Annotated in this window: 58 protein-coding genes and 2 pseudogenes (1 of these 60 cut by a window edge); 36 read left to right on the forward strand and 24 right to left on the reverse strand. The window is 69.9% G+C overall.

Going from position 1 to position 55918, the window contains the following annotated elements:
- The first annotated feature begins 1260 nt into the window (after positions 1 to 1260).
- The 3 genes from ACIRPP_RS29520 (at position 1261) to ACIRPP_RS29530 (ending at position 4785) form a co-directional block, all read left to right on the forward strand.
- On the forward strand, positions 1261 to 1923 hold the full coding sequence (locus ACIRPP_RS29520) for a replication/maintenance protein RepL (protein WP_403649027.1): 663 nt from the start codon (positions 1261 to 1263) through the stop codon (positions 1921 to 1923).
- Positions 1917 to 2333 (forward strand): hypothetical protein, encoded by a 417-nt coding sequence (locus tag ACIRPP_RS29525; protein WP_403649030.1) that lies wholly within the window; start codon positions 1917 to 1919, stop codon positions 2331 to 2333. Before ACIRPP_RS29520 ends, ACIRPP_RS29525 begins: the two co-directional genes overlap by 7 nt.
- A 1006-nt stretch (positions 2334 to 3339) precedes the next feature.
- Positions 3340 to 4785, forward strand: a complete 1446-nt coding sequence (locus tag ACIRPP_RS29530) for a DNA sulfur modification protein DndB (RefSeq protein ID WP_403649033.1) — start codon at positions 3340 to 3342, stop codon at positions 4783 to 4785.
- Positions 4786 to 4938: 153 nt separating this feature from the next.
- Here the strand turns inward: ACIRPP_RS29530 and ACIRPP_RS29535 are convergent, their stop codons facing one another.
- Positions 4939 to 5805, reverse strand: a complete 867-nt coding sequence (locus ACIRPP_RS29535) for a GNAT family N-acetyltransferase (RefSeq protein WP_403649036.1) — start codon at positions 5803 to 5805, stop codon at positions 4939 to 4941.
- A 306-nt stretch (positions 5806 to 6111) separates the two neighbouring features.
- Positions 6112 to 7347, reverse strand: a complete 1236-nt coding sequence (locus tag ACIRPP_RS29540) for a hypothetical protein (protein WP_403649039.1) — start codon at positions 7345 to 7347, stop codon at positions 6112 to 6114.
- A gap of 230 nt (positions 7348 to 7577) precedes the next feature.
- On the opposite strand from ACIRPP_RS29540, the gene ACIRPP_RS29545 reads away from it, so the two are divergent.
- Positions 7578 to 8546, forward strand: coding sequence for a hypothetical protein (locus ACIRPP_RS29545; protein ID WP_403649042.1), 969 nt, complete (start codon positions 7578 to 7580; stop codon positions 8544 to 8546).
- A gap of 211 nt (positions 8547 to 8757) precedes the next feature.
- On the opposite strand, the gene ACIRPP_RS29550 is transcribed toward ACIRPP_RS29545, so the two are convergent.
- A complete protein-coding gene (locus tag ACIRPP_RS29550) occupies positions 8758 to 9015 on the reverse strand; it encodes a hypothetical protein (RefSeq protein WP_403649045.1) in 258 nt (85 codons plus the stop codon).
- A gap of 130 nt (positions 9016 to 9145) precedes the next feature.
- Here ACIRPP_RS29550 and ACIRPP_RS29555 point away from each other — a divergent pair.
- Positions 9146 to 9936: pseudogene (locus ACIRPP_RS29555) on the forward strand (IS5 family transposase).
- A 423-nt stretch (positions 9937 to 10359) separates the two neighbouring features.
- Here ACIRPP_RS29555 and ACIRPP_RS29560 read toward each other — a convergent pair.
- Entirely contained in the window at positions 10360 to 11373 is a 1014-nt protein-coding gene (locus ACIRPP_RS29560; RefSeq protein WP_403649048.1) for a helix-turn-helix domain-containing protein, read from the reverse strand.
- 9 nt (positions 11374 to 11382) lie between these two features.
- Positions 11383 to 11643 carry a hypothetical protein gene (locus tag ACIRPP_RS29565; protein ID WP_403649051.1) on the reverse strand — a complete coding sequence of 87 codons (261 nt, stop codon included), beginning with the start codon at positions 11641 to 11643 and terminating at the stop codon, positions 11383 to 11385.
- Between the two features lie 982 nt (positions 11644 to 12625).
- Between ACIRPP_RS29565 and ACIRPP_RS29570 the strand changes: the two genes are divergently transcribed.
- Both ACIRPP_RS29570 and ACIRPP_RS29575 read left to right on the forward strand, forming a co-directional pair.
- Positions 12626 to 12892, forward strand: coding sequence for a hypothetical protein (locus ACIRPP_RS29570; RefSeq protein WP_403649054.1), 267 nt, complete (start codon positions 12626 to 12628; stop codon positions 12890 to 12892).
- A 428-nt stretch (positions 12893 to 13320) separates the two neighbouring features.
- Complete coding sequence (locus ACIRPP_RS29575) at positions 13321 to 13539, forward strand: hypothetical protein (RefSeq protein ID WP_403649057.1); 219 nt, start codon at positions 13321 to 13323, stop codon at positions 13537 to 13539.
- 107 nt (positions 13540 to 13646) lie between these two features.
- On the opposite strand, the gene ACIRPP_RS29580 is transcribed toward ACIRPP_RS29575, so the two are convergent.
- The 3 genes and pseudogenes from ACIRPP_RS29580 to ACIRPP_RS29590 all read right to left on the reverse strand — a co-directional run.
- Positions 13647 to 14237: a hypothetical protein gene (locus ACIRPP_RS29580; protein WP_403649060.1), complete on the reverse strand. Its 591-nt coding sequence runs from the start codon at positions 14235 to 14237 to the stop codon at positions 13647 to 13649.
- A complete protein-coding gene (locus ACIRPP_RS29585) occupies positions 14234 to 15919 on the reverse strand; it encodes a DEAD/DEAH box helicase (RefSeq protein ID WP_403649283.1) in 1686 nt (561 codons plus the stop codon). The genes ACIRPP_RS29580 and ACIRPP_RS29585 overlap by 4 nt, the downstream gene beginning before the upstream one ends.
- Before the next feature lie 15 nt (positions 15920 to 15934).
- Positions 15935 to 16087: pseudogene (locus ACIRPP_RS29590) on the reverse strand (HNH endonuclease); the annotation flags it as partial.
- Positions 16088 to 16486: 399 nt separating this feature from the next.
- Between ACIRPP_RS29590 and ACIRPP_RS29595 the strand changes: the two are divergent.
- From ACIRPP_RS29595 to ACIRPP_RS29605, 3 genes are all read left to right on the forward strand, one after another.
- Entirely contained in the window at positions 16487 to 17203 is a 717-nt protein-coding gene (locus ACIRPP_RS29595) for a PIN domain-containing protein (protein ID WP_403649063.1), read from the forward strand.
- Positions 17204 to 17476, forward strand: coding sequence for a hypothetical protein (locus tag ACIRPP_RS29600; RefSeq protein WP_403649067.1), 273 nt, complete (start codon positions 17204 to 17206; stop codon positions 17474 to 17476).
- Between the two features lie 180 nt (positions 17477 to 17656).
- Positions 17657 to 18055 carry a hypothetical protein gene (locus ACIRPP_RS29605; RefSeq protein WP_403649070.1) on the forward strand — a complete coding sequence of 133 codons (399 nt, stop codon included), beginning with the start codon at positions 17657 to 17659 and terminating at the stop codon, positions 18053 to 18055.
- Between the two features lie 140 nt (positions 18056 to 18195).
- On the opposite strand, the gene ACIRPP_RS29610 is transcribed toward ACIRPP_RS29605, so the two are convergent.
- From ACIRPP_RS29610 to ACIRPP_RS29620, 3 genes are all read right to left on the reverse strand, one after another.
- A complete protein-coding gene (locus tag ACIRPP_RS29610; protein WP_403649073.1) occupies positions 18196 to 19932 on the reverse strand; it encodes a hypothetical protein in 1737 nt (578 codons plus the stop codon).
- A 219-nt stretch (positions 19933 to 20151) separates the two neighbouring features.
- Positions 20152 to 20415, reverse strand: a complete 264-nt coding sequence (locus ACIRPP_RS29615; RefSeq protein WP_403649076.1) for a hypothetical protein — start codon at positions 20413 to 20415, stop codon at positions 20152 to 20154.
- The gene (locus ACIRPP_RS29620; RefSeq protein WP_403649079.1) at positions 20412 to 20717 is read right to left on the reverse strand and encodes a DUF6247 family protein; all 306 of its coding nucleotides are present in this window, start codon (positions 20715 to 20717) and stop codon (positions 20412 to 20414) included. The genes ACIRPP_RS29615 and ACIRPP_RS29620 overlap by 4 nt, the downstream gene beginning before the upstream one ends.
- A 105-nt stretch (positions 20718 to 20822) precedes the next feature.
- On the opposite strand from ACIRPP_RS29620, the gene ACIRPP_RS29625 reads away from it, so the two are divergent.
- Positions 20823 to 21596 carry a DUF4145 domain-containing protein gene (locus ACIRPP_RS29625; protein ID WP_403649082.1) on the forward strand — a complete coding sequence of 258 codons (774 nt, stop codon included), beginning with the start codon at positions 20823 to 20825 and terminating at the stop codon, positions 21594 to 21596.
- An 87-nt stretch (positions 21597 to 21683) separates the two neighbouring features.
- On the opposite strand, the gene ACIRPP_RS29630 is transcribed toward ACIRPP_RS29625, so the two are convergent.
- From ACIRPP_RS29630 to ACIRPP_RS29650, 5 genes are all read right to left on the reverse strand, one after another.
- Positions 21684 to 22241, reverse strand: a complete 558-nt coding sequence (locus ACIRPP_RS29630; protein WP_403649085.1) for a hypothetical protein — start codon at positions 22239 to 22241, stop codon at positions 21684 to 21686.
- 174 nt (positions 22242 to 22415) lie between these two features.
- Complete coding sequence (gene tpg / locus ACIRPP_RS29635; protein ID WP_403649088.1) at positions 22416 to 22976, reverse strand: telomere-protecting terminal protein Tpg; 561 nt, start codon at positions 22974 to 22976, stop codon at positions 22416 to 22418.
- A gap of 235 nt (positions 22977 to 23211) precedes the next feature.
- Positions 23212 to 25344, reverse strand: a complete 2133-nt coding sequence (tap, locus tag ACIRPP_RS29640) for a telomere-associated protein Tap (RefSeq protein WP_403649091.1) — start codon at positions 25342 to 25344, stop codon at positions 23212 to 23214.
- A gap of 511 nt (positions 25345 to 25855) precedes the next feature.
- On the reverse strand, positions 25856 to 26023 hold the full coding sequence (locus tag ACIRPP_RS29645) for a hypothetical protein (protein ID WP_403649094.1): 168 nt from the start codon (positions 26021 to 26023) through the stop codon (positions 25856 to 25858).
- 59 nt (positions 26024 to 26082) lie between these two features.
- Positions 26083 to 26943: a helix-turn-helix transcriptional regulator gene (locus ACIRPP_RS29650; RefSeq protein WP_403649097.1), complete on the reverse strand. Its 861-nt coding sequence runs from the start codon at positions 26941 to 26943 to the stop codon at positions 26083 to 26085.
- A gap of 1128 nt (positions 26944 to 28071) precedes the next feature.
- On the opposite strand from ACIRPP_RS29650, the gene ACIRPP_RS29655 reads away from it, so the two are divergent.
- The 3 genes from ACIRPP_RS29655 to tcmP all read left to right on the forward strand — a co-directional run bounded on the left by ACIRPP_RS29655 (position 28072) and on the right by tcmP (position 31530).
- On the forward strand, positions 28072 to 28275 hold the full coding sequence (locus ACIRPP_RS29655; protein WP_403649100.1) for a hypothetical protein: 204 nt from the start codon (positions 28072 to 28074) through the stop codon (positions 28273 to 28275).
- Positions 28276 to 28458: 183 nt separating this feature from the next.
- Entirely contained in the window at positions 28459 to 30234 is a 1776-nt protein-coding gene (locus ACIRPP_RS29660; RefSeq protein ID WP_403649102.1) for a hypothetical protein, read from the forward strand.
- Between the two features lie 165 nt (positions 30235 to 30399).
- Positions 30400 to 31530, forward strand: a complete 1131-nt coding sequence (tcmP, locus tag ACIRPP_RS29665) for a three-Cys-motif partner protein TcmP (protein WP_403649105.1) — start codon at positions 30400 to 30402, stop codon at positions 31528 to 31530.
- A 45-nt stretch (positions 31531 to 31575) separates the two neighbouring features.
- Here tcmP and ACIRPP_RS29670 read toward each other — a convergent pair whose 3' ends face one another.
- The 7 genes from ACIRPP_RS29670 to ACIRPP_RS29700 form a co-directional block, all read right to left on the reverse strand.
- Positions 31576 to 32322, reverse strand: coding sequence for a DUF5131 family protein (locus ACIRPP_RS29670; RefSeq protein WP_403649108.1), 747 nt, complete (start codon positions 32320 to 32322; stop codon positions 31576 to 31578).
- 411 nt (positions 32323 to 32733) lie between these two features.
- Positions 32734 to 34920 carry a hypothetical protein gene (locus ACIRPP_RS29675; protein ID WP_403649111.1) on the reverse strand — a complete coding sequence of 729 codons (2187 nt, stop codon included), beginning with the start codon at positions 34918 to 34920 and terminating at the stop codon, positions 32734 to 32736.
- Between the two features lie 774 nt (positions 34921 to 35694).
- Complete coding sequence (locus ACIRPP_RS29680) at positions 35695 to 35991, reverse strand: helix-turn-helix transcriptional regulator (RefSeq protein ID WP_391967004.1); 297 nt, start codon at positions 35989 to 35991, stop codon at positions 35695 to 35697.
- Between the two features lie 101 nt (positions 35992 to 36092).
- Positions 36093 to 37001: an NAD(P)/FAD-dependent oxidoreductase gene (locus ACIRPP_RS29685; protein WP_403649114.1), complete on the reverse strand. Its 909-nt coding sequence runs from the start codon at positions 36999 to 37001 to the stop codon at positions 36093 to 36095.
- Positions 36998 to 37588, reverse strand: a complete 591-nt coding sequence (locus ACIRPP_RS29690) for an isochorismatase family cysteine hydrolase (RefSeq protein ID WP_403649117.1) — start codon at positions 37586 to 37588, stop codon at positions 36998 to 37000. The genes ACIRPP_RS29685 and ACIRPP_RS29690 overlap by 4 nt, the downstream gene beginning before the upstream one ends.
- Complete coding sequence (locus tag ACIRPP_RS29695) at positions 37585 to 38754, reverse strand: helix-turn-helix domain-containing protein (RefSeq protein WP_403649120.1); 1170 nt, start codon at positions 38752 to 38754, stop codon at positions 37585 to 37587. Before ACIRPP_RS29695 ends, ACIRPP_RS29690 begins: the two co-directional genes overlap by 4 nt.
- 207 nt (positions 38755 to 38961) lie before the next feature.
- A complete protein-coding gene (locus tag ACIRPP_RS29700) occupies positions 38962 to 39717 on the reverse strand; it encodes a GntR family transcriptional regulator (protein WP_164444062.1) in 756 nt (251 codons plus the stop codon).
- A 404-nt stretch (positions 39718 to 40121) separates the two neighbouring features.
- Between ACIRPP_RS29700 and ACIRPP_RS29705 the strand changes: the two genes are divergently transcribed.
- From ACIRPP_RS29705 to ACIRPP_RS29770, 14 genes are all read left to right on the forward strand, one after another.
- A complete protein-coding gene (locus tag ACIRPP_RS29705) occupies positions 40122 to 40730 on the forward strand; it encodes a hypothetical protein (protein ID WP_164444061.1) in 609 nt (202 codons plus the stop codon).
- 173 nt (positions 40731 to 40903) lie between these two features.
- Positions 40904 to 41068, forward strand: coding sequence for a hypothetical protein (locus ACIRPP_RS29710; protein ID WP_164444057.1), 165 nt, complete (start codon positions 40904 to 40906; stop codon positions 41066 to 41068).
- A gap of 273 nt (positions 41069 to 41341) precedes the next feature.
- Positions 41342 to 41653, forward strand: a complete 312-nt coding sequence (locus tag ACIRPP_RS29715) for a WhiB family transcriptional regulator (protein WP_164444060.1) — start codon at positions 41342 to 41344, stop codon at positions 41651 to 41653.
- A 109-nt stretch (positions 41654 to 41762) separates the two neighbouring features.
- Positions 41763 to 42122, forward strand: coding sequence for a hypothetical protein (locus ACIRPP_RS29720; RefSeq protein ID WP_403649125.1), 360 nt, complete (start codon positions 41763 to 41765; stop codon positions 42120 to 42122).
- Positions 42123 to 42363: 241 nt separating this feature from the next.
- On the forward strand, positions 42364 to 44085 hold the full coding sequence (locus ACIRPP_RS29725) for a DUF2637 domain-containing protein (RefSeq protein WP_403649127.1): 1722 nt from the start codon (positions 42364 to 42366) through the stop codon (positions 44083 to 44085).
- A gap of 31 nt (positions 44086 to 44116) precedes the next feature.
- Positions 44117 to 44278, forward strand: coding sequence for a hypothetical protein (locus ACIRPP_RS29730; RefSeq protein ID WP_403649130.1), 162 nt, complete (start codon positions 44117 to 44119; stop codon positions 44276 to 44278).
- Between the two features lie 137 nt (positions 44279 to 44415).
- Complete coding sequence (locus tag ACIRPP_RS29735) at positions 44416 to 44964, forward strand: hypothetical protein (RefSeq protein WP_403649133.1); 549 nt, start codon at positions 44416 to 44418, stop codon at positions 44962 to 44964.
- A complete protein-coding gene (locus tag ACIRPP_RS29740) occupies positions 44961 to 45164 on the forward strand; it encodes a hypothetical protein (protein WP_037970934.1) in 204 nt (67 codons plus the stop codon). The genes ACIRPP_RS29735 and ACIRPP_RS29740 overlap by 4 nt, the downstream gene beginning before the upstream one ends.
- A gap of 123 nt (positions 45165 to 45287) precedes the next feature.
- Entirely contained in the window at positions 45288 to 47906 is a 2619-nt protein-coding gene (locus ACIRPP_RS29745; RefSeq protein ID WP_403649136.1) for a hypothetical protein, read from the forward strand.
- Positions 47907 to 47917: 11 nt separating this feature from the next.
- The gene (locus ACIRPP_RS29750) at positions 47918 to 48349 is read left to right on the forward strand and encodes a conjugal transfer protein TraB (protein ID WP_403649139.1); all 432 of its coding nucleotides are present in this window, start codon (positions 47918 to 47920) and stop codon (positions 48347 to 48349) included.
- An 86-nt stretch (positions 48350 to 48435) separates the two neighbouring features.
- Positions 48436 to 50730 (forward strand): winged helix-turn-helix domain-containing protein, encoded by a 2295-nt coding sequence (locus ACIRPP_RS29755; RefSeq protein WP_403649142.1) that lies wholly within the window; start codon positions 48436 to 48438, stop codon positions 50728 to 50730.
- Between the two features lie 39 nt (positions 50731 to 50769).
- Positions 50770 to 50958, forward strand: a complete 189-nt coding sequence (locus tag ACIRPP_RS29760) for a hypothetical protein (protein WP_403649145.1) — start codon at positions 50770 to 50772, stop codon at positions 50956 to 50958.
- Positions 50940 to 51194 (forward strand): hypothetical protein, encoded by a 255-nt coding sequence (locus tag ACIRPP_RS29765; protein WP_403649148.1) that lies wholly within the window; start codon positions 50940 to 50942, stop codon positions 51192 to 51194. The genes ACIRPP_RS29760 and ACIRPP_RS29765 overlap by 19 nt, the downstream gene beginning before the upstream one ends.
- Positions 51195 to 51283: 89 nt before the next feature.
- Complete coding sequence (locus tag ACIRPP_RS29770) at positions 51284 to 51781, forward strand: hypothetical protein (protein ID WP_145872462.1); 498 nt, start codon at positions 51284 to 51286, stop codon at positions 51779 to 51781.
- Between the two features lie 83 nt (positions 51782 to 51864).
- Here the strand turns inward: ACIRPP_RS29770 and ACIRPP_RS29775 are convergent, their stop codons facing one another.
- Entirely contained in the window at positions 51865 to 52083 is a 219-nt protein-coding gene (locus tag ACIRPP_RS29775; protein WP_164441989.1) for a hypothetical protein, read from the reverse strand.
- Between the two features lie 91 nt (positions 52084 to 52174).
- Between ACIRPP_RS29775 and ACIRPP_RS29780 the strand changes: the two genes are divergently transcribed.
- The 8 genes from ACIRPP_RS29780 to ACIRPP_RS29815 form a co-directional block, all read left to right on the forward strand.
- On the forward strand, positions 52175 to 52948 hold the full coding sequence (locus ACIRPP_RS29780) for a hypothetical protein (protein WP_403649152.1): 774 nt from the start codon (positions 52175 to 52177) through the stop codon (positions 52946 to 52948).
- Between the two features lie 264 nt (positions 52949 to 53212).
- Entirely contained in the window at positions 53213 to 53638 is a 426-nt protein-coding gene (locus ACIRPP_RS29785; protein WP_403649155.1) for an RRQRL motif-containing zinc-binding protein, read from the forward strand.
- Positions 53639 to 53657: 19 nt separating this feature from the next.
- Complete coding sequence (locus ACIRPP_RS29790) at positions 53658 to 53906, forward strand: hypothetical protein (RefSeq protein ID WP_403649158.1); 249 nt, start codon at positions 53658 to 53660, stop codon at positions 53904 to 53906.
- Positions 53903 to 54187 (forward strand): hypothetical protein, encoded by a 285-nt coding sequence (locus ACIRPP_RS29795; RefSeq protein ID WP_403649161.1) that lies wholly within the window; start codon positions 53903 to 53905, stop codon positions 54185 to 54187. The genes ACIRPP_RS29790 and ACIRPP_RS29795 overlap by 4 nt, the downstream gene beginning before the upstream one ends.
- Before the next feature lie 112 nt (positions 54188 to 54299).
- Positions 54300 to 54806 (forward strand): hypothetical protein, encoded by a 507-nt coding sequence (locus ACIRPP_RS29800; protein WP_266081897.1) that lies wholly within the window; start codon positions 54300 to 54302, stop codon positions 54804 to 54806.
- Positions 54803 to 55150 carry a hypothetical protein gene (locus tag ACIRPP_RS29805; RefSeq protein ID WP_403649166.1) on the forward strand — a complete coding sequence of 116 codons (348 nt, stop codon included), beginning with the start codon at positions 54803 to 54805 and terminating at the stop codon, positions 55148 to 55150. The genes ACIRPP_RS29800 and ACIRPP_RS29805 overlap by 4 nt, the downstream gene beginning before the upstream one ends.
- 1 nt (position 55151) lies before the next feature.
- Entirely contained in the window at positions 55152 to 55319 is a 168-nt protein-coding gene (locus ACIRPP_RS29810; protein WP_403649169.1) for a pRL2-8, read from the forward strand.
- An 87-nt stretch (positions 55320 to 55406) separates the two neighbouring features.
- Positions 55407 to 55918: the 5' portion of an AAA family ATPase gene (locus ACIRPP_RS29815; protein WP_403649172.1), read on the forward strand. Its footprint extends 451 nt past the window's final position; the window shows 512 of its 963 coding nt (coding positions 1-512); it begins with the start codon at positions 55407 to 55409; its stop codon lies beyond the right edge, outside the window.

A 55918-nucleotide genomic window follows, 5' to 3' on the forward strand; every position in this document is an offset into this window, starting at 1 on the left:
CCCGCGGAGCGGGATATGCCCCCGGCAAGCCGGGGGCATAGAGCGCGAATTGCGCAAGCGCAATTCGGATTCCGGCGCAAGCGCCGGAATGGAATTCCGCAAGCGGAATTCAAAAGGCGGGGCAATTCGCGCAAGCGCGAATTGTGGGCACCCGCGCAAGCGCGGGTTCCGGGGCTGGCAGCAAGGGGAGGTGCATCACGCGCGGGACTGTGTAGCCCCTGGGGTTTCAGGCCATCACCCCCGCAACGGAAGTGACGGACCATCGGCCTGACGGAGTGCCGGCCCCATCGCAGTGACGGGCTCCGCTGCGCTCCACCCGAACCCCTCCCCAACTCCCGAAACCGTCCGCTCACGTTCACCAATACCCCGCCAGGATACACGCCAACCCGCCATGATGAGGGGGAATCCGTCGACGCATCACCCGCGCGAGCGAACGCGCAGCTAGCGTGATGCATCGCTGACACTGACTGTGTAGCGTTTGGGTCCGGGCCTCACCATCCCCGACCTCGCCCCAAATCCACCGGACGCATACAGAATTGCCGGGCCGTGAATAGCTCAGCCGCTGAACGGAAGCCCGATATGGGAATGCTTGAATTCAACGTGCGGAGGTACCGGAGCCGAATGGCCCCCGGGCCATTCGGCGGAACCGTCTACCATCCACGGCCACGCCTTAGCGCTGTTGAGCGTCACGGCCGGCACTACCGGAGACTCAGAGCCGATGGTGCCGTCCACGACCCGCACCGGAGCAGCCGAGCCCGCACGCGAAGCCGTCTCAGCCGTCGGGGTGTGCCGTGCGCAGCAGAGGGGCCGGGGCGGGCCGGGTGGCGCTCGTGGGCGCGAGGGGCCGTGGCGTGCGCACCTGGTGACTGTGGTGGTCGGTGCCGTCGGGGGCGGTGGCCCCGGTGCGAGCTGAGGTCCTGGTGTGGCCCTCGCGCGCGCGTGCGTCTTAGGGAAAAGAGGGCACCTCGCAGAAACATGCCCTGACCTGCACTTTTGCGAGAGGGGATGTGTCAGCCGCGACACATTGACCTGCGGAAATGTGCTCGTGGTGCCACACCGACACCCGTATTTGCCAACCCAGCTTGTACAAGTGTGGATCGTTGCAGGTGGCGGCAGGTTTCCAGGGAACACGGCCCGAATCCGATGTGTCGGCGTCGACACCAAAGCGCCACGCCAGCGTGTACAAATCTGCCAACTGAGCTTGAACAACTGCTAGTGTCCGGCGCGTACCCCACAAGATCGAGGACAGGACCCCCGTCGATGCCACCCCAGCCCAAGCGCCCTTCCGCCGGCCGCGGCAAGGGCCGCATCGCCGCCGTTCCGCCCGGTGGTGACAGCGCCTTCCGCGAGACCCTGTCCTCCAGGCTGGGCAAGGACATCAAGCCGCCGACCCGCAAGCGGCCCGTGCAGCAGATGGACGTCAGCGTCCGATACACGTACCGCGCGCCCCACGACATGTACGGCCGGTCCGGCTACAGCGTGGTCTCCAACGACTTCCTTGCCGACGTCCTGGCGGTGCTCATCGCGCAGCACGGCATGTCGCCGATCCAGTCCGCGGTCCTCCTGTGGTGCATCGGCCGGCAGCGCGAGGGGTGGCTGCGCGCCACGCACAAGAAGATCGCCGACAAGCTGGGCGTGGAGCGGTCGAACGTCACCCGGGCCATCGGCCGGCTGGAGCACTGGCACATGATCCAGCGCGTCGACAACGGGCTGATCTTCGTGAACCCGATGCTTGGGTTCGAGGGCAACGGCGACGTCCAGCGCGAGATCCTGGACGCGCTGCGCGACCGGGAGACCGGGAAGCTGCCCGAGGACGTCTTCCCCGCCCTCAACGCCCCGCGACCGCCGCGCAGCGTGCAGCTGGAGCTCGGTGCCGAAGACGGGGAAGATGGAGTTGTCGACGAGGAGGGGCAGGCATGCTGATCCAGGCCAGCGCCGGTTTCGGAATGCTGTACCGGCTGGACCTCACCAAGGCTGCCATGGATCTGCTGAGCGCCCTCATCGAGTGTCAGGAGCCCGGTGGCGAGGTGAACGCCTCCCAGGCCGAGCTGGGGGCCCGCGTGGGCCTGTCCAGGAACTCCGCAAACACCGCGATGGCGCTGCTGGAGAGCAGAAACCTCGTACTGCGCCCCAAGGACCGCAAGTACCGTACCTACTACCTCCACCCCTACGTCGCCTCCTACGCCTCCCAGGAAGAGCTCGAGGAAGCGATCGAGGACGCTTCCGAGCGCATCGAGGCCGGCGAGCTGCCCGAGATCACCGCCCCGCTGTACGAGACCGCGCCGCCCAAGCGCCAGAGCCAGCCGCTCCGGGCCGTCCGCGCCGCCGGGTGACGCCGCCCGTCATCACCCCCGGGCGATAACCCACCCGCCAAATGTGCCCCTGCCGCACAGGAATGTGCAGCAGGGGCACACACGTCTGCCCCGAGCGGGCGCACCCGCGCTGCATGCAGCAGCAGTGCATAGAGTCAGCCCGGAACATCGCAGATCTGCGATCTTATGCAGCGCTGCAGCGGGCCCACCGTCGTACTGGAGCCCGCGGAACAGGAGCCGGTGGCCGGGTGCAGCACAGCCCGAGCAGCGCGTGCAGCAGCTGGCCGTGCTGCACCGGCCGGGGCGGGCTGCTGCCTGTGCAGCACCCGTGCGGTGCCCGGCCCATGCAAATGCTGCGCTCCCCCCGGAGACCGCCCTGCTGCACCCGGCGACCACCACCAGGAGCACGAGCAGCAACCAGGCAGCAGCACCAGGAGCAGCATCTACAACACGGTTGTCGTGCAAGGCGCGGCGGTCGCCGGACATCGCGTAGCGGCGCGCAGCGAGCCCGTGTTCGAAGGGCTCGCCGATCTGCTCGCACAGCAGCGCCAGGACGTCGGCGGCCTCGGATGTCGGAGAGGTAGGCCGGGGCGACTTCGAGCATCAGCTCGCCGATCGCGTGGGTGCTGGCGGCGAGGTCGTCGACGACGGCGCGCAGCGCAGCGATGGCCGGGTCCGCCGGCGGATCGGCGGGCGGCGGTTGTGGGCGAGTGCGGCGAGGCTGCGGGTGATCAGCTGTGCGACGTCGCCGGTACGGCCGGAGACGGCGATCAGGGCGCGCTGGGACAGGCCGTAGTCGAGCGCGGCCGCGGCGGCCGGGCCGGTCTCTCACGGGTTTCGACGCGCGCCGCCCTCAGGGAAATTGGCCTGGCGCATTTTCTGATGGGTTTTCAATTTCTGCGCGCTACAGCTAGCGTGGTCGGCACCACAGAAAGCTCCGGCCCGGCGGCTGAGGGCTCTGGACAAGCATGCCGCCGGGCCGGACCCGTGCGCGGACCCGTAGGCCCGCAGAGACGAGGTTAGTGCCTTGAGCACGACCACCCTGCCCGACAGCAAGCAGCTGCGTGCCGCCCTCAAGGGCGAGAAGCCGCCGATCCGCTTCGAACGGATCGGCTTCCTGTCCCAGGCCGGTGAGCTGCGGAAGATCGTGTGGTCCGAGCCCACGAAGTCGCTCGCCGAGAACTGGACCTTCGGCAACCTGCTCAAGCGCGAGGACTACGACCTCGACGACGACGGCCGCCCTGGTCAGCGTGGTGTCTACGAGGAGCAGGTCAAGAAGATCGCCGACGGCATCCGGACCACCCCGCGCCCTTATCTGGGGACGCTGGTGGTCGGCATGCAGCCGGACAAGGAGCTCGTAGAGATCGAGACCATCCAGGAGGTCATGCCCGGGGTCTCCCTGGCCAGGATCACCGTTCGCGAGGGCGCGCCGGTTGTCTGGTCCGTCGACGGACAGCACCGGGAGTACGCCCTCGACCGAGTCTGGAATCTTGTGAAGGACGCCGAGGAAGGCGAGGCCCTGGAGGTCCGCCGGTATCTGGAGCAGTCCGCCACGGAGATCACGCTGCTCCTGGAGGGCGACCCCGACATCCTCGCCACCCTGTTCGTGAAGATGGGCTCGACCAAGCCCATCGACGCATCGCTGATCGCGGTCATGGACAAGGAGAACGCGACCAACCGGCTCGGCCAGTACGTCATCAAGAACGCCCGGCTGTGCGCTGGCCGGGTCGGCTACCTCCCTGATTCCGCCCACAAGAGGCGTGATCCGAACTTCACCGGCCTCTACAAGGCCGCCGGGGTGCGTTCGGCTGCGTCCGCCATCGCGGGTGTCGGTGTCCGCGATCGCTCCCCCAAGGCCCGCGAGGCGCACCTCGCTGCCGTCATCCGCAAGCGAGTGACCTCCACCGGGCTGTCCGGCAACGAGGCCCTCGCCTCGGTCGGCGCCGAGGTCGTGGAGCTCCTTGACCTAGCGTTCGAGCGCATCCCCGGCTGGCGCGAGCTGTCCAACAACACCCTGACCGTTCCGGAGTTCCGCAAGCGGTACCTCCACTCGGCGACGGCCGGCCTGCACGTCATCGCAAACGTCATCGCGGCGGCCCGCATTGCCGGTCTCGACCCCCACAAGGTTGTGGACGCCCTCGCCGACCTCCCGTGGCAGCGAGACGCCCTCCGAACCATTCCGGAGGACAAGAAGGCCGGCACCCAGGAGTACGCCGTGCACGTCTTCTTCGAGGGCACCCTCGCGAAAACCGTCTATGACGAGCGTGCGCTGTGCTGGCGGGCCGGCGCCTCCGGTGCGACCCGCTCGAACTACGAGCTGGCGATCAAGACGGTCCTGCGGCACATCGCCGCAGAGCGCCCCGACCTCCAAGCGCTTGACAGCGACGCCACGTTCACCGAGCTCGGCCTGATCGCCCGACGCAGCGTCGGGCGGCCGAGGAAGACGGCCGCCGTACCGGCCGCCGCGAAGTAACAGCCGCTCTCTCCAGGGCCCGCACGGTACGTCCGTGCGGGCCTACGCGTCGACGGCCGGGGCCGCGGCGCGACGTCGCCGGTACAGGCGGAGAACAGCGATCAGGGCGCGCTGGGACAGGCCGTAGTCGAGCAGCGGCCGCGGTCCCACTCCTCAGTTACGGGACTGGCCCAGGAAGGCATCGAACATGGCGCGGGCGCGTTCCGGCCCGTAGAGGGTCATCTGCTGCCGGGCGAAGGCCTCGATGCGTTCCTTCATCTCGCTGAGCTCCTGCGGCGTGTCCAGGTGCGTCGGGTCGAACGGCTCCTCGACACCGACCACCGCCGGGAACGGCTGGTCCGCGGTCCCGATGTCGTAAGCGCGCACCTCGGGAACGAGCGGCAGCACGATCAGGCGGGAGCCCTCCGTCAGGCTGAGCGCAGCAGCGGAGGGCGCGTACAGGTTGCCAACCTTCTCCCGCAGGAAGAACCCGGCCGTCTCCGTCGGGGAGACGATGAACCCCCACCGCTCGTACATGAGCGCCAGATCGTCGTCCCACACGTAGCCGGTCAACATCCGGCGGCCGCGCTGACGCTCGATGTCGGCGGCCGCACGGACCAGCTGCCGGCCGATGCCCTGCCCGCGGGACGCGGGCGACACAGCCATGAAGGCCAGGTGCGCGGTGACCGCGTTGACCCGGTCGAACATCTTGGCCTGCATGCCAACCTGCTGGGCATACAGGTTCTGGTGCGCCTCCAGCTCAGCCAAGTGGTCGCCCGGCTTCGAACCGAGGTTGCCGCCCTGCACCAGCACCGCGCCCAGCAGTGTGCGGCGCCGCTCGAAGACCAGCAGGCGGAACGGCTCGGCGAACCGGGTCGTATCGACCCCGCTGTCGAGGAGATGACAGGACGCCGCCAGCAGCGTCTGGTCCTCCTCATCCCGGGCAACCTCCGCAAGCAGGTTCCGGATCGCGTCGCCTTCTCCGACACGAGCCGGACGTACGCCCGACGTCTCCCCCTTGCGTGCCTTGACCCGCCCCATGTGTCTCTCCTCGGTTTCGGTGGTGCGCAGCTTCCGGAGAAGCAGCTCACCGTCGTTGCTCCCGTCAAGAATCGCCCCGGCCCGGCGGTTGCGTGGAGATCCCGCGAAGAATCCTGCGGAAGAGCGGATGCCGGAGGTTCTCCGAGGTGCGAGGGAGCGACGGAGCGTACAGGTGCACGATGGGCGCCGTCCTGGTCTGCTCGCCCATGACTCCACCGTCCTGCGCCGGCGGGCGGCATCAGGGCGTACGGAAGCGCGGTGCGCGAGCTCCACCTCACAACCTCACAGCCTCATAGCTCAGCGCGTCTACCTGGGGATACGGGCTGTGAGGCTCACAATCTCCGCGTCATCTGGGAAGTCCAGGCGCTGGCGCGGCCGAGGGAGCAACACGTCCGGGACGCCGGGCAGCAGACCCCTGTTGCGTAGGAACTTGACGCGGCCGCGGCACCAGGAGGAACAGAACTCCCGGGGCCGGCGTCCGGACACGGGGCAGGGCTGGGTGCACACCAGGCACTGGCCTGGGGCGGCGACGGACGCCAGGCGTTTCAGGAGGTCCCGGACCCGGTCTTCCTCCTCCTGCTCGTACGGTTCGACGTCAGCCGTGCAGCCTTCGAGTAACTCGGTGAACGCGGCCCGGAAGGCGGGGAGCTCGCGGCGGCAGGCTCCGAGCAGGTCCAGGTACTCCTCTACCGGCCAACTGGCCAGCGTGCCCGAGCGTGAGAGGTACAGGCCGAGGGTGTCGATCCGGTACCGGTCCTCCGTGTCGAGCAGCAGGTAGCCGGTCAGCTGCCACGCTTCTGCTTGGCGCAGGGTGCGGGTGTATCGGGTGCTCTTGAAGTCAAGCAGCAGCCCGTCGACGGCCAGGTCGGCGTCCGCGGCGATGCGGTCGGTCGGGAAGGTGGGCGCTGGCGTGCAGTCCTCCGGCCGTGTGCGGGACCGCAGGTCATTCAGCGGGCCGTCGGCGGCCTTGTAGAGCTGGGCGACGACATCGGCCACCATGTCGCGGTGCGGCAGCTGGAGCAGCCGGTCTAGGGTGAAGGCACCAGGATCTTCTCGGGCGGCAATGGCCAGCGGGGTGAAGGCGAACCCGATCGAAGTGCGGTAGCTGACCTGGTACCAGGCTGCGGCGATCAGCAGGCGGGCCAGATCCTCCTCCTCATCATGGGCGCGGTCCATCGGGAGCTCTCGGTTGTCGAGCTGCAGACGCATGACCGTCTCCTGAAGGCGCTCCATGAGCTCTTCGCCCACCTCCCGCATCCGCTGCCGGGCGTCGGATTTGTAGGAGCCGGTGAGCAGGATGCCGAGGCGGGCGACGTGGTCGACGGGCTCGGCGGCGGTGAATGCCAGGCGGAGCCGGTAGTCGATTGCGGTGCCGACGTTGCCGGCCTCCGTGCCGACGCCCGGCCCCGGCATCAGGACCTGGCTGCTGCGGTCCCGAGCCCGGAAGCTCTTACGCAGCGGGTGGACACCGGCCGACAGTTCACGGTCTAGGAACCGGCGCAGCGGGGTGCGTGGACAGTGAATCTCGGAGGTCAGGCTCATCAAGTCACCGCCTTGGGCAACAGGCGCCACCAGGGCGCGGTTGAGTCGCGATGAACCGGGACGGTACGCAGCAGGACTGACAAATCGTCACCCGCAAGAATTAGCCGACAGGCACGGCACGTAAGCGGATCACCTGATCGTGTGATCAGGGCAGGGTGGAGCTGCCGAAGGGTGGGCTTCGCCCTGAAAATGCCCCCCGCCCTGCCAGCGGCTGTCGGTACCGTCCGGTCATGGAATCGCCGGTCACGTTCGATCGTCTCTACGTAGGTGCCAAGCGCTTCGCGCGCCTGGCGATGGAAGCCCACGCCGAAGAGGACCAGGAGGTCTTCCTGTTACACGCTGGCGTCAGCGTCGAACGCCTGGCGAAGGCGGCATTGGTCCTCGTCCATCCCACCTTGCTCACCGAGGTGAACGGCAAGGACGACATGCTGCTGCACTTCGCGGGAGCGGTGTCCGAACCGCCGGCCCGGCTCAGGACCATCGGCGCGTCGACAGCGATCGGTCGGCTGCGGAAGATGGACGTCCTCCCGCAGAAGCCCAGAAGCGAGGCTGCTGACCTCGACGGCCTGATCGAGCTGCGCAACGGTGTCGCTCACCTCGGTGCAGAGGACGTGGAGGACTACCTGGGAGTCTTCACGGCGACCGTGGACAAGCTCTTGCAACATGTGAGGCAGGACCGCGGAGCCTTTTGGGAGTCGTGGTCGGACACGGTCCAGGTGATCCTCGACGACAGGGCAGACCGCTTGCAGAAGGCCGTCCGGCTGAGGATGGACCAGGCCCGGCACCGGTTCCGGACACGCTTCGCTGACCTCCCGGACGGAGCGGTCGAGGGCGCCGCGCAGGCGGTGAGCGAGCGCGGGCTGATAGTGGTCGAGGTCGGTCCAGGAAAGGCGCTGTTCCAGACGTTGAGCCAGTGCCCCGCCTGCGACTGGGAAGCCGCCGCTCTGTTCCTGGCCGTGGGCGAGGACTCCCCACTGTTCGACATGGAACTGACGGCCGAAGGTCTTCTGTGCGGGCTGTGCGGGTTCCACCTCTCCAGCACGGATGAGGTTGAGGCCGTCGGCTTGCCGACCGTTGTCCGCTACTCCGTGGAGGACCTGACGCGCATCGTCGCCGAAGGCCCGGATCCTGCAGAGCGCCTTGCCACACTCAAGCTTGCCCTGCCGACTGTGCGAACCCACGCCCACGACAGCTTCTAGAACGACGTGCTCGTCTCCCGGTAAAAAGGCCACGGCCACGCGGAGGGCAGGAAGCCAGCCGTCCAGGGCACGGCGCAGGGTGCGCGCGGAGACGGGCTGTGCGTGATCGCTCGCCCGGCGGGCGATGGTCTCGTAGGTCAGCGCGCCCTTGATGCCGCGCAGCCAGCCCCGGAGGGCGGCCAGTTCGGCCGGTTCGGCACGGGGCCCCGGCTCACCGGCCGATGAGGGCGGCGAGCAGGCGGTTTGCGCGGCCGGGGAGCAGCAGCAGGACGGCGGCCGCGGTGATGGCGGTCAGGACGGCGGGGATCGGCCGCTCGAGGACGGCGAGCACGGTCACCGCGGTGATCGCGGTGACGACGACGGCCGCTTCGCTCGCACCCAGGGGGACGGAGGCCGTCGCAGCGGACGGCAGGGCGCGGTCGGGCGAAGCGGGCTCGGCGGGTGGGACGGTGGTCAGGGTGGTGGGCATGACGGTGCCTTTCGGGCGGTGTGCGGGTGCTGGATGACCGGTCCTAGGGTCTGTCGTCAAATGATCTTCGATCGGGGATCATGGTCGGGTGATACGTCGCCATGAACTGTCCGATGCCGAGTGGGCCTTCGTGCAGCCGCTGCTGCCCCGGTCCGAGCGGGGCCGCAGACGGCTGGACGACCGGACGGTCCTCAACGGGATCGTGTGGAAGTTCCGGACCGGAACGGCCTGGCGGGACGTGCCCGAGCGGTATGGCTCCTGGGCGACGCTGCACACCCGCTTCCGCCGGTGGGCCAAGGACGGCACCTTCGAGCGGATGCTCCGGGCCGCCCAGGCCAGGGCCGACGCGGCCGGGGACATCGAGTGGCTGGTGTCGGTCGACTCCACGATCGTCCGAGCCCACCAGCACGCGGCCGGAGCGCGAAAAGGGGGCTCCACTCCCCGGGACTCGGCCGGTCCAGAGGCGGTCTGACCAGCAAGATCCACCTGGCCTGCGATGGCGCCGGCCGCCCGCTCGCCTTTACCGTCGCCGGCGGGAACACCAACGACTGCACGCAGTTCACCGCCGTGATGGAGGCGATTCGGGTGCCCCGGCCGGGTCCGGGACGGCCCCGGGTCCGCCCCGACCACGTCATCGGCGACAAGGGCTACAGCTCCAAGGCCATACGCACCTGGCTGCGGCGACGGAACATCCGGCACACCATTCCGCAACGGTCCGACCAGGTTCGCAACCGGATCCGGCGCGGGAGCCAGGGCGGACGTCCGCCGGCCTTCGACAAGCAGGTCTACAAGCGGCGCAACGTCGTCGAACGGTGCTTCAACCGCCTCAAGCAATGGCGTGGCATCGCCACCCGCTACGACAAGACCGCCGAGTCCTACCAAGCAGCCGTCACCCTCGCATCGCTGCTGATGTGGGCGTGACATTTGACGACAACTCCTAGGAGGGGAGTTCGTCCGGCGCGGTGACGACGATGGTGGCAGCGCGCGTGCCGGGGACGCGAGCCGGTCACCGAAGGCCCTGCGGCCGACGTCAGCTGCGGCACGCGCACGCCGGTGCAGGTCGCAGGCCAGAAGAGGTCAAGAGCTGTCCACGACCTCCGGGTGCGCCGACGTCGGCCGCGCGCCGACCGTCGGATCGGTTGCGGGTGTGCTGCTCCCGCCGTGCGCTTCTGGTGTGCTGCGCCCGCCTTGTCCGGCCGCCGGGCGTTGTCCCTCGCGGTGTGGGTGTCGTCGAAGGGGATGGTCCGCGGTGGCCTGGCGCGGGTGGTCTTGTGGCCGGGGCGCCGTGGTGCGCGCCCCAGGCCCGGCCGTCCCCCGCGGGTCCGGCCGGGCGCGGATCGGCGTCTATCCCGGGCGGGTGCCGTGTGCTCGCCGGCTGCTCTTCGTCTCCCAGACCGTCCCGGGCACCAGTTCGCGGACTGTGAGGATTCCGGCGGGAGCGGCGCCGCGATGGGCCCGAGAGGAGGACTTGGCCTCCACGAGGACGAGATCGCCGCGGGGTGCGAGGGCGGCGATGCTGTCGGGGCCCTGCAGGGCTCCGGGGAGGCGGTTCGATTCGACGAACAGGTCCCGTGCGGTTCGCATGATGGTGTCCAGGGAGCGGGGCGGGGCGGTGCCGTTGCGGTGCGCCTCGCCGGCGATGAGGTAGGCGGTGCCGACGGTGAGGGCGGTCTCGATGTCCTCGGGGGACATGGAGTCCATCAGGTCCCTGAACCACGGGGTGATCTTGTCGGTCCCCCGGCCGGGCCCGGTGACGGGCCGGACCTGGGGGCGCGGGGGCGCCGGGCGGCTGCTGCGGGCTTGCTGGATGCGCAGGAACGCCTCGCGGTAGTGCCGCTGGGCGGAGGGGCGCACCCGGCACACGTCCAGGAAGGTTTGCAGCTGCCCGGCGTCAGCGGGCAGGCCGCGACGCTTGATGATCCGCCAGGCGGTGGTGCGCGGGATCCGCGTCCGGTCTCCTGCGGGGCGGACAAGGTCGCTCAGGGAGGGCGCGCCGGCCCGTTCGTACTCCGCGGCGAGCGCCGCGCCGAGGTCCTGTGCGGTGCGGATGAGCGCCGGCGCGGGCGCCTCGAGGCCGCGGAGCCGGTCGCGGCGGTCGGTGCGGCCCTGGTTGCGCAGGACGTACGCGCGGTCCCGGGCTGCCCGGTCGGCCCCGCAGGCGCGCACGAGGGCGTCGAGGACGGCCGTCGAGGGCGCCGCGGTGCCGGACTCGGCGCGCTGGACGGTGCCGCGGGAGACGGCCGCCGCGGCTGCGAGGCCGAGCTGGGACATCCGCGCGGCCCTGCGGAGGGCGACCAGGTGCTCGGCGAGGCCGGCGAACGGCCTGCCGGGGCCGCCACCGGGACGGGACGAGGTCATGGCCGGCTCCTACTTGCCCGCGCTGGAGCGCACCGCGGCCTCGACGAGGACGGCCATCAGCCGGCGCCCGCCGCCGGCCGCGGCGAGGGTGCCTGCGCCGATCGCCCCGCACCCGCCGAGCAGGACGAAGATGTCGCCGATCGGCGTGCCCTTGAGGAACAGGGCGGTGCTCAGCACGAGGACGGCGATCAGCAGGATCAGCGCGTGCGTGGGCCCCAGGCGCCCGGCGGGCGCCTCGGCGGGCGGGGGAGAAGAAGGCAGGTGGCTCATGGTGCGCAGGACTCCGTCCTGACAAGGGCCCCGGGCACGAAGCGGCCGGGACCTGGGCTGATGGTCGCAAGCACACGCAGCCCAGCGGCAGTTGGCCCTGCACGAAGCGGGGCTGCGCGGTACGCAACAGCCTTCCACGACCGGCCCGGTGACCATCCCGCGCCCCTGCCCGACCTGTCCGTTTCGCCGTTTCCTGGCCTCACGGATGTTCCGCTTACCGCTGCGGAACTTCTTGCCCGTCCCGTCCTCCGACGCCGGGCTGCCGCCGAGCAGTTGACCGTCCGCCAGGCCCTGTACGGCCCAACGTTCGTTCCAGCCCATTTGCGGTCTAGCCCCTTCGGTAGGACGCTGCGCAGCGTCGATGCCAACCGAGCTGCGTTGGTGTCGCCCTGACGGCAAGTTGGTCGCAAGCCCGAGCCCTTCAGGACATAACGGCAGGCGCGTTGGCCCGCGCCCGCCGACACCCGGCCGGTACCGCCCTCGGTACCGGCCCTCGGTGTTTCCGGTGCGGCCCGGACCCCGCGCCCCTTACGCCCGGTGGTGATGCTGCGTTTCGTGCCGGGACGACGTCGTGGGCCATCTCGGCGGGCGCGGGGCTCTCGTGCCTGCTCCGTTGCTCGGTCCTACCGAAGGCGCCGCGACGACGACGGAGACTGGCATGCTGCAGCCCAGAGGAACCTTTTCAACCGCATGCTCGGACAGCTCTATCACTGCCTCCAGCACCGCAAGCTGTTCGACGAACACACGGCCTTCCCCATCGAACTCGCTGCGGCAGCTTGACACGTTAGGCGCCTGAGGTGTCTCACAGGATCACAGTTCACCTCGGCTACCTGGGGAAACGGCCTGTGAGCCTGCCAGCCTCACAGCGTGACACCGTTGCGGGGCGCGGGTCTGTCACGCTGACCCACGACGGCGGGCGCGGGTCCCGTCGCACGAGGCGGAGGGGGCCGGGTGGCGGGGATCCCAGCGGGAGCCGGCGGAGGTGCGGATACCCAAGGCAGCGCTGGACGCCTTCGCCGCGGCGCTGAGCGTGCGCACGGTGGCGATGCGGACGTGGCCCGACGGCATCGAGTGGATGTACCCGGTGGGCACGTGGGACGAGGCGCACTTGGAGGTGGCGCTCATGCCCGGCGGCGAGGAGGTGTGGCTGCGGATGTCCACTGACCGCTCCAGCGTCGCCGTGTGGACCATCGAGCAGTGGTGGGCCTTCTCCGGGGAGCTGCCCGGCGCGACGCCGCCGCAAGCCTGAGACGCGAGGCCCACGGCGGTTCGGCCGGCGCACGGACGGCGGAGGTCGGCGTGGCTCCGGCGGGCCCGGGTCGTTGAGCATCCGGCCGCACCGCAGGCACTGCGGTGGGCTGGCCGCCGTAGCAACGCGAACGAGGACCGATGCCGAAGAAGCCCGCCCACGACCCGACGTACGGCTACGACCCGGGACGCGCACGGTCCGGGTCGACCAGCACGACCTGGCGCGGCTGCTGTTGATGTTCCGCTCGCTGATGCGTGAGCAGAAGCCGGGCTCGTGGGAGCACATGCGGGACTACGACCTGTCCTTCGAGCGCCTCGCGGACGCGGTCGATGCCAGCTCGCAGATCCGGTACGGCAAGCGCTGGACGGGGCCTGATCTGCGGATGCGCTGCACGACGACCGAGCCGGTGTACGACCTGGCCGCAGGGCGTGCCGTACGACGGGGAGGCGACGTTCACCTGGATGGTGCCGGGCTACGGCTTGCACGCCTCCGAGGACGATCAGGTGGACCTCTACTCGAACACGGCGCTGTGCGGGTTCTACTGGGTGAAGGGCGACAGGCCGCGCCGGGTGGAGGGCCTGCCGGACTGCCCGGAGTGCCGGCGCGAGGTCCAGCTCGGTGCCGAACGGCCCCGCGGCAGCTGGTGACTACCGGTTGCCGCCCGGGTGACTACCGCTGGACGGCCGTCGACGATGCGAAACGCCTCGACCCGGCAACTGCAATGCCGGGGTCGGGGCGTAGCAGCGCGACAGAGTCATTCTGCTGGTCCCTCTTCGCTGAGCAGCTTGATGAGATGTGCGAGTTCCTCCGGTTTGAGATTCTTTCTGAGCGCCCGCGCTGCTGACTCTGGCTTGGACACCGGCACGCTGATCGTGCGAGCCCGGAAGCCTCCCTGGACCATGGCTGCGTGCGCGCTCAGCTCTCCAGCCAGGACCCGGGCGTGGAGTTCTGGCGCGTCTTTCTGTAGGCGCCGTAGTGCGGCTGCCTGCTTGGTGCTGGGAGGCGTTGCTTCACTGTTGTGGGGGTCGGGATCGCGAGAGGTTTTCTCGCCTCCTAGGGCGCGGTCGAGCAGGTCGAGGGCGGCTGGGTCATCAGCGACCATCCGCCGTACCAGGTCGACTGTCGCGCCCAGTCCTTTTAGAGGCGGAGTCGTCACGAAGCCGACGAAGTCCGTGTGCTGCACGACTTCACCGCGGACGGTCTCGAACTCCTGCCAGGCCCCTTCTTCCAGCACACGACTCAGAAGGGGCGGGGTGTGCTTCAGGCCGTGCCCGCCCCGGTCCACAGTCGACGAGAGCGCGTCGATGAGGCTTCCGCGGGCCCGGAGCGGGCTGGAATCGGTCATGTGATCTCCTTCAGCCACCGGTGAGCGAAGGCGGCACCGGTCTCGAGCTGCTTGATACTGGCATCCGCGCGCTTGCGGACGCCCATCGCCTCGTTGATCTTGCCTTGTACAACCGCATGCTCAAGACCCGCCACGATGCTGATTCGGCGTGCGAGGCGGCTCACCTCGTCCCGCTTCAGCTTGCGGAGCCGGAACGCGGGGGTACCTGCGTTTGCGTCCTTTGCGGGCGCCGGAGTCTCAATGGTGACGCGCGCTTGTGGGACTCCGAGCTGTTCCCTGACCATCTGGCGCAGGGAGGGCAAGGCGCTGGAGGGGAAGGAGTACTGCTGCAGCATGCGCTGGGCGTACTCGTGTTCCTCGGGTGTGTACTCCTCGCCGCCATGGATGGCCCGGTCGAACGTCGGCTCGGAGGCGGCGATCGGGATCCTGGCGAACAGCTCGAAGGTCTGTTGCCCGTTTGACTCCTCTCCCTGTTCCTTCTCGAACTCCTCCTCCTCGAGCTTGAGCTCGTGCTGGATCTCCTTCTCCACCTGGGCCGCCAGGACCCGCAGGGGAGCGATCGCCGGGGCGAAGATGAGGGCGGGGTGCTCTTCGTCCTTCTTTCGACGCACGAACCGGCCTACGGCCTGGCGGAAGAACATTTCGGTCTTGGTCTGGGTTGCGTAGACGCCCACGGCGAGACGCGGTACGTCGACGCCTTCGGAGACCATGCGCACTGCCACCAGCCAGCGAGCGGTGCTCTGGGCGAAGGCTTCGATGCCGGCGTTCGCTTCAGGGCCGTCCTCACTGAGGACGACCGTGGGCCTTTCACCGGTGATCTCGAAGAGCATTTGCGCGTACGCCCGTGCCTGCGAGCCTCGATAGGCGATGACCAGACCCCCAGCCTTGGGGACTTCGGTGCGCAGTTGCCGGAGGGCGTTGTCGGCGTGCCCGAGCAGCTTGCGCATCCAGCCGGTGCCGGGGTCCAAAGCAGTCTCAAGGGCGGCCGATGCATCGCTTCGTTGAAGCTCCGCCGACAGGTTCGCGCTGGACGTGACGTGGTCTGAGCCCTGCCACTTCATCTCGCCGTCGTAGAAGTGGAAGTCGACCTGGCGGCAGACGCCGTCGCGGATCGCCCGTCCGTACCCGTAGGAGTAGTCGGCCTGGGACTTTCCGTCTTCGCCATACTGCACGAACGGGATGGGGTTGTTGTCCGAGCGGAACGGTGTGCCTGACATCGCCAGCCGTCGGCGCGCAGGGCCGAAGGCCGTCTGCACCGCGGCGCCCCACGCCTTCTCGTCACCGGCGTGGTGAATCTCGTCGAGGATGACCAAGGTCGGCCGTTGGCCGCAGCCCAGACGGTGAAGATCCGGAGTCGAGGCGACCTGCGCATAGGTCAGGACAGCGCCCTTGTAGTCGGAGGGGTTCTCAAGTCCGTCCGCGTTCTTCGTGGACGGATCGAGGGCGATGCCGCAGTTGTGTGCGTTGTCGGCCCACTGGACCTTGAGATGCTCGGTGGGAACGACGACGATCACGCGCGTGACGACGCCAGCTGTCAGCAGCTCGTGGGCCACACGGAGAGCGAAGGTCGTCTTGCCGGCGCCGGGCGTTGCAACGGTCAAGAAGTCGCCCGAGTTGGAGCCGAGGTAGGCATCCAATGCTTCGCGCTGCCAGCCACGCAGGCTCGGCCCAGTCCACCCCATGGATCGGTCTCCCTTGCTCAGGTTGCATGCCGGGCACAGCGCCTGGCCGTTGACTACGTCGGTAGGGCCGCCATGCGTCCACGCCTGTTTGTGGTCGGCGTGCCATCCAGGCAACAGGGGGGAGCCACAGGCTCCGCACTTGCCCCCAGAGGCGAGAAAGAGCGCCACTCGCTCACTCGAGTTGAATGACCGACGTGAGTCACGGAAGTCTTCGGGCAACGCGGAACCCCTCTCGTAACAGCGCCGTTACGACGTGTCAGTAAGCCTGCCAGAGGGGTCTGACAATCGGGTCACCCTCACGACATTTGGTGCGTCAGCCTTTGCAGGCGTCGCTGGACACAGCCGGCCATCTCACCAGCCGCGGCGCCCAGGACGCCCCAGACCATCTGCTCCGCGTGCTCGGGCAGCGCGGCGAGCACCTTCGCCTTCGGTAGGCCGGCGGGAGAATCTCCTTCTGCGGCATCCACCGATGATGGACCACCCCACTGACATCCCCGGCCCTGCCAAGTCCTGCCGCCGGGGAAAGCCCCTGCATCAAGGACCTGTTGGAGGGCCTACGCTCCCGTCATGTACAGCAGCGCCTATCCCGTGCCGTTGACCGGCAGCGGCTTCCGGCTCGGAGTCTTCGACACCTCGGTGCTCACATCGGATGTCACTGCGGCCCTGAAACGCGGCCAGCCGTCCTCGATCCTCGCCGGGATGCGGCACGGGACGCTGCGCGGGTTCATCCCTCACTACGTGTGGGCGGAAGTCCCCCGTGTGCTGGCCGACCGCAAGCGCGAGGGCGGCGCCTTCGATCTCGCCCGAGCGGAGCGGCTGTGGTGGCAGCAGTACGTGCCGCTGCTGCACGTCGTCTGCGTGGACGGGCTGCCCATGACCGCGGCCGCCCACAAGCTCGCCCACGAGGACCTCAGCGACGTCGGCATCCTGCAGCTCGCCGGCGTACTCGCCCCCGTCGTCCTGCTGGCCGCCGATCGTGACCTGATCCGCCAGGGCGTCGCCGTGCCGAACTGGGAAGCCGTACGGGGCGTGCTGGGTAGGATCGGCAAGGCGGAGGCAGGCATGCAGGGCAGCACCACCACGATCGTGGGAGCCGGGTACGGCCTGGCCGGAGCCGTGCGGCTGGCACGAGCCCACCCGGTGGCCGCCGGAGTGGCGGTTGCCGCCGCCAGTGTCTACGCGTACCGCAACCGCAGTCGGCTCTCCAGCGACACCCGCGCGAAGCTCGCCCGGTTCGGCACAGAGGCTTTCAAGATCCTGGGCGAGCCGTTCGTCCAGCATTAGGTGCACGGACGCGACTGGACCCAGGCCCAGCGCGGCACCGCCGGGGACGACGTGCTCTCGCAGGTCGCCCGCCTGCTCGCCCGCGCGCCCGAGCCGATGACCCGTACCGACATCCTCGCCGCGCTCCCGGCTTCGGTGCGGGAACCGCACCGCCGGCAGATGGACGGGCTGGGGCGGCTCCTGCACCGCTTCCCCGCTTTCCACCAGGCAGCACCCGACCGATGGCAGCTCGGCAGGAACAACATGCAGATCACCGCACCGCCCTGGGCATAGCGGCGGCACGTCCGATGCGAAACGGCTCCGTTGTCGACAGCACTGTTCGTGCGAGTACCGCCACCGCAGTCCGCCGACTTCACTACGGTCAGCGCATGACCAGTGACGGTGTAATCGTGGACGAAGCAGTCCGCGCGGCATGGGACTCGTACCGGGTCTTAGAGAAGTGTCCAGGCCGCGATGGACACCTACGGCCAGGAGGAAGTGTCCCGGGGCACGGTCTTCCTGGTAAGCGTGCTGACCGCGCACATCATCGGCCAGCAGGACGGCGAAGAGGAGGGCGGCCTCGATCCGCTCAGTGATCTGATCCCGGCCGTGATCCGCAAGCTGCCCGGCTTCGAACTGGCCGACCCCGCCCGTATACCGATGGTCACCGGCGTCCTCATGGCCGCGGCGATGGGCATGGACACCGTGGCCTGGCGCGACCAGTTCGGGACGATCCCGGCGAAGGAGGCGCTGGTCCACAACTTCGCTCTCTGGCTGCTCGCGGACCTCTTCGACAGTATGGTCGAACAGCCCGGCGCCACCGACCTGCTCATGCGGGAGACCTTCAACTCCCTCGCCTCCGACCTCGGTTGATCCCCAGGCGCTGCCGCACCGGGCAGCTGCGGGTCACGGGCATGAAGTGCCGCCCCGCGCCAGGGTCGCCGACGGATCGCGGTTGTGGCGCTCCCCTTTCCGGGGCGGATGGATATAGGGCGTGCCCGGCGCCGTGCGGCTCAGGCGGCCGGGCTCAGGCCCGCTGTGGTCATCGGACGGGAGGCGGCCTTGAGTCGCATCCGTTCCTTGACCACGTCTTTGCCCTGGAAAGCATCCCAGTACGAGTGGGTGACGATGGTTGTGGACAATTCGAGGCACTCCTGGCGCAGCCGGGCGACGGCGGCCTTCTGCTCGTTGGTCCATCCCGGGCTGGGCTCCCGGCCTCCGGTGATCTCGCCGGTATGAGGGTGTTCGATGCCGGGCCAGCCCTCCGCGGGTTCCACCGACCAGGGCAGGGACCGCAGCAGCGCCGACAGCTCCGCGGTGGCTTGGTTCAGGCGGGTCCGGGCGGCGAGCAGGTCGCTGGGAAAGGACGTCTCAGCCATGACCGAAACGATACGCGTGTTCGAATCTGGTTCGGTGTTCGGCGCGCCTGTACGGGGCGCGTCCTGAGGGGCTTGCCGGTCCTCTACAGCGGGAGCACTGACCGGCTCTGCAGCCAAGGACGGGACGGCGGGCTGCGCCGCCTGGTCACGCCGAAGAACCTCGGTCTCGCCTTCCCCAGGCTGCGGCTGGCGGAGGACCGGCGGGGCACACTGCGGCGCGAGCTCCGCCGCGGCTGGGTGCACGGGAGGCTGGGGCCTGTCGACGGTGATGGAGAGCTGCGCGAGGCCGCGTCGGGGTAGCGGGGCGCTTGGCGTCCACTTTTCCTCTCCGAATCGGCAGGACAGCTCCGCTTCCTCACCAGAGAAGTGGATCGCATCGCCAGGTTCGACGACTCCCTCGGTCGGCGGCTCTTCGATCGGCCGGTACCCGGACCACGTGGCCCGGTCCCGGGCAGGCACCCACATGTATGTACCAGCCCGCGGGCTGCGTTGTGAGGGGATGAAGAGCGGCACCACGGTTCCGGTGGCCGCGCCGATCAGCGTCTGGCCGATGGTGACGCCCTGGGTGTTTCCGGCTTCCCCGGTCCAGCCCGTCCCTTCGTCGTCCAGCCGCCGGGGGGTGTCCCACTGCAGGTGCACCCGGCCGCAGCCGGTCTTCACCAGCCCGTCGGGGCATGGACGCTCGGCCGCCGCTGTGCAAGCCCACTCGACGAGGACGCGGTACCCGCCCATCAGGGGAAGATCGGTGGCATTGCTGATCTGCCGCCACGTTGCCGGCCGGGTCAGCATCCAGTTCGCTCGGTCGACGAGGTGGAACTTGTCGTTGTCGGTGATCCAGTTGGCGGTGAGCCCGGCGCTGGCGTGTGCTCGGGACCGGCGCAGGACCGTCCCGGGGCTGGCGTTGTAGTACTGCGCCTCGCATCCCAGGTTCAGCCCTCCATCGCCGATGACGGTCACGTCCGGCCGGGACGTTCGGAACTTGGTCGCTTTCTCCACGTCGTACCGGATGCCGGCCGCGTCACAAGTCCGGGCCACAAACTCCTTCATGGCCTTGTGCCGGTCGCTCTCCTCCGGCGTCATCTCGTGGGACGTGGGCAGGTGCGCCGCCCGCAAGCGCACCAGGCCATCGGGGCCGCGATGCTTCCGGACGTACATGAAGCGGCTCTGCACACCGTTCTGCTCTGCCTTGCACACGCGGCCTGCCTGGCTTTCGACGCACTGCAGCAGGAACCGGTCGCGTTCGGCGATCGGGCGGAGCAGCGCGTCGATCAGGTCGGGCACGAGGTGTCTGCTGTCGCGGGGGAGACCAAGGTCGTCCTTGTCGAGTGCGAGGACTTGCTGGAGTTCCTCGTGCCAGACGCCGTTCGCCAACGTGCACCGCCTTCGCTTGGGAGGACTTCCCTTCGAAGATAGAGCCGGGCACTGACAATCCAACAGATGCCGGATGATAATAAGGAATTCCGGCAATCTGGTTCGTCCCGGATCAACGGGTTCGGTGTCGGCTCCTACGGTCGCTGACCGAGTTCCTGTCACGCTGGCGACATCCCGTCCCTGGCCGCTGTATGCCGGGGTCGGGCTCCTGCACCGGGGCTATCCGAGCCAGGTGATGGTCAGGACCGACAGGCGGTGCAGGGGCCGGTTCACCCAGTACGTGAGGGAGAGCTGGCCGACGGAGGCGTGGCGGACGTCCTCGCCCTCGGGATCGTCGGCGTTCCACTGCCCAAAGCCCCACGGATCGGCCGCAGCGGCGTCCAGGACGTCCCACACCATGTCTTCGATGTGCTCGGGCAGGGTGTCGAAAACCTTCGCGGCCGGGGCGGAGAAGCGGATCGCGTACGGCTGCTGTTCGGTCACCGGCGCCGCCCGCGGAGCTCCGCCATGTCGATGAAGTCGCTGTCGTCGTAACCGGAGGCGACGAACGCGTCGACGGCCGGAGCGGAGGCGAGACGGCCCTCCCAGTCCTGGAGGACCTCGTACAGCGGCGCGAGGGAGAACGTGCGCCTCGATTCCTCGAGGGCGGCCGCCCACTCCCGCTCGAAGGCCGGCACCCAGGTGTCCGCGCGCCGGTCGGCACGCAGATGGGCGAGGAGTTCGGCCGGCGCCCCGGGCGCGGGGGCGTACGGCGTGACGGGTACGTGATCAGGCTGCGCGCTCATCGGCCCCTCCTGGCAGGTCGTACCTCAACGGTAGTGGGGCAGCCGCGGCCCCGGGGCGAGGAAAATGGTAAGCAGTGTGTCAGTGCCGGGGTGTATCCAGGGGGTGTGAACAGCACCGGCATACAAATCGACGATCTCAACACCACCCAGCCGAGGGGTGTCTGCCCGCACTGCAAGCGAGGGGTGGGCTTCAGGCGTAAGGACCGCCGGACCGTGTTTCCCGAGCTGGTCCCCGGGCGGGACACATCTGGCGCTGACTTCTCCGGTGGAACAAGTCGTACTGCCCCTCGGCAGCCCGAGCGGCGGCAGGTGGATGAGTACGTTTTGGAGTGCCAGCTGTGCGGGAAGACCTGCGTCTTCTTCGCCTACTGGGGGCCAGACCCATCCACGTGGTCAGACCCGCCGACCAGCGAAGAACTCAAGAAGGTCAAGGTTATGACCGTCGAGTTGGTCCATCCCCGTCAGGACGCCAGGAAGTTGCACGAGGCGGCCCCGGCCAAGATGCGCGATCTGTTCGGTGAAGGAGCGCGGTGCGAGGCCGTCGGTGCGTTGAGGGCTGCGGCGGGGATGTACCGGGCTGCCGTCGAGGAGCTGTGCCGGGACAAGCAAGCAGCCGGGAACAAACTCTTCGATCGGATCGACGGACTGAGCGCTCAGGGTGTGCCGCCAGAGATCGTTGCCGACCTGCACGAGGCCCGTTCACTGGGCAACTGGAGTTTGCACGACGGGGTGTCCTTCTCCGCTGAAGAGGTCGCAGACGTAGCACTGTTGATCGAAGAAGCCGTCACGGTGGTCTACGTGCAACCGGAGGAACGTGCGGCGATGCGCGCCGCACGCAAGGCGCGCCGCGACCAGCATCGCCAGGCACAGAAGAACTGACTTTCGGTAGGTGCGATATCTGGGCTCCCTCGCCTACCGAAGGTGGGCGTGAAGTGGGTCCGTGAGCCAGCCGGGGCAATGCGGCGCTCAGCGACTGTCCAGCGAATCGATCAACTTGGCGAGGTTCCGCACCGCACGGTCGGAGGCCCCCCGGGCTGCCAGAGCTCCCAGGATGACGTCTCGCTCGAGGTTCCCTGCGCTGCGCAGGCCCTGCAGGATGCGTCGAGCCTGCTGTTTACCGAAGGAATCGCCGAAGCCGTTGTTCTTGTAGAGGTCCAGCCGACCAATCGCTTCCGCCACCTCGGAGTCGAACGGCACCGGCTGTTCATCGGGGCGAGTGAGGTCGACAGCGCCGAGCTGTCGCGCCCAGCCCTGGAGGGGAAAGCCGTGGATGCTCTCCACGACAGCGAGCGATGACCCACGGGCAAGGCGTGCGGCGAAATCGAGGGTCTTCTCATCCGGGACGTAGGCGAGGACAGGTCCGACACCGCGGGCTATGCGATCCCGGGAGGCACGCGGCGTCGTGACAGCGTGCTCAGCGGCAAAGCGCCGCAGGGAGGGGACCTGCTGCTCGACACCGAAACCGTTGAGCACAAGCACTCCGGTGGCGCCCTGCTCATGGCATTCCTGCCGGACCCAGTCCACGGCCAGGCTGGCCGCGTTTCCCAGTCGCGCTGCGGGTCATCATCGGGCACCCATGCCGCCCGCAGGATCTTGGTCGCCCTCGCCACGGTCGTGTCCTCTCTACCCCTCGGTGTCCGCGCGGAAGCACGGCCTGGCCAATCACGGTATCTGTGATGGCCGTGAATGGGTTCAGAATTAGTAATCGAGATCCAGGTAGTCAATGTCGTTGATGGCTACATCCGACAGCCCCATGGCGCGACCACCACCATCCTGGAAATAGATTTCCTTGAATCCTTCGGCGATGATTCCGCGCATCTGCTGGTCGCTGGCCCCCGCGTTGCGGGCGTCGAAGAGGCGCTGCGCGTACTCCGGGGGAAGGTGCACGGTGAGTCGCCGGAACCGTCCGTCGTCGGTCGTGCCGACCGGCGCGGTGTAGCCGAACCGGGCCCGGGTCTCCACCGTGATCCCGCCTGTGGTGGCGGCCTGGCGCTGCCGGCGCTTGCGCACCAGCGGCTGCCACCGCTTCCGTACGGCGTCGTCAATCTTCGCGGCGACGTCGGCGCGAGCGTGCTTGCGGGCGCCGCGCCGGTAGCGGTTGACGGAGTCGGCGGTGACCCCGAGCTCCGCCGCCACGGCCTTCGCACTGCCGAACTGCCTGATCAAGAAGCTGATCTGGCCCTTGAGGGTCTTGGGCGGCTCCTTGGTGAACGCCTCCCGGTCGGCCCGCTCGATGGCGTCCTCGATCTCTCCGGCCACGCTCTAGCTCCCTTCTCGGTGGTGAGGTCCTGGCCGTCGGGGTCGACCAGGTGGATCCAGGTCTCGCGCGTCTCGCGCAGGTCATGCCGCCACAGCTCGAAACGAGGCGAGGCCCGGTGGGCACGCAGGAAGAACTGCAGGGCCTCCATGCGCGCCTGAAGGCGGTCCAGCGTCCGTTCCCGCTCCGCGTCAGCCTCGAGGGACCGTGCGCCGCTAGCGTCCGTGGCCACGGCGGCTACTCGCCCTCGTCCTGGACGGCGTCGCCGCCCTTGATGTGGCGGGCCGGGTTGAGGCCCTTCTCCATCAGGTCGATCGCCCAGAGCATCTCCTGGACGCCCTCGAGCTTCGCCAGGCCCGGCGTGGGCCCGAGGCGGAAGCCGCCCGGCTGCGGCTTGCCGGAGGCCGCGTAGGGGAGGAAGTCCAGCGGGCTCGCGCCCGGCGAGGGGTAGACGACGCAGTCGGAGAGCACGGCGAGCGGGTACAGCCCGGTCATCTTCGCCATGTTGTTGAGTTTGCGGTGCATGTTGACCCGGGCCTTGCTGATGACGGCGGCCCGGATGTCGGGGCGCCAGGTCGGCCGCTGAAGGGCCGGCCACCGCTCGCCCTCCTTGTAGTGCTTGCCCTGCGGACGCTCGCGGAGCTTGCCGACGCCACCCTTCACCGTGGCCTTGATGGCCGCAAGGACGGCAGCCAGGGCCGGATCGACCTGCTTGTGCTGCTCCATCGCGGCAAGGAACTGGCGGTCGTCCAGGTACTTGGTGACGCCGAGGTCGGCGAGGGTGTCGACGTACGCGTTCTTGAGCCGGTCGTGCCACGGGTCCAGGTACGCGCCGGTCTCGCGGCGCAGGTACGCGTCGATCGGGTGGACGTCGTAGCCGAGCTCCTGGGCGTAGGCGACGGTGTGCGTCTGGTACCAGGCCGGGCCCGTCGGACGGGAGCCGTCCGGCGTGAACGGCGAGGGCAGGCGCGGGTCCAGCTCGATGTGGGACAGGTCGACCAGCCAGGAGCCGGGGATCTTCGGGTTGAACTTCGGGGCGTGGAAGTGGTCGGGCGCGCTGAGGCCGACGACCAGGCGGGCCGCGGCGGCGAGGAACGCGGTGTTGAGGTCCAGGCCGACCGCGAAGGGCAGCAGGCACTCCTCATCGCTGAGCGAGTTCACCGGCCGCACCCACTGGTACGCCTCCTCATTTAGGAACCCGCCCGTCCAGCCGGACTGAACGACGACCGGGTGCTCCGGGGTGGCCTCCGGCGGCGCCGGGTCCATCGGCTCCGTCCCCAGCGAGCCCGGGTTGTGACCGGACACCCAGTTCCCGGTCTCCGGGTCACGCTCCGGCTTCGTCGGCGGGCGCAACGCCGTCATCAGCTCCAGGCCCGAGACCGCCGTCGAGCCGCGCGGGGTGATGACCCGCTGGGCGTAAACCCCGAGGACGCGGGCGATGTCGGCCGGCTCCATCTCGCTCACGCCGGGCCAGGAGCGCTCATCGAGGGCGTCCCACGACAGGATCGCCAGCTGCACGCACTGCCGGTCGCGGCCCTGCGCCTTGCGGTAGATCCGCGCCCACGGGCCGAACCCGCGCTGCGTGAGCTGCCACTTGGCCTTCGCTACCTGCTTGACGACCGGGTGGTCCTCCGGCAGGCGCAGGGAGCGGCGCTGCTCGTGGCCCTCCAGGCGCTCGGGCAGCCCGAGCTTCACGGCGGCCGCGGCGGTGAGCACGATCAGCGGGTCGGAGTCCTTGCCGTAGCGGTTGAGCTTCGGCGCACCGAGGCCGGACTCGCGTAGCGTCCACTCCACCAGCTCCGGGATCGTGGTCGCCGGGCAGTCCAGCACGATCCCGTCGACGCCGTACGCGGAGCCGTCGCCGTCCAGCACGGCGAGCGGCCCGTGCGGGAAGCGCGGGTCGACAGCAGGCTTCGCCGCCTTCCTCGCCGGGCACCGCGACGAGGCCGGCCGCGTGGCCGGACGGGCGGGGCGCTCGGGCGCGGCCTGGGCGGCGGGAGCCTCCACCGGCGCCGGGGCCGTCGCCTCGGGCGCGGCCGGGCCCGTGAACGTCTCCGGCGTCACCAGCTGCGGCGCGGCGGCCGGAGCCACGGGGGCGACAGGCGCGGCGGGGGTGCCGTGGGCGGGGTACTTCGCCGCCCACCCCTTCAGCAGCCGCTGGTACGCCTCCAGGCGCGGCGACTTCGGCTCGGAGCGGCCGTTCTCCCAGTTCTTCACCGTCTGCGTCGTGGTCTTCAGCGCGGTCGCGAGGCGGGCCTGGGTGATACCGGCAGCCTCGCGGAGTCGGGCGCGTTCGGCTGGGGGCGGGAGCTGCGGCTCCTCCTCCAGCAACGCGTCGATGTTCGCGAACAGCTCTTCCTCGGATGCCATACGTGAATCTCCTCTCGCGCCCCGACCCTAGCATTATTTAGCCTAGACTTTAACCCGTGTCTTTAACCCTGTCAGAGTTATCTTGCGGCGTGAGGTGGACGCCCGGAGCAGGCCCTGGCTCACAGCTCACAGGCTCCGCGTGCGCCGCCCTCACCTGGGGAAACGCGGTGTGAGGCTTATAGATGGCGGACCGAGTTGCCGAGAGATCACCCCGTTGGCCGGGCGGGCTTGCTGGGGTGGCGACCCCGGCGGATCAGAGCGAGGCGCAGACGTGGTCGGAGCGGGCGCGGCTGGGTGTTGTCGAGACCCGCCGGGCGCACTGGCCGGGACGGTGCGGATGCACCGGGAGCCGGGCCTGGCAGGTGAACGAGCAGGAGGCCCGCGCCTTCGGGATCCGCCAACGCCCCATCGTCATCCGGCAGCAGTCGTAGGCCCGCGCCGATTTCGGCGCGGGCCTACGGAGTGTCGGTGCAGTCTTGGCGACCACAGCGGTGTGCGCGTGCCCGCCGACTTAAGACAGCTGGTGCTGAATCCACCAGAACACCAGGCCGACGAGGCCGGCTCCGGAGGCGTAGGCAGCACCGCGCAGGGCGCTGGAGAGCATCGCGCGTAGGCGGCGACGGACCCAGGCCGCAAGCCTCTTCAGCAGGCTTGGGGCATGCGGGCTGAGATCGGACATGAATCTTGGATCTCCTCGTGGTTCACGAAGTTGAGGGGCCCTGAGGGCGGGGAGGATGTTCAGGCTTCGTGCCGGGCGCAGCTAGGGCACCCGCTGTTGCCGGCGATGACGTCCGCGTAGCGGATTCGGCTGATCTTGCGGCACGACCGTCGTCGACACCGCACCGTCCAGGGCACCCTGCTCCCCCGGAACCGCTCTTGAGGGATGAGCCCGGCCTCACGCACTCGGCGCTCCGCCTCGGCCGCAGTCAGCGCCCCTTGACGGGCGTCACCTGTGGTATCGCGTCGGCTCTCGGCATGGCGCACCCGGTGCCAGGCCTCGGCCCAGAGGCGGAAGCGCTTCTCTGGTACCTCGCAAGCAACGAGGTACGCGAACAACTGCTTCTCGGATGCGACTGACTGGTCTCGCTCCCGGATCCGCCACGCCGTCGACCGGGACAGTGGGCCGAACTCACGGCTACGGGCCCTGGCCCGCCTTTCCATCTCAGCCAGGGACGGACAACCATTCATCTGCCACAACCGCCTCAACGCAAGCCCCAGTTCTGCGGAGTTCAAAATCTGAGCCGGCGGACGTGCGCGCGTCGGGTGCTGTTTGCGTCCGTGCTGCGATGCCTTCCTCCACAGCGACTCGATCTGCTCGCCGTCCAAGTGACAGACAAGCGCGATGGCATGTGCCATCTGAAGCGTCGGCAGGGCATGACCGGACTCAGCACGCTGGATCGTCCCGACGGACGTTCCGGCCTTGTCGGCAACCTGCTGGCGAGTCAGTGCACGGGCGGCTCTCCCCGCCCGCAGCGCTGCAGCCAGCTGGCCCTTCCAGCTTTTCGGGTTCGGAACGGGCGCCATTGGACGCCCCGTACGCGGCATCGCGGCTATCCGACCGCGGGAACCGAAGTCCGTCCTCCGCGATCCACGGTCCATATCAAGGCGTACTGCAGCATGACGTGCCCTTCCTCCGGAAACACGTACGGGTGCTGCGCACCACGACGGGCACCGGGGTCTCAGAACTCTGGCTCCAACCAACGCCGACAGCTCAACGGGTGGCTCCGCCGCGCTGCGGTGAACAGAATGGTGCCAGTGATCGGACCGCTCGAATGCCGATCACGAGTACTAAATTCGCATCTGTCGCATCCGGCGGAGACAGGGCCAACTGGCAAGTTCTCCCGAGCGCACCGCCCTACCAGATGAGCCTCTGACGCGACCTGTACCTTCTCGCAAGGGTCGCCACCTCAGCGTCAAGCCGTGGCCATCATTTCCAGGTACTTTCATCGAGTTCGTCCCACATCCGCTTGCTGTCATCGCAGCAGACTGCAACCATCCGCACATCTGCCCCTTCCGAGAGGCAGGCCCTGACCTCCTCTGGCTCCAACCAGTGAACAGGGACTTACCTGGAACGGGCGGTGGCTCGCCCCTCCAGCAGGCGCAGGCCGGGACCACCAGGTCCCGGCCGCGTTACTTCCCAGGCCGACCCCTTCGATGGCGCCGAACTCGGCGCAGCCTCGCCTTCATCCCGCACGGACAGCCCTTCGTCTGAGGCACGGCACACGGACGCCGAACCGTGTCAGGCAAGATCGCGCGGCTCCTGGACGAGAACACCGGGGCCCCAGGCCCATCTGAATGCCACGCACCAGGTGGCTGGCCCAGTCCACCCCGACAGCCAGCTACCGGCCTGAACATGTGTGCGTGTCGCGGGTGTTGGCGCGCTGTTCTTCCACTACAGTGCGGGGCGCGTGCGACATGCGTGAGCTTGGGATGCCGACGTGTCCCGGGTCGGCCGACAACAAGGCGCCCGAAGCTGGCTTGAGCCTTATTGCGCTGTCTGAGTGGCCGTTGCGGGGCCCGTGGCTGATGCCTCGAGAGCCCGATTGTTGAGCCCACGACCCCCTGCTTCCGAGCTCACCGGGATGAACAGCCATAGAGCGGCCCTGGCAAGGCGTCGAGACCAGTGAACGTCGGCACGGCCTCAGCAAGACCCCATGTAGGCAACGTGGTGGTCGGGCTGAGAGCCGTGTGCCCCCGGTCCGGCCATCGGAAAGGTCATCCGGACCGTTGAAGTTCAACCCGTCGTTCGGCGTCAAAGTGCTGCTGGTCGTGATCTGCGCCCTGGTCTCGATAATCGTGGCCACCGGCGCTGGAATCCTCACTTACACCACCGGGGTGTCCCCGGCCGAGGCCGTTCTGTCCGCAGGGGGCGCCTTCGCTGTTTCCATGACGCTCGGGCTCACGACGCTGGCCGCGCTCGGCCTCGTCTGATGGCCGGCCCGGCTGGTCTCGCGGCAGCGGACCTGCCGGGTCACTTCCCCTGAACCCCTGAGCGATCTGACGGCGCAATTCACCGTTCCGGGCCGGTGGGCGGCCGTCACCGCGTAGCGTCACCCCCAGCTATGCAGTGACCAGACGGTCACACGGAGTCGCAGCCTGGGAGGGCCGAAGAGCATGGTGAACGCCGGGACGTACTGGCTGTGGCAGCAGCTCGCCGTGAGCGAGGCACTGCCGGACGAGGCGCTCCCCACGGTGGTCGAGGCGCTGTGCTCGACCTCCCGCGCCCCCTACGGCGTCGACAGCCGCGGCGAGGAACGCCGTGCCAAGGCCCTCGCGGACGCTCTGCCTGTTCTGCTCAGCCGCGTCACCCGCCCCGGACTGCGCCGCCAGCTCCTCCAGCAGGCCGACGACAAGCAGCTCGCCGAACTCGCCAGCCAGGGCGTCGTTGTGGCCGGCGACCTGCCGGCGATCCTGCGCACCCACCGCCCGACGCCGGGCCTGGTCATCGGCCTGGCCCGCCACCCCGACCAGGTCAACGCCGCGATCGGCCTGCTGTCCGGCATGCACGACACCGACCTCGAGGACGTCGTCACCGACTGGGACCCCAACCGCCACCGGTACCGGCCGGACGCCGAACCGGCCCCTCCCATCCCTCCGGCGCTCTTCGACGCGGTCCTGGAGCACGCCCTCACCCCGCTCGCCCGGCTACTGAAGGATCCGCAGCACGAGGAATGGCAGTTCGCGCAACGTGTCGACCGTGGCCTGCCCCACGAGTTCGGGGAAGGCGCTCCCTGGCGCATCCTCGCAACCTGCCCCGACCGCTGGCACGACCTGGTCGAACACCCCACCCTCGGCACCGCCGTCCAGCACCTCCTGCTGGACCAGGCCGAAGTCGAGGCACGCCGCAGCCGCATGATGGCGTCCAGCAGCTCCTCCCTCACCGCAGACCCGGACGACAGCCCGTCCGAACAGCCCAAGCCGGAGCCTGCTCTCGATACCGCCCTGCTGCGTGCCTGCCTGCCCGCCCTGGGCCTACCGGAGATGGCCGGCCTGCCCAAGCCGAGCGTGAACGCCCGCCACCGGCTCCACCACATCGCCAACCGGGTCCGCTACAATCCCCGCCTCACCGACATCGCAGCCACCCAGCTGCAGGCGGCCGCCGACGAATGCGTCCGCCGCGGCCGCCTGCTCACCCCACCGCGCAACGACGACCACAAGCACCGGGCCGTCGCGATCGCCGAGGACCTGGCCCTGCTCAGCACCAACCCCACGCACCTGGCCAAGGCCTGCGCGCTGCTGGCCACGCTGGAACAACCCGCCGTCGTCTCCACCCCGCCCAGCCCCCGCCTGTCCCGCATCACCGCCGACACCGACCTGCTCAGTCCGGTCCGTCTCCTGGAGCACAACTACCAGCACCGGCGCGTCGCCGCGCTGACCGCACTCGCCGGCAACCCGCACACCCCGCCCGCCGCGGTCACCGACACCCTCCCCGGGCTGCACCCGCTCGAACTCGCCTGGATCGGCCACCAGAACGACGTCCCCGACTGGCTGCACACGGCCGCGGTCGCCCTCGCCCCGGCCGACACCAACGAAGCCGTGCTGCGGCTGCTCACCGACGAGGAGCTCGACCGTCACCCCGACCCGGCCGCCGTGCTGCAGTCCTGGCTCGACGCCCCTGAATCCGAAGGGCTCTGGTCACGTCGGGACGTCTACCGCGCCGTCGTGAAATCCCGCTACCGCACCCTGGAGCACCTGCGCCAGATCCCCGCCGACGAAATCCTCGCCCGCCACGAACCCGAAGTCGCCCTGAAAGTCCTGCTGGACCACTGCGGGCGCAGCACCGACCGGTGGGAAGCACTCGCCGCCGCCATGACCTTCGACTACGACCGCGAGAAGATCACCTTCGGAGAGCTCCTCGACTCCCTGGCCGGCGCAACCGCAGAAACATAGGGGAACAGCACAGCGCCACGGCGCTCCCCACAGCGGGCAGTGCCTCTTGCTCTGCTCCCACCGGTGCCTCACCATCTGTGATCAGACAACTACGGCGAACCTAGGGGTGGGGCGATGTCGTCGGGTACAGGCGGGGATTACTGGGCGGATAAAGCGCTTCCCAGCGTGTTCAAGCACGATCTCCTCAAGCGGTATCTGCCGCAGTTCGGCGGAATGACGGGTACGCATTCCCACGACAAGCGCGTCGTCTACCTCGACGGATACGCGGGTGAAGGCCGCTATGAGAACGGCGACCCGGCGTCCGCGGAGATTGCGCTGAAGGTCGCTTCGTCCCTGCGTCATAAGCCCGGGCTCACGTTGGAGTGCTTCTTCTCCGAGCCCCAGGCAAAGTCGTTCGACCGGTTACGCGAGGTCGTCCAGCACTACCTGGCTCGCGGTGTACGGGCGCACGCTCATCGCGGTGAGGTCGACGGTGTTCTTGACCAGGTCGTTCAGCGGGCCGTCCGGGAGCCGCTGTTTCTCTTCCTGGACCCGTGCGGGCTCGTTCTGCCGCAGGACCGCCTCGTCGATGTCCTCGCACGTAAGCGTCCGCAGAAGTGGCCCCCGACTGAGCTGCTGATGAACTTCAGCATGATGGCCGTGTGGCGTCTGGGTGGGCACGTCCGCTCCCCGAAGGGCAACGAGAAGTCTCTGCAGCGGTTCGACGACGTGTGCGGCGGGACCTGGTGGCGGGAGTACTTCGCCGACGCGGTGGCCTCCCGCAACAAGGACGGCGCGGCCGAGGATGCGATCGAGGCGGTGGCGGCCGAGTACGCCCGCCGTCTGGAGCGGCGTACCGGGATGCTTGTGCAGTCCGTGCCGGTGTCGCACTCGCCGCGCAAGCGGGCCGTGTACCGGCTTGTGTTCGCCACCCGTAGCCCGTATGGGCTGTGGGTGTTCGGCGACACCGTTGCCCGGGCCCGGGCAACGTGGTGGGAGACGCTGGAGGAGCGTGAAGAGGACGACGCGCTGTTCTCCATGGCCTCGGTGACGCGCCCGGATCCGAAGGAAGTGGAGGCCAAGGCGGTGCCGGAGATCGCTGAGAACCTTGCGAAGCTTCTGGCACGGACCCGGCGGCCGGTCAAGCTCGTCGACCACACGCTGGAGGTCTTCGGGTCCTACTACGGGCAGATCACCGAGCCGGTGGTGCGCAAAGCGGTACAACGTCTGCACGAGCAGGGCGGGACGCCCAGCAACGGCGTGGGCGTGAAGAAGACCCGCGAGATCACCCTGTATCCCGGCAACCTCGCGGCCTGATGTGTGGCCGGGCCTGACCGTGCCCGGCCACAACGAGCAGACCGGTCAGGCCGCGACCGACAGCGGCATCTGGTCCCAGGTCCGGCCCTCCAGGAGCCGGCCGCCGGCCTTGGGGGTGCGCCCGCCCCACTGCTTGAAGAAGAAGGCGACGCCGGCATCCTGGCAGGTGTCGCGGATCTGAGTGACCCAGGCTTCGTCCAGAGCCCGGTGCCCGGGGCCGGACTCACCGCCGGCGATCACCCAGTGAATGCCGTCCAGACGCAGGCCAGCCAGTGGACCCAGCAGCGGCTCGCAGGACAGGAACCGTACGGCCGAAGGGACTTCACGCAGATCGTCCACGCGCGCCAGCTCCTTCTCGGTCTCCACCGAGACGCCCATCCAGACGTTGTCCGGCCAGTCGAGCTTGGGAGCGATTTGGCGCAGGCGTCGGGCCCGCTTGGTGAGGACCTGGTAGGTGTGTTGCGGGGTGTCGGCCATGACCTGGAAGACCTGGCGGACGAAATCGAGCGGCACCCGCGCGTGAAACAGGTCGGACATCGAGTTCACGAACACCGTGCGCGGACTCTTCCACCCGTAGGGAACGTTCAGAGCATCCGGGTGCAGCGTGACATCGAACCCTGGGCCCGACGTGCGGGGATCACCGTCGTTCTGGTATTTCTCCGCCCCCATCGCCTTCAGCCGCTTTGCCAAGGTTAGGGCGTAGCAGTTATCACAGCCGGAAGAGACACGATCACAACCGGTGGTCGGGTTCCACGTCGCCTCAGTCCACTCGATGGCGCTACGGTCGCTCACCGGATTCCTCCTGCTGTCGTGCACGCGGCCCCGCTGTCCACGGCGACCACACTGTGCTGGCTAACGATGCCGCCCCTACCGGGACACCGGGGCACGGATGCCGGTATCCGCACGCATTCGATCGCTTCTCGTAACCTCAAAATTCGAACCTCCGTTTGAGAACCTAATAGTTGGAACCAACCGCGTCGATGCCGCCCTCCTACAGGCGCGCTGCTCACGCCGTGGTCTGCAGCGCAGCCGACTGCGGCACGGTGGTTGCCGTCCCGGCCTCCGGGCAGTGCGTTCCACCTTGGTCTGGCGCAGGGCGGCGGCGTTGTGCGTGGCTCACCTCGATCGAGGCCGACGCGTCATCCGCTTCAGGGAACGCCCGGCGGCTCAGCTCCCACATCGCCGCCGTGTGCCGCTGCCCGTTCATGCCTGCCCCCACGGGGTGTAGCCGAGGTCCAGGTGACCGAGGCCCGAGAGGCGCTGCACGGTTGCGACGAACGACCTGGTGAACAGGCGCTGCGCGGAGTGCTCGCCGTACCGGGCGATGTGGTCGTGGACGATCTGGTGGTCGTGCGCGGCGCGGGTGCGCCAGTCGAGCACCTGCTCGCGGGTCAGGTCCTCGAGGACGAGCTCTTGGTCGTCGTCGACGTCCGCGACCTCCGGGGCCTGAAGCGCGGCGGCCGGGCGGGGCGTGGGCAGCACGACCGGGGCCACCGGCGTGGCCGGGACCTGGTCCTCGGGGTGCGAGGCCGCGGCTTCGGCACGGGCCTGAGCTGCGGCGGCCTGCCGGGCGCGGACCTGGTCCCACTCGTGCACCTGCGCCCACGCCCTGGCCGTCACGTCCTGGTGCAGCTGCTTGGCGGTGGCTGCCCGGCGTTCCGCCTCCGAGGCGCCGGGCATCGCGGCGTCGACGGCGGCCGCGACCGCGCGGCGCTGGTCCCGGCGGTCGGCCTGCTTCTCCTCGCAGCGCGGGCAGTCCTGGCCGGAGTCGAGCAGCACCCGGTCGTCACACCGTACGTCGCCGCACTGCTGACGTTGCGGCAGACCGACGCCGATCAGCCAGCCCACCGGGTCCTTGATCGGCCCGGCCAGTCGCATCTGGTCGGCCAGGCGCCGAGCGAGCCGGTCGGCGAGGACCTGCGGCGCGTCCGCACGGCCGGCGAACCCGACAACCCTGCCCAGCTCGCTGCGGGTGGCGACCTCCACCAGGCGGCGGGCGGCCGGACGCTCCAGGCGCGCCCACACCAGGTCCACCGGGGCCAGGACGGTCCGCAGATCCTCCGGCGGCAGCGGCACCCTCCCCCGCTGCTGCCTGCCCTGACCCGCACCGACCACGATCCGCACCGGACCGTTGGCCACCGGCCCGCGGCCGGGCTTCTCGCTGTTGATCGACGGGGATTTCTCCTGCTGTTCCCCGCGGAGCGGGCCGCCGTCCTCGCGCACGCACGCGCGGTCCGGCAGACTGTGGTTCCCACCACGGCCTTCGCCGGAAAAGCCACCAGAGAGCACAAGAGAACCACCGGGAGTAACCACAGAAGCGTGGAGAGCGTGGTGCTGTGCAGTTGCGGCGAGGTCTGCCGATCCGGCCATCCCGCCCTGTTCGGCGCCCTCCACCCCAGTCGTCACAGGGGATTCGTCGGTCTCGCCCGACTCAAGATCTCCGGATGCAGTACCGGCGAGGTCTGAAATCAGGGCCTTCGCCGCCCGGCGGGCCTCCCGCACGGCCACGCCGTGGGCCTTGGCAACCGGCACCAGGCGCACCCGCGACTGCGCGTTCAGGCCCGAGCCGGTCTCCTTGCGCACCACGTCCGCGACGCCGTGCTCCTGGAGGCGCTTGAGGACCTTCGCCCCGGCCGCCGCCGTGCAGCCCAGCAGCCGCGCGACCGTCGCCGCCGGACGCCCACGGCTGGTGTCCACCGACCCGGGGCACAGCTGCAGCCAGCCCGCCGAACCCGTCGTCAGCACCATCAGCAGCAGCCCGAGCCGGTCCGTCGCCGCGCCCCGGCCCGTACGACCGGCGAGCAGACCGGCCGGGACGACCGGCTTGTCCTTCGGTGCCCACCCGGGACCGAACAGCACCTCGATGAGGCTCAGCAGCACCGCCAGTTCCGAGCGGGACAGCGCCAGCGGGTGCCGCCGGTCGCCGGCCTTCTGCGCCCGGTACATCGGGATTACCCAGCACTCCAGGCCCGTCGCGTGCCCGAAGGCGTTCGTCGCGACGTTCGAGCCGAGGAACCCGGCGCCGCGCAGCTCGGGCAGCACCGTGTGCGCGACCGTCGACTGCGACACCCCCAGCCACCGCCCGAGCTCCGCCGCCCAGATCGACGTCTCGAAGTCCTTGCGCACATCCGCCTTCGCGGTCAGCACCACCGACGCCAGCCGCGCGCCGTCCGACGCACCGGCCAGCGCCGGGGACGTCACCAACGCGCGCACCGCCGCGAGTAGCCGGGCCCGCATCGTCTTCGACAGCTGGAGCGGGTTACCCAGCTCCAGCCGCGCGACCGGACCGGCCTGCGCCGGAACCGACCGCAGCCGACGACGCGACGCTCCGCCGGCGAACTTCGTGCGCGGGCGCGGGAGCACGGCGGCCGACGCCGCCACGGCGCTCACCGGCCCACCCGCACATGCGAGAAAGAGATCATCTCGGCAGCCTTGCGCAGGCCACCTGTGGACAGAGTCCGAGCAGCGGCGAACCCCCCGCTCCCTCCCGCCCGGCGGGCAGGAACTTCGGATCGTGTCCCGCCCCACGGGACGGAGCTCCGGAGCACCGCGGCGGCTGGCGCCGTCAGGAGGACATGGGCCCCCCTCTTGGTATTGGTGTCGCGGACCGGGGTCCGTGTGACACTCCGACCCCAAGAATCTTCGTGATTAATGGCGTGAACAGGGCAAACAGGGTGAGCGAATCTCGTCACGCGGGAAGGGCGGGGGGCTCGAACCAGGCTGAATCGGACACGGTCGAGCTGACAGAAGACACCGATCTCGTGCACTATGGCGGGGACACCAACCTTCATATGGATCGCCCCGACCGCGACCAGGCCCCTGCCAAGGGACCCGACCGCGGCGAGCGCTCTGTACGGATGGAGCCCCGAGCACCGACGGCCTGCCAAAGCCGCCGGAACCCGGGGTGACGCTGTGGCTCAACAGAGGCCCCCTGCCAAAGGGGCTCCTTAAAGAGCCGGGGTGGCCCGCTTGCCAAAGCGGACCGGGTGCCCGCCTGCCAAGGCGGGGTGTTGCTGAGAGAAGAACCAGCTCGATGAGCTGGAGCCCAGAACCGGCGCCAACCGGGGACTGGGCGGCCGACCTGATGGTCGGCGAGACGGGCCGCGCGGGGCCACAGTGGATTGCCCTCCACCTGATTGGCGCGCGCGGCCGATGGCCGCTAGGTCATCCCGACCCCCTTTCGGAGGCCGGCGTCGTGCTGCCTGCATTCAGCTCAGCGACCTCGGGGAAACGCTCCGCGAGCCCCTTGAGTAGGTGGATGTAGACGGCGCGATGGGGCCGCCTGGGGTGGGTCTGGCCCAGCTCCCAGCGGGCTACGGCCAGGCGTTTCACGCCCACGGCGTCCGCGACTTCCTGTTGGGTGAGCCCTGCAGCGAGGCGCAGCTGTTGCCGCACGCGCGGTGTCGGCAGGACGTCGTCGAGGAGAGCGTTGACCCGCTGCATGGGATCCGCGTCGGACATGCCCCAACCTCTCATGATCACCGATTCCCTGAAAGATACACCACGGGATCGATCTTGGCTACCACGCACGGATACGTCGATAGGGCGGTGGGTATCAAGCCTCAGCATGGCTTCAGGACCGAGGCGTAGTAGGACGCGAGCACAGCTTCTGCCCCAGAGCCCTGTGCCGTCGTGATGCGTTGGAACTGGGCCGACCGCAAGTCGCCGGCGACCCGGATACGGGGGTGCTGTTTGCCGGGAGGGCAGTAGCCGTCCTCGCTCGCGACGAGGCCCTCCAAACTTGCTGGTGCGTTGCCGAGGTTGTTCAACACCGTCTTGGCAACGTAGGACTTGTGCTCCCCCTGCCGGTCCTTGACCTGCAAGGTCCACTCGTCTCCATAGGCCAGGGGCGACAGGGCGACGTGAGCGACGGGCACGATGCGCACGCGCTCATCCCCCGCCACTTCGGCGATCTTGTAGTCATCCGCCGGCGGACAGAGGACATGAAGCGTCGTTGAGGAGTGCGGATGGGTGCGGAGCCACGTTCCGAGGGGACGGTCCCCTCCGAGAACATAGGTCCGGCCTGTTAGGTCTGCAGGCTTGGTGCGCCACAGCGGAGGAACGGACAAACGCGCTGGAGCGCTGATCCAGTCGGCATCGGGCGGGGCCAGGGTGGTCACGCCGGTGGCGACCACGATCAGCTGTGCGCTGAGTGCGCGTCCGTCCTCGAGTACGAGCTCCGCCCGGTCGTCGTAGCCGGTGACGCTGACCGCGCGGCCCTGCATGACGGAGCATCGGTCAGCCTGCTGTAGGCGATCCAGGTCGGCGGCAAGGGCTTCAGCAAGCTGGGGACCGGTCGACCAGTTGCCAGGGACGTTCTCCAGCGCCCCGATGACATGCAGCTTGCCGCTTACTGCACCGGCCTCCACGACGACCGTTCGAAGATTCAGGCTGGCCGCCATCACCGCGGCCGCCACGCCTGACGGGCCGGCGCCGACTACCAGCACATCTGTCTCGTGCGGTGTGTTCATGCGTGGGCTCCCTGGGTTCCGCTGATTCGGGACAAGACGACCTCGCTGGTGACCAGTTGCTCAGCGCCGATGTTTCGGGAGGCGAGCAGGAGCGCGGCGTCGTGGTAGCGGGCGCCGCCGGTGGAGGCGCAAGCGTCCGTGACGATCCACGGCCGGTATCCGGCCTGGTAGGCGGCAACAGCGGAATCGTAGACGCACGCGTCTGTGTCGATGCCGCACAGCACCAGATCGGTCCAGCCCGCCTCGCGGATGGTCCGGGCACCCTCGGGGGTGAACACTGACGACTGGGGCTTGTCGATGATCGCGGCGGCGCTGGCAACGAAGGGGACCAGGTCAGCAACGAGGGCTTGCTCTTCGGGAGTACGCAAGCGCGTCCATCCCGTGATCGTCTCGTACGGTGACCCGGGCTCGTTGTGGAACCGCGACAGCACCACGGGAGCGCCAGCTGCTTGCCAGCCCTCCACCAGCCGAACAACCGCGGGGATGACTCCGCGGCTGTGCTGGTTGACAAAGCCCTGCTGCACATCAATGACCAGCAGCGCTGTCGATCGAGGGTCCACCCACTCCGCCTTCCACATGGCCGTCACGGATTGCTGTCTCGGAGAGCGTCCTGGGCGGCGCGCAGCCGATCAGGAAGTTCGCTGGTGGCCAGGATGGCCTCGCGCATCACACGGTGTTGGGCGGTCTCAGTGGGGCGCGCGGTAGTGAGCCGGAAGTAGGCGCTGCGCAGAAAGCGCCAGCCGTAGGCCGTCGGCATCACCGGGTCCTGGCCGTCTTCGATCGTGTGCAGGATGTGCGACGAGAGAGCCCAGAGGGCCTGCACGTCGAGCTCAAGGGCCACAATCTGGCTCATAGTCAGAGCCCGTTCGTCCTGCTGCGGGTGATAGGCGACACCCGACCAGCCGACGACGCCGCGGGAGACTCCACCGTCGAACGTCACGGCCTCGGGGTGAGCCCAGCCGTCACGGAACTTGGCTTCCTCTACCCCCGGCCCGAGCGGCACCACATCTGCCGGATTCTGCCGGTTGACCAGCACTGATGGCGTCGCAAGCAGCTGGAGAGCCGTGTCCAGGCCAGCGCTTGACCAGGAATGCGTGCGGAGCTCGTAGGCCGACAACACATACTGCGGAATGAGCGACTGGGCAGGCTGCGCCTTGTCGTCGCCGTGGCGGGCCAGCAGGTGAGCCATCCACTCGCCTACCCAGCCCGGTTCCTTCAGGTAGGTGCGGTAACGCCACAACGCCAGCTCGGTCAACGACTCGAGACGGTGGTGCTCCTCGAGATGCACCACTGCGACACCGCAGGCGTAGATGTACACCGTCGACGACTGCGCGGAGTGATGGTCAGCCGGCAGGACTCGCTGCTTCAGGCCGCCTGGCCCTGGCTCGCTTGGCGAACCCGCAGCGTAGAGGGGCGCACTGCACTCACCGAGGTACACCGGCAAGAACTTGTGGGAGACGACCGTGCACGGTGCCGGACGCGCTGCCGACTCCGCGTTGAGGGGAGCTGCCGTTCCACGCAGCGCTGCCAGACGGAGGCTGAACGCCTCCTGCTCAGCCGGGGTGCACTGGAGGAGCGCCGTGTCCAGGATCTGCGCCATCTGGGGACGGCAGACGCTCGTCTTGTTCCGCTGCCAGTTCGAGACGGTCCGAGGGCTGATGCCGAGGCGACCGGCGAACTCGCGCACAGACGCTCGCATCACCGACCGCAACAGCAGCGCCTCCTCACCTGTCCACCTGTCCACAGCGATCACTACACACCCCCTTGGCGGTCACCTTCCAGGTATCAGCGGCGCTATTGCCACGCTGTTGCTACACCACTTCCACGGTCGGACATCTCGCTCAAGGCCCCTGGTGCGGATGCTGTTTCTTGTTGATCCACACCCGCAATTCCGGCCGGAGGAACCATGGCGATCCCGGGCACAACCCAGTGCCGCGCTCGCACCGAGTCCTGCGTGCCGTCAGGCATCGAACTCGTAGTCCAGGACGTACGACGCGGAGTCGAGAGTCATCTCGTTGACCTCAACAACTCGCTGTTGGGCGTCGAAGGCTGTCCGGCACATCTTCAAGACAGGACGCTCAGGGGACATGCCCAACGTGGCTGCTTCCTCAGCAGTGGGCAGCCGTCCGCGGATCTCCTCCCGGAAGCGAACCGGGCCGTGTCCGAGGTCAGCGAGGCGAGCGTAGGTTCCTCCCGGACCTGTGTCGGCCTGAGTGATCGCCGAACCTTCCACCAGGGCGTAGGGCAGGTACGAGGTGGCGAGCATGACCGGCCGGCCGTCCAGGACGAAGCGCCGGGACCTGGCGCAGGCAGTCTCGCCAGCGCCCAGGCCGAGCATTTCGGCAATGTGCGCCGGCGGAACGACCTCCTGTACGGACACCTGGTCGACCGTCAGGGGGCGGTCTTCGTCAGCCGACCAGATCGACTTACCGGCGCCCCACTGGTCTTGCGCCAGGCGCTGGATGCCGCGTCGCCGGATGGGGCGGAAAGCCTGGACGAACACCCCCGCGCCCTTCCGGGACTCCGCGAGCCCTTCGTTGGTGAGCGCACGCAGTGCTCGCCGTGCGGTCATCACGGCGACGCCGTACTGAGGCGCGAGGGCGTTCTCTCCCGGCAGTCGATCACCGGGTCGGTAGTCCCCTCGCTCGATCGCAGCCTTCAGCTCGTCAGCGATCTGGAGGTATCTGGGCTGTTCAGAGCCCTTTCCGCCTGCCATGTGTCTCCTAACTTCGCTAGCGATCCTAAGGGCTTCGATGCTCAGCGTCAGCTACGGCTCGCGACTCACATAGCGAGGAAACATCTCTATCGAAGTGCTTGACATCGATAGAGAGATCACGCACCATCGTACTGCAACTTCGATATCGAAGTTGCCCAGGTAGTCGTCCGCCCTCCGGGGCGGCCGGGGTAGCCCTCAGCTCGCTGGGGGCACGTCATCAGGCGAGCTGAGGACGCGAGAGCACCATCGAACTCCCCCGGAGCCTGACGGCCGCGACGACTTGTGTGCACGTTGCAGCGCTGTGCGCTGTCTGTCCTGCGGGACGCCGGCCTTGGGCCGTGCGGCCCGGAGGGCGGAGAGAGCATCGCGACGCCCCCCTGCCGCTCTGCCCGTGAGGAGTTCAGATGTCTGCTTCGACCCTTGAGCGCACCGCCCGGCCCCGCCGGAGCCGGACCCGTTCCCGCACTCTCAACTCCCGCCCGCCGCTGGCCCTGTCCGCCCTCAAGCCCCACCAGTACGACCTGCGCCGGGACTGCGCATCGCTGATCTGCCCCGACTGCGAGACGTGGGTGCCGATCACCGGCCTCCGGAGCACGGCGCCCAAGGTCGTGCCGCACGACACCGGCCGCACGTGGAAGGACGCTGCCGTCCGCTGCCGCCTGGGCAGCAACCGTCTGGTCACGGTCGACGTGACGGTGAAGAAGTGGCAGGAGCGCCTCCAGGACGGCCACACGGAGACCGGCCACCGCCGCCGGACCACCGTGCGGCGCAAGCCCAAGGTCGCGGTCACCCCGGCCGTCAGCCAGATCGCCGCGCGGAAGCAGGCGTCGGCGGCCGACGAGCGCGGCAACGACCGGCCCCTGTGGCTGCTGCGCAAGGAACAGTGGGCGGCGACCGAGTCCGCGGTCCGCGACGCCGACACCCTCCGCGCGCAGCTGCCCGCCGGTGCCGCGCCGCTGGGAGCGCCGCCGGTTCCGCTTACGACGCTGCACCCTGAGCGCCGCGCGAGCTGACCTGCTCCGGACGAACGACCACGGCCCCGGCCACCCCGCAGTGGGGCGGCCGGGGCCGTGGCTGCTCGTACAAGCAGTCAGCTCCCCAAGTGGGGAGTGATCGCGACAGCCCTTGGGATTGCGGCCCGACGGGCTGTCCAGGACCTGAATCGGAGGACCTGATGCAGCACAGGATGACACGCACCGCGGCGCAGCCGCAGGCCGGGATCATCGACGAGATCGAGCGCGAGGACGACGCCAAGGGCTATGAGCCCGAGGACGCTGCTCGCGTCGACGTCGCCCTGGTCCTCGTTCTCAACACCGCGCCGGCGTCGACCGGCTGGGAGGTGGCGGCGTGATCACCAGCCTCACCGACGCCGAACGCGAGGAACTGTCGCGGAAGAACGCGGAGCAGAACCGCCGGTCGGAGAACAACCGCCGCTGACCGCCCGCACATCCAAGCAGCGCCGCCCCCGGCCCTGCCCGTCGTCCCCGCGCCTTCCCGGCCGGGGCCGGCGGAGAGCGCCGGGAGCTCCCGCCCGCTCCGGCCGTCAGGCCGCCACAACACGCAACAGCCCCGGGGCGGCCACCCCGGGGCTGACTTCTTGCTCTGGACCTTCTGGGAGGCCCTGATGAATCGCGACTCCATCGTACGCACCAGCTACGCCCCCGACGCCGACCTGCCGGTCAACACCAACTGGCGCGAGGACGGCGCCTGCACGCGGGAGGACCCCGAGCTGTTCTTCCCCATCGGCAACACCGGCCCGGCCGTCCTGCAGATTGAGGAGGCCAAGTCGGTGTGCCGCAGGTGCCCGGTGCTGGAGCGCTGCGCCTCCTGGGCGCTGGAGATGGGCGAGGCCCACGGCGTGTGGGGCGGCATGAGCGAGGACGACCGCCGCCGCATCAAGCGCCGCGCCGCCCGCAACCGCACTAAGGCTGCCTGATCCGGTCTGGCGGCTGCCTGATCCGCCCGCACCGGCCGCTGCACCACGGTGGCCGGGACGGGCGGTGACGGGGAGCCGGACAGCCCGGACCACAGTCGAGGGAGGCCCCATGGCCACGACGATGACCCCGCTCCAGCCCGGCACGGAAGCCGCCGCCCAGGCCGCCGCTTTCGCGATCTTCGGCAGTGACATCCCGCCGATCGGGCCGGAGGACTACAGCGGCAGCTGGCGCACCACCCTCCATGTCATCGCGGAGGAGTGGGTGGGCGAGGGCCGCTTCGAGCAGCACGCCGCCCGCACCGCGACCGCGCTCAACGAGCTGTTCGCCACGCAGGAGCGGTACGGCGTCGGCTCGCCCGAGGCGCTCGCCGGCGGTAGCGCGCTCCAGCCGTTGATCGACCGGTGCCGCCACTTCGGCATCACCACCGCCGACCTCATGCGGCACGGCGCACGGTTCCCCGAGAGCTGATTTCGTTCCCGCCCGGCGGGAGCGGCAGGCAGTTTCGGGCCCGCCCCGCAGCGCTCCCCCGCACCGGTCGCCCGCTCCTCGGGAGGCCGGCCTTTTCGTGCGCCCGGAGCGGGTAGTGCCGGTGCCAGTTTCGTGATCAACCGCCCGCACCGGCCGCCGTTTCGGGAACGCACCCCTCGCGTTTCGGGAGCACCGGCCGCCGTTTCGACCCCGCCCTGAACGACCCCTTCCGGAGGCCCCCATGACGATCACCGACATGCCGCAGACCGCGGCTCCCGACACCCCCGCTTCGCACCCGCCGGACCGTGCTTCGGGCGCACCCGAGAAGGTTTCGGGTACGGCCCGGGGCGTTTCGCGGACGGACAAGCGGAAGAGGATCAAGCCCAACCGGGACCGGCTGATGACCGCCCTGTCGCTCGTCGCCGCGTTCGGCGGCACGCTGGTCGGCGTCATCGGCTTCGCGATGTCCTACAGCACCCTGGCCAAGGTTGCCCTGAGCTGGGGGTTCAGCGAGGAACTGGCCCCCTGGTTCCCGGTCGGCGTCGACGCCAGCATCATCGCGTTCCTCGCGCTGGACCTGTACCTGATCCGCAAGGGCACCCCGTGGCCGCTCCTGCGGATGGCCGCGCACGCCATGACGGGCGCGACGATCTGGTTCAACGCCAGCTCACAGGGCCACATCGGCACCGACCCGGTCCAGGCCGCCAGCCACGGCGTCATGCCGATCCTGTTCGTGATCGGCGTCGAGGCCGCCCGCCGCCTGATCATCCAAAAGGCCAGGCTGGAGGCGGGAACGGCAGCCGACCGGATCCCGCTGCACCGCTGGATCCTCTCCCCCATCGCCACCCCGCGGTTCTACCGCCGGATGCGGCTGCACAACGTCACCTCCTACCCGGAGATGATCCGGCGCCAGCAGGAGCTCATCGGCTACGAGCAGTGGCTCAAGCGCAAGTACGACGGCGACCTCGGCAAGGCCACCGAGGACGAACTGCTGCCGATGAAGATGGCCGCCCACGGCTACACCGTCGCTGAGGCCCTCGCGATGCCTGAGCAGCAGGAACGTGCTGCTGAGGCCCGCGCGGAGGAGGCGGAGCGCCGGCGCCTGGACGCGGAGACGCGCCGGGAGCTCGCGCGTAAGAAGGCCGAAGCCGACCGGCTGGAGGCGGAGGGCAAGCTCGAGGCCGTCCGCGCCCGGGTGGAGGGCGAGACCGGCCAGGCCCGCGCGCACGCCCGAGCCCAGGTCAGCGCCGCAGAGCGGGCCGCTGAGCTGGAGGAGGCCGCGCTGGAGACGGCCGTCATCGCCGAAGCCCGCGCCCGCGAGGCGGAGGCGGAGCGCAAGGAGGCCCAGGAGCGCGAGGCCAAGGCCGCCGCGGACGTCCGCGCGGCGGAGCTGGAGCGCCAGGCGGCGGAGAAGCGGAGGCTCGCGGCGGAGGCCGACCGGGTCGCCGCGGCGGAGGCTCAGGCCATCGAGACGGCGGAGATCGCGGAGGCCCGGCAGCGTGCTGCCGAAGCCGATCGGGTCGCCGCCGAAACGGAGAAGGCCGCTGCCGAAACCCGCCGCCGCGCCGCCGAAGCCGACCGGCTCACGGCGGAGGAGAACGAGCGCAAGGCGACCGCCGACGCGAACACCCAGGCGGCCCGCAAGCGTGAAGCCGAAACCGAGTACGCCGCTGCCGAAGCCCGGCTCGCCGCCGCCGAAGTCGAGCGGCGCGCGGTCGAAATCGAGGACGCCGCGAAGCTGACGCCGCGCGAGCGGGCGGTCCGCAAGGTCGCGCGCATGGCGTTCGTGGCCGGCGCGGTGTTCGTCGGCCTGGACGCCGACGGGATCCACCGCGAGCTGTGCCGGGTCGTCTCGATCGCCGACGTCCAGCGCGAGTTCGACGTGTCGTCCACCGACACCGCCTCCAAGTACCGCCAGGAGGCCGTCGCGCTCATCGCCGACGGCTACCGACCCCAGCAGTGACCTGCGGATTCTCCGAAGTGAGGTGTTCGAGATGAGTATCCCGATGTACGCGGTCGGCGTGGTCCTCGCCCTGGTGGCCCTGGCCACCGTGCTGGCCACGCCGTTCCTGATCGTCCACTCCCGCAGTCCGTACGACCACGGTCCCGACTGCTGGTGGTGCCACCCCCGTCTGCTGCCGCGTAAGCGGCGCTGACCTGCATGAACCGAAGTTTCGACGGTTCCACCGGCCCCCGAGATGCCGTCAACACCTCGGGGACGCGGTGAAGGCGCCGAAACGCCACGACAAAGCCTCCCAGATCGCCCCCGCCCCGAGAAGGAGAACCGCACCTCATGGATATCAACGCCCTGTTCACGGATGAGGGCCTGCGGGCCTTCACCGCGACCGTCCGCGACCAGCACGTTCGCGACGCCCAGCAGTACGGGCAGATCGCCGACATCGTGCGTCGGCGCCTGGAGCAGACGCCGATCGATGGCGACCGCTGGATGGCCAAGAAGCTCCGCGCCTGGAAGGTGTCGCGGCAGCTCAAGGCCATGCAGAAGGCGTCCGGCGAGGCCGCGAGCAAGGCGGAGGCCCTGTACGCGACCTACAAGAACGAGGTCCTGGAGCTCCCCCAGCGCAGGGCCGCGGCGGAGGCCCGGAAGCTGGAGCGCAAGCAGGGCAGGCAGGCCGCCCTGGGCGCCGCCGTCGCCAAGTCCCTGGACAAGACGGTGACCTCGCTGAACCCCCCGGCCGACCAGGCGCCGGGCGCGGCCGGGCAGGCGAGGCCGGCGGAGTTCGTGGCCCCGGACAACCCCTGGCAGCAGTGGCCGATGGCGGCCGGCGGTGAGCGGCCGACCGCCTCGATCAACGACTACTTCCCGAAGGGAGAGCAGGGTTGAGCACGCCTCGGCAGACGCAAAACCGCGCGAAGCACTGGAACGCGCGGATCGCGGAAGCCACGACCGAGAAGGAGCGGGCCGGGGTCTGGTACGACGCGTGCCGGACCCTGGCCATCAAGGCCGAACGCGAGGGTCGTCCCGAGGTGTGGCGCAAGCTCACCGAGGAGCTGCACGACTTCTTCAAGCGCAACGGAGGGTGACGAAGTTCTTCTTCATCACCGCCTCTTCCTCGCCGCCTGGAGCACCCCAAGGCGCGCGCGTGTCGTGCGCGCGCGAGGGTGCCCCAGGCGGTGACCGTCTGTCAACTCCGAGAGGGAGACGTCATGGCCGACGACGACGGCCCGAACAACCTGATCCACTTCCCCCGCGTGGGCTACACCGCCCCTGCCGAACCCCCCGCGGAACCCCCCGCGGAACCCCCTGCTTCGGCCCCGGTCGACGTGCCGTTCGCTGCCCCCGCAGACACCTCTCCGGCCACTCCCGAAGCGTTTGCACCCGCGATGCGAACCGACCCGATGGACGTCATCGCGGCCCTGCCCGAGCCCGGTCTCGGCACCCCGTTCTCCGGCGACTCGGAGCCCGCTGCCGCGCCCGCCGCGACCTCCGCGACGGGCGGCGCGATGGTCCCGGCGACCTTCCGTTCGGAGGGTGCGCAGCCCGCCGCGCCGCGTCTGGGTTCGCTGTCCCTGGCGGCGATCCTCGCGGTGTCCCTGGCGGCCATGCGCGGCATTCACTCCGCCGTCGCGGCGGGCCGGGCCAACCGGGAGCAGCGTGAAGCGGTCGCGAAGACCGCGAGCACCGCCAAGGACAGCTCCTCCGGGGGCGGTTCGAAGAAGCAGGTGCAGCCCAGCCACGAGTACGGCCGCAAGACCCTCCAGCGCGGTCCTGGCGGCCCGGGAGGCCGCTCCGGCGGCGCAGGTCCGGGCAGGTCCGGGCGAGGCGGCAGCGGCTCGCCCAGCGGCTCGGGAAGCCGGGGTCGCGGCGGGTCGACGACCCGCTCCCCCAGCGGCGCCGGCGGCTCTGGCGGCGGCTCCCGGGGCGGGCGCGGCGGCGGTGGCTCCGGGCCCGGCCGCTCCAACTCCGGTTCCGGCGGCAAGGGCGGCTCGGGCGTGACCCCGCTCAAGCGCACTTCGCAGGGCGGCGGCGTGAACCTCAAGAAGAACCGCGGCCCCGGATCGTCCGGCGGCTCGGGCGGTTCGGGAGGCTCCGGCGGCGGCAAGGGCCCGAGCAACAGCGGCGGCGGTGGCGGCCGGAAGAACCGCGGCCCCGGCAGCGGCGGCGGGTCCGGCTCCTCCGGGGGAGGCACGAGCACGAACCGCAAGCGCGGTCCTGGCAGCGGGGCCGGGGCCAGCGGTTCGTCCGGCGGCGGCAGGAAGCGCGGACCGGGCTCCGGGACGGGCACCAGCAAGACGACCGGCCCCGGCACCAAGAGCCCCGGCAAGGGCACGGGGTCGGGCGGGAAGAGCACGCCCGGCACCACCAGCTCGAAGGGGCCCGGCACCGGCAAGGGCTCGGGGACCGGCCCCAAGAGCGGGACGAAGAAGTCGCCGCGCGGTACGACCGGGCCGTCCGGGATCCTGCGCAAGAAGCCCGGCACCACCACCTCCGGCACCGGCCCGAAGACGAAGCCGAAGGGGAAGGGCAGCAGCGGCGCGGGCACCACGGCGCCCGGCAGCAAGCGCGGCGGCGGGAAGAAGGGCAAGACCCGCTCCGGCAAGGGTGGTACCGGCCCGGCCTCGGTGCCCAAGGCGCCGGGCGGCAAGTCCCGCAAGGGCAAGAAGGTCAAGCTCACGCCGGGAATCGCGCACGGCACCATGGCGGCGTCGGACTCCTATGGCTGCCGCTGCCGCAAGTGCCGGCGCTTCGACCGCGAGTACGGCAAGAAGATGGACGCGGCGAGGAAGGCAGCGGCGCGCGGCCGGACCACCTTCGGCGAGGCGGTGCACGAGACCGCTGAGAAGCGGCTCAAGCGCCGCCGCAAGAAGATGCGGCCGCCCATCGTCACGAAGGTCAAGGTCAAGAAGCCGAAGAAGAAGACCGGCCCGAAGACCAAGACCACAAAGTTTGGCAGCACGAAGCCCGCCGGTCCGGCCGCGCAGGCGCCGCTCGGCCCGGCCGCGAAGGCGCCGACCCGCCGCACGCCCTGGTCCACGGCCAAGGCACGGGCCCGCAAGCGCGCCCGGATGCGCACCACCACCGTCCCGGTCGGAGGCCCGGCCCCGACGTCTGGCCCGGCCGCGCCAACTCCGGTCGCCGTGGTCACCGGGCCCGCCACCGCTGCGCCTTCCACGGGCGGGGGCACGGTGCCGGGCACCGGAACACGTCGCCTGTCGCCGTTCGAGGCGATGGGCATGGCGACCGCGGGCTCCGCCCCGGCCGGCCCGATCACAGTCGAGCGGGTCGACTCCCCCGGGGCGGGCGTGCCCGACGGCACCTCGAGCACGAAGGAGAACAGCGTGAGTGACGCGTCCAAGACGGGCGGTCTCGTGGCGGCGAACCCGGAGCGCGACTCCTGGATCAAGCGGTGGGGCAGCGGTGCCATCGCGGACATGGACGCGCAGCACGAGACCGAGGTCACCCTCGACGACACGCTCGACGTCCTGGAGGAGCTCACCAAGCAGTCCTTCAGCGCGCACGAGACGTGCCTGAAGCTGGCCACGAAGGCACGCGAGATCCGGTACGAGCTGGACGAACTCGCCGCCGACCTGCGCTCGACGCACAACGTCATCGGCCGTATGACCGGCGCCGCGATGACGAAGCTGGCGGAGTCCATGGAACTGCTGGCCCGCAAGGCCGACGAGATGTCCACGAAGTCGCTGACGGCGGCGGAGCTCTCCGAGTCGACGGAGAACGCGATGTTCGACGCCTACCGGCCGTTGCAGCAGGCCACCGAGGACATGGGCCTGGCCGTGCCCGCCGCCCGCATCCACAACGAGAACTGAGAGGAGATCACGTGAGCGACAACCTCCCGGCCATCCCGGGCATGTCCAGCGGCGGCGCCAGCAGCGGCAACGGCTTCCTCGCCCTGGCCGGCCGGACCGCCAAACTCGCGGCCTCCGCCCTCTTCCTCAAGGAGGGCATGCACCTGCTCCGCTCCCACATGCAGGCCAACGGCAACGCGGCCCTGCGCCTGTCGGAGATGAACCACCAGGCCGAAGTCGAGCCCCAGTTCATCTCCATGATCGAGGACGTCGCCACCCACCTGACCGGGGTAGCGAAGGCGTCCGGCGAGATGGTCAACGCCGCCGACGCCGTCGACACCGACGCCCGCGGCTTCAACCAGGCGCACGAGAGTGAGTACCGCCCCGGCTACGAAGCCTCCAACGGCTCCGGAGTCCGGCAGGCCAAGCCCGGCTACTACCGGCGCACCGGCCGCCGCAGCTGACAATCCCATCCCGCAGCAGCAGGGGCCGCACCCGGATCACCCGGGCGCGGCCCCTGCTGCTGCCCGCCCCTTGAACGGAGGCAGTGTTGAGCACCATCGACCAGGCGGCGCCGGCCGCCGACACCACCAAGCGCGTCCCGGGCCACGTCATCTACCGGCGCGTCCTGGCCGAACGCACCTCCTACGCCCTCGCGGCGGCCGGGATGGCCGTCGGCCCGCAGCTCGACGACAGCGCCTGGTCCTACCTCGCCTCCGGCGGGATCGGACTGGGCACCCTCGCCTGGCTGTACGCGAAGACCAAGGACCCCGACCAGGGCCTGAGCGTCCTGACCCGGGCGCAGCGGGCGATCCCGTTCCTGACGGCCGCCGGCACCTACGTGGCGAACCTGATCGCCCCCGGCTTCAACTGGTGGGAGGTCGTCGCCCCGGCCGCGTGGGCGTCCCTGATGGGATGGATGGCGCCGCTCACCCGCAGCGCCGGTCTGGTCCTGGAGGTCACCGAGCACCAGGCGCAGCACGGCGCCGGACCTGGGGAGCCGCTGACCTACACCGAGTTCCTCGCCGCGAAGTGGCAGCAGGCCACCGGCGACGGAACCCGGCTGGTGTCCATCACCCCGTACCGCGCCGACCGGCCGGACTTCGAGGCCGTCGTCGTCGCCCAGGCCGGGAAGGCGGTGCCCACCTTCACCGAGGTGCAGCTTGCCGCCGCGTTCGACTTCCCGGTCGGCACCGTGAGGATCCGCCCGATCCAGCTCTCCGGGCCCGGCCGGATGCGGCTGGTCGCCTGCCCCACCACCGAGGACGTGGAGGCCGCCGCCGAAGGCATCCGCGGCCTGTGGGAGACCGCGGTCGTCGCCCCGGGCAAGGCCGCCCCCGGCGTCGACCTCATCGACTACCGGGCCGAACCGCACCGCATCGTGCTGCTGGTCGCCTCCCCTCCCGGCAAGGAAATCCACCTGCCGCACACGGCGATCTGCTCCGCCTTCGGCATCGACGACCCCTCCCGGCTTGTCATCGAGACCGACGGCATCCGCCAGGGCGTCGTCTCCATCTACAAGACGAACCCGCTGATGAAGGTCCGCAAGGCCACCGTCGACGACCTGACGATGGACTCCAAGGGCCGCGTCACCATCGGCGTCTGCCACGACGGCAAGCCCGCCCGGATGCGGCTGTGGGACCCGAGCCAGGGCGCCCTGCGCGGCATCACCGCCGGCGTCACGGGAGCTGGCAAGTCCGTCCTGCAGAACCTGATCCTCGCCGCGGAGAAGCGCTCCGGCGTCGTCTCCTGGGTCGGCGACGTCCAGGGCGGCATGAGCCTCCCGGAGGCGGAGGGCCGGGTCGACTGGTTCGCCAAGGGCCCGGTGGAGACGCTCCTGATGCTCACGGCCGCGCACGCGGTCATGAAGTACCGCGAGCGGATCTCCAACGAGATGGGCCGCGGCGACTTCGCCCTGAACCGGCCGTGGCCGCTCGTCAACATCACGCTGGACGAGATCAACCGGCTGCTGTCCCACCCGGACGAAGCGATGCGCAAGGCGACCGCCTACCTCATCGCCGACATCCAGAAGACCGGCCGCAAGGTCGGCATCGGTATCCGGCTCGCCGTGCAGTCCCTGCACCTCAAGGACCTCGGTGACGACGACGCGATCCGCCAGCAGGGCAAGGTCGGCGCGCTGTTCCTTATGCGCACCGCCTCCTCCTCCACCAAGGAGATGGGCCTGGACGGCATCGCCCCGGCCGGTTTCCAGATGGAGAACATCCCCGCCCGGATCTACGAGAACGGGCAGATCGAGGCGCTGTTCTCCGGCAAGGACGACGAGGACGGCGAGTCCACCGCGGGCATGGCGTACATGTTCCTCGACGGCCGGGCCAAGTTCATGCGCACGTTCTTCGCGGAGAAGAAGGACGGGGTCTACCCCGACCTGATCGCCCTGTACGGCGACGAACCGCCCACCGGGCTGACCGAGGGCGAGGCCAAGGCCGCGCAGGCCGGGGCCGCGATCTACGGCGTGCGGCACACCAACCCGTACGCCGACTGCGACACCCTCGCCCAGGCGTTCTCCGACGCTCCGGGCAGCACCCCGGCGGCCGGCATCCCGCAGCCCGACGACGAGGGCGAGGGCGGCGGCGAGGCCGCTGCGCCGTTCGCGGCGCCGTTCGGCGACATTCCGTTCGGCCTCAGCAACGACCCCGGCGAGGAGCCCGGCCTCCAGGACCAGATCCTCGAACTGCTCGCCGACGGGCCCGTGAGCCTCAAGGACCTGCGCGCGGCGCTGCCCGGCTTCCAGCCCTCCAGCGTCAGCAACGCCTGCTCCCAGCTCAAGTCGAAGGGCCTGGCCAAGACCGTCAAGCGCGGCGTCTGGCAGCTCGCCGACAGCTGACCCCCACCCACCATCCACTCACCGAAGGAACCGATACCCGTGGCCCTGTCGATCTCCGTGGTCGTCCTGCTCGGCATCATCGTCGTCATCCTGGTGCGCACCGGCTACCAGCGGATCATGCCGGGCATCGCCGTCTGCCTGTTCGGCTTCTTCCTCGCCAGCACCGGCATCGCCCCCACGATCACCAGCGCCGTGTCCTCCCTCACCGGATGGATCAGCAGCTTCTGACCACCCCGGTCCCGTCCCTGCCGAACGAGAAGGAGTACACCCCGATGAACCGCCCCCTGGTCCTGGTCGTCGACGACGCCACCGACATCCTCGCGACCACCACCGAGGCCCGAGCCCTGCTCGCCGACCTCCTGCGCACCGGCCGCCAGGACGGCCTGGTGGTCCGCTCCGAGACCCGCCGCCCGTTGAAGTACCCGACGCCGGCCGCGCTCGAGGACGCTGCCGCCCAGCAGTAGCCCCGCCCCCGCTCCCCTCGCCCCCTGCGCCCTCCCCCGCCACCACGGCGGGGAGGGCGCCCCGCGTCTGCCCCGAAACGGAGATCACCGTGGACTTCGAGCCCATCACCCGCCCGCTCACCGACGACGAAGCCAAGGCCGAAGCCGAGCGGATCATCGCCCGGTCCTTCCAGCCCGAGATGCCGCCCGTGCGGCACATCCCGACGTCGTTCCGCGACGACACCCCGCTGCCCGCCTATGGCGACACCCCGCCCGTCCATCAGGACGACAAGCGGATCGTCCCCGCGTGGGCGGCCGGGATCGCGGTGGCCTCCATCGGCGTCGGCGCCGGCATCACCGGTGTCGGCTGCGGTGCCTGGCTGGTCCTCCAGGGCCTGGCCTCCGTCACGCTCTACGGCGTCCTCATGGTCACCCTGCCGTTCGCCGGCGTCGCGATGGTCGCCACCGCGATCGGCGGCGCGTTCAGCAAGGCCCGAAGGTCGGTGTCCAAGACGGTCTACGAGGGCCCGGTCACCCAGAACACGCAGATCAACAACACCAGCAACCAGCGCGGGATGTTCTCCCGCACCCGCAACGACGTCCGCTGAACTCCGGGCGCCCTGCCTCGTATCCGACACCTCGCCCACCGGGCCGGGGCTTCGGGTGCGGGACAGGCCGTCCGGCCTCGCGGTCAGTCGTAGTCGATCCAGATCCGGCCGTGCTCATCGACCTCGGCACCCCGGATCTGCCCGTCGACGATCGCGCCGTTGATCGTCACCTCGACGTCGTAGTCCACGTCGATCCACAGCACACCGTCGTCGTCGGTGAACGCGGGCCAGATCTGCCCGTCCGTGTCCACGACCTCTTCGAAGACGACTTCCTCCGGCTCATCACGGGTGAACCACCCCATCGCAGCCGCCCCCTCTCTTCAATCCCGTCGCTCACAGCTTGGCCCACTCGCACGCTCCGTGAACCCCGCATCGACACCTTGGAGTTGCCCCGTGCAGTCCAACGACAACACCCCCCGCGCCAACCGCCAGGAGCTCGCCTACCTCCCCGTGCCCTTCCCGAAGGCCCCGCCCAAGGAGCCGCGGTTCGCCGCACTGCGCACCTGGTGGCAGGAGGCATGGGAGGAAGACGGCGTCCTGCACGCGATGTGGGAGGACGTCCTCAGCGCCCCCAAGGACGGCTTCCGGTACATGGCCCCCTGGCTCCGGGCCGTCCTGATGGTGGCCGGAGTGTCCTTCGTCGTGCTGATGGCCAAGGCCGCCGGCGAAGTCGTCCTTGAGGGGCTGCACCAGCTGCTCACCGCCGTGCCCAAGGTGCAGGTCGGCGTCGACACCTCCAGCGGAGTGTTCGCCGTCGTCGACCAGCCGGTGCGCACCTACATCGCGCAGCACTCCGCCGGTCTCCCGGTCGCGGCCTCCACCGTCTACACGCTGTGGCTGCTCACCGGCATCACCGGCCTGGTCCTCGGCCACCTCTCCCGGAACAACGGGGTGCGGGCGATGTGGGCGGGGTGGGGCGCGGCCTCCGTGTTCATGGTCTGGACGGCGACCCCGGCCACCAGCCGCCCCATCGCGGTCGGCCTCGCGGTCCTCGCCTGGACGGTCCTGTCCGCGTTCGCGATGCGCGGCCTGACCCTGCGCCGCCGCGTCGGCCGTCCGGCCCGCCCGGCGAGGGTCTCCGTCAAGCCCGAGATCCACGTCCACGTGCCCGCCCCGGCCCCGGCCGTCGAACAGCACCCGCACAGCGGCTGCCCGTTCCGGGACTGACCTTCCGGTCGCTCCGCCTGGTCCTCGCCCACCCCGCTCGCGGGTGCGCGAGGGCTGGACAGGCCGACCGGCCACCTCGCACCGCGCCCCGCCGACACCAGCACGGCGTCGGCGAGGCGCGGTGCTTGCTGTCCACCGACACCAGGAGGAACCGCTCGTGCTCATCCCCCGCCCGCGCCGCCGGATCGGCCGGCCCCGCCCGCAGCGTCCCGGACCTCGCTACCCGCTGCCTCAGCGCCGGTTGCCCGGTACCTGGAGCAGGTGATGGCCGACCAGGACCAGGACCTGGTCGACGTCGACCCGTACGACCCCGGCGACGGCTCCTTACCGGTCTTCCGGTGGAAGCAGGCCGGGCGCGACAACCTCGCCACCCGCCGCCAACTGCGGGAGATGGGACTGCGCCCCGGCGGCCAGGAGCCCGTCGCCCGGATCGAGTGCCGCGGCGGCAAGCGCTTCGCGTGGTTGTACCGGATCGACCTGGCGAAGCCGAAGCACCCGATGACCCTTGCGAAGGAAGCCGCGCTCGACAAGGCCATGGCCGCACGCCAGACGTGCGGCACCTGCCGCCGGCGCTACTTCCACTGCCTCCCGCTGAAGACCTTGGGGTCCTGCCTGGAGTGCTTCGACGGCACGCCCGCCGACCCCGCCTCCTACATCGCTCCCCCGGCCAAGCACCTGCTTGCCGCCTGATCCGAGAGGACCACCGCCCATGAGTACCGCTGTCCGCGCCGCCGCCTTCACCGAGCCCGACCGCCCCAAGGACCTGCTGATCCGGTTCATCACGGTCGGCGGCAGCTACGTGGACGTCACCGGCCCCGGCGAGCACTCGGACAAGAACCGCTGGAACTGCCACGGCTGCGGAGACTCCTCCGACCGGCCCGAGGAAGACTTCCTGTTCTGCATCCGGCCGGACGCCAACAGCCACGCCGTCAACTGCCGCGCCATCCCGCTGCGGTGACCGGCGGCCGTCTGCGCGCCGCCCTGCTGATCGCCGCCGCTGTCCCGTTCGCCGCCGTGTCCGTGCTCAAGGCCGGCCACTGGCGGCTGTACGCCGACCGGCACCGCATCGAGCTGACGCCCCGGCCCCGCCGTTCCTGCCCCGACTGCCGGGGCGCAGGCGGCTGGTGGGTCGGCGGCGCGAACCCGGAGATGGAGGCGTGCGGCTGCTGGTCGGACCGGCGCGAGCTGCGCGTCCGGCTCCTGCCCGTTCCGGCCTGGCCGGACGACCCGCCGTTCTGAACGACCCGACCCCGGCCACACCGGCCGGGGTCGGACCGCCGGGTGGCCGCGCATCGGCAAAGGGCCGGCCACCCCGCTCCCTCACCCTCTTCGAGATCAGGAGACCTCCAGCATGCATCGTCCCGCCGTCTTCGCCGCCCTGCTCGGACTGACCCGCGCCGCCAGCGCGGTCGGCGACTTCTGGGTCCAGAACGACTTCTGCGCCCGCGTGAAGGGCGCCTCCGACGACGCCCCGGTGACCTACGAGGACCCGGCCACCAAGGAGAAGACCACCCACGGCACCGCCGACGGCCGCAAGGCGTGCCTGCACCACTGCGTCACCTACACCGCCACCCAGGCGGTCGTCGCCGGGCTCGGGGCCCGCGCGCTGGGCATCCGGGTCCACCCCGGCGCGGCCGCGGCCGCGCTCGCCCTGTCCTTCGGCACGCACTACATCGCGGACCGCCGCGTGCCCGGCCACGGCGTCCTGGAGAAGCTCGCCGACAAGACCGGCAAGACCGACTTCTACAAGCTGGCCTCGCACGGAATGAACGGCGCCTTCCACCTCGACAACTCCTGGCACCACGGCTGGGAGACCGTCGCCGCGCTCATCGCCACGGCCAAGGCCACCACCCGGTGACCGGCCAGCCCCGGACGCGACTGGAACGCGTCCGCGCCTCGGTCGGGATCGCCTCGCTGGCCCTCCAGCAGATCCAGGACGACCTTCGCGCCGACGACGTCGACCAGGAGGAGCTCGCCGCGATCCTGCGCGAGCTCATCGAGGACACCGACCCGCCCGGCGGCTTCCTCGCGGCCGTGGCGCAGCTGCTCACCGCCGCCGCGCGCCGTGCCGAGCAGATCGAGCCCGACCGCGACGGAGACGCCTCCTGCCCGCTGCACGAGGCCGCCGCCCTGATCACCGACGACGCCGGGCAGCGCCTGATCTGGTCTGCCCGCGCCCTTCACCCGCAAAGAGACAGCTGAGATGGCGAGCGCGAAAGCGACGAACCTGCCCCGGGGGCAGTGCACGCAGTGCTGGTTCCACGCGTACGCCAGCCGCGAGGCCCACGCCGGGCTCGGTCCGCGCGAGGACTGCCCGCAGTGCGTGGACCACATGAAGAACGGCCACCCCGCCCACATGATCGTCCGCTGACGGCGCGCGAAGCCGTCCCGTTCACCCACCACGCCGGGCAGCGCCTCCACCGAGCTGCCCGGCACCCTCACCATCCAAGGAGTCCGTATGACCGCGCCGTACTACCCGCAGATGCCCGAGAACAGCCTGGTCGTCCTCATCGGCCCCGCCGGGGCCGGGAAGACCACCATCGCGAACACCTGGCCCGCCTCGCAGGTCCTGTCCTTGGACGCGCTGCGCGAGACGGTCAGCGACGACGCGGGCGACCAGGACGCCACCGCCGACGCGGTCGCCGCCCTGCACCTGCTCCTGGAGGCGAGGATGCGCCGCCGGCTGTTCACGGTCGTCGACGCAACCAACGTCACCGAGGCGGCCAGGCGGCCGCTGGTCGCCGCAGCCAAGCGGCACAACATGCTCCCCATCGCGCTCCTGGTCGCCACCCCCGGCACGGTGTGCGTAGACCGGCAGGGCGCGCGGCCGGCCAACCGCCGCGTGCCGGAGGAAGTGGTCATCCGGCAGCGCAAGGACATGGTCGACTCACAGCGCCGCGGCCTCAAAGCGGAGGGCTTCACCGAGGTCGTCTACTCCGAGAGCCTCTACCGGCTGCTGCCGTTCCTGGA

Source organism: Streptomyces sp. NPDC101219 (genome assembly GCF_044767675.1).
Classification (GTDB): Bacteria; Actinomycetota; Actinomycetes; order Streptomycetales; family Streptomycetaceae; genus Streptomyces.

Coding starts and splice junctions, on each gene's coding strand:
- ACIRPP_RS29650 (WP_403649097.1), bottom strand. CDS start 26,943: ATGGACCGTGGATCGCGGAGGACGGACTTCGGTTCCCGCGGTCGGATA.
- ACIRPP_RS29710 (WP_164444057.1), top strand. CDS start 40,904: ATGACACGCACCGCGGCGCAGCCGCAGGCCGGGATCATCGACGAGATC.
- ACIRPP_RS29645 (WP_403649094.1), bottom strand. CDS start 26,023: ATGTCCGATCTCAGCCCGCATGCCCCAAGCCTGCTGAAGAGGCTTGCG.
- tap (WP_403649091.1), bottom strand. CDS start 25,344: ATGGCATCCGAGGAAGAGCTGTTCGCGAACATCGACGCGTTGCTGGAG.
- ACIRPP_RS29720 (WP_403649125.1), top strand. CDS start 41,763: ATGGCCACGACGATGACCCCGCTCCAGCCCGGCACGGAAGCCGCCGCC.
- ACIRPP_RS29560 (WP_403649048.1), bottom strand. CDS start 11,373: ATGACCTCGTCCCGTCCCGGTGGCGGCCCCGGCAGGCCGTTCGCCGGC.
- ACIRPP_RS29785 (WP_403649155.1), top strand. CDS start 53,213: ATGGCCGACCAGGACCAGGACCTGGTCGACGTCGACCCGTACGACCCC.
- ACIRPP_RS29685 (WP_403649114.1), bottom strand. CDS start 37,001: ATGAACACACCGCACGAGACAGATGTGCTGGTAGTCGGCGCCGGCCCG.
- ACIRPP_RS29585 (WP_403649283.1), bottom strand. CDS start 15,919: ATGGGGTGGACTGGGCCGAGCCTGCGTGGCTGGCAGCGCGAAGCATTG.
- ACIRPP_RS29525 (WP_403649030.1), top strand. CDS start 1,917: ATGCTGATCCAGGCCAGCGCCGGTTTCGGAATGCTGTACCGGCTGGAC.
- ACIRPP_RS29550 (WP_403649045.1), bottom strand. CDS start 9,015: ATGCCCACCACCCTGACCACCGTCCCACCCGCCGAGCCCGCTTCGCCC.
- ACIRPP_RS29775 (WP_164441989.1), bottom strand. CDS start 52,083: ATGGGGTGGTTCACCCGTGATGAGCCGGAGGAAGTCGTCTTCGAAGAG.
- ACIRPP_RS29730 (WP_403649130.1), top strand. CDS start 44,117: ATGAGTATCCCGATGTACGCGGTCGGCGTGGTCCTCGCCCTGGTGGCC.
- ACIRPP_RS29705 (WP_164444061.1), top strand. CDS start 40,122: ATGTCTGCTTCGACCCTTGAGCGCACCGCCCGGCCCCGCCGGAGCCGG.
- ACIRPP_RS29725 (WP_403649127.1), top strand. CDS start 42,364: ATGACGATCACCGACATGCCGCAGACCGCGGCTCCCGACACCCCCGCT.
- ACIRPP_RS29565 (WP_403649051.1), bottom strand. CDS start 11,643: ATGAGCCACCTGCCTTCTTCTCCCCCGCCCGCCGAGGCGCCCGCCGGG.
- ACIRPP_RS29810 (WP_403649169.1), top strand. CDS start 55,152: ATGGCGAGCGCGAAAGCGACGAACCTGCCCCGGGGGCAGTGCACGCAG.
- ACIRPP_RS29800 (WP_266081897.1), top strand. CDS start 54,300: ATGCATCGTCCCGCCGTCTTCGCCGCCCTGCTCGGACTGACCCGCGCC.
- ACIRPP_RS29745 (WP_403649136.1), top strand. CDS start 45,288: ATGGCCGACGACGACGGCCCGAACAACCTGATCCACTTCCCCCGCGTG.
- ACIRPP_RS29700 (WP_164444062.1), bottom strand. CDS start 39,717: ATGGCAGGCGGAAAGGGCTCTGAACAGCCCAGATACCTCCAGATCGCT.
- ACIRPP_RS29790 (WP_403649158.1), top strand. CDS start 53,658: ATGAGTACCGCTGTCCGCGCCGCCGCCTTCACCGAGCCCGACCGCCCC.
- ACIRPP_RS29595 (WP_403649063.1), top strand. CDS start 16,487: ATGTACAGCAGCGCCTATCCCGTGCCGTTGACCGGCAGCGGCTTCCGG.
- ACIRPP_RS29735 (WP_403649133.1), top strand. CDS start 44,416: ATGGATATCAACGCCCTGTTCACGGATGAGGGCCTGCGGGCCTTCACC.
- ACIRPP_RS29520 (WP_403649027.1), top strand. CDS start 1,261: ATGCCACCCCAGCCCAAGCGCCCTTCCGCCGGCCGCGGCAAGGGCCGC.
- ACIRPP_RS29580 (WP_403649060.1), bottom strand. CDS start 14,237: ATGACCGATTCCAGCCCGCTCCGGGCCCGCGGAAGCCTCATCGACGCG.
- ACIRPP_RS29660 (WP_403649102.1), top strand. CDS start 28,459: ATGGTGAACGCCGGGACGTACTGGCTGTGGCAGCAGCTCGCCGTGAGC.
- ACIRPP_RS29715 (WP_164444060.1), top strand. CDS start 41,342: ATGAATCGCGACTCCATCGTACGCACCAGCTACGCCCCCGACGCCGAC.
- ACIRPP_RS29605 (WP_403649070.1), top strand. CDS start 17,657: ATGGACACCTACGGCCAGGAGGAAGTGTCCCGGGGCACGGTCTTCCTG.
- ACIRPP_RS29535 (WP_403649036.1), bottom strand. CDS start 5,805: ATGGGGCGGGTCAAGGCACGCAAGGGGGAGACGTCGGGCGTACGTCCG.
- ACIRPP_RS29545 (WP_403649042.1), top strand. CDS start 7,578: ATGGAATCGCCGGTCACGTTCGATCGTCTCTACGTAGGTGCCAAGCGC.
- ACIRPP_RS29680 (WP_391967004.1), bottom strand. CDS start 35,991: ATGTCCGACGCGGATCCCATGCAGCGGGTCAACGCTCTCCTCGACGAC.
- ACIRPP_RS29765 (WP_403649148.1), top strand. CDS start 50,940: ATGGATCAGCAGCTTCTGACCACCCCGGTCCCGTCCCTGCCGAACGAG.
- ACIRPP_RS29620 (WP_403649079.1), bottom strand. CDS start 20,717: ATGAGCGCGCAGCCTGATCACGTACCCGTCACGCCGTACGCCCCCGCG.
- ACIRPP_RS29540 (WP_403649039.1), bottom strand. CDS start 7,347: ATGAGCCTGACCTCCGAGATTCACTGTCCACGCACCCCGCTGCGCCGG.